The organism is Pseudoclavibacter sp. VKM Ac-2867 (assembly GCF_015351275.1).
Classification (GTDB): Bacteria; Actinomycetota; Actinomycetes; order Actinomycetales; family Microbacteriaceae; genus Pseudoclavibacter.
On record NZ_JADKSL010000011.1, the window covers coordinates 54,799 to 96,324 of the forward strand.

Below are 41,526 nucleotides of genomic sequence, written 5' to 3' on the forward strand. Positions count from 1 at the left end.
GTGGCCGGAGCCCGAAAGCCAGGCCTGTACTCGGCTGTTGACCGCGACAGAGAACACGACTGGGGAGACCCACATCGCGATCGGAAGCCAGGTCGCCAGAAAGAAGCCCGCAAGAACAAGTCTCTTGTCCCCAGAGGCCTTCAGCAGCTCCACGCAAAAGGGCGCCAACACGATCAAGGCGACGCCAACCGGGGCGAACCAGAGACGTCGAGCCAGCTCTGGCCCGTTCAATCGCAGTTCGAGCAGCGCGAACTTCCACGCAGCCACGCTGCTCTCGAAGTAAGTCATCGTCGCGGGGTAGTCGGCTTCGAGCTTCGGAGTGATGTTCATGCTCTTTCTATGCGGGGAAGCTCTCGGCTTCTCGTCAGCGCTAGTTTTTTGGTCGTAATTCCGGGCACGGGGTGGAGGCAGAAGGCGATGCAGAAGCCCCTCGCGGTTTCCACGCCGCAACGGGTTCCAGAACGTGTCCACGGCCTGGAGGCGGCGGTCGTGGAGGTCCTGGCGGGCGATGGCGGTGCCGGCGTGGAACCAGCTGGTCGTCAGCTCTTAGTCAAGGACGTCCCCTTCGCTGAACGGGAACTCAGGCTGGGTGCTGTTCATGCCCCGTTTGTGCGGGGAAGGACCGAGCGCAGCACCAGCGGCAAAGGCTAGCCCGATCGCGCCAAGCGGGATGAAGACGCCGGCGAACGTTCGGCGCAGCAGCAGGATGCCACGGGAATGGGCGACAGATGGCCCGTCTGGCGAGCTGTGCCGTGTGGTGTCCATGACGCGTCCACGCGAGTTCCGGCGACCCGGCTCCGCCCGCCTCAAGGTGTGGCAGGCGGGGCCGGGCCAGACGAGCTGGAGTTACTTGATCGTGAAGTTCATGCAGCCGAGGTTGGTCATGTTGGTGTCGGATTCGATCGCGACGGCGCACATGGAGTGGTTGCCCTTGGAGAACGACGCAGCTGTCCAGAAGGCGTGCTTTCCGGGGACACGCGTCAGGTACGGGGTTGGTCGGTCGGTATTGACTGCGTGGTGCCACTTGCCGTCAACGAGGATGGCGACGGGGATGGAGCGGCTCGGGCTGGAGGGAGCGTAGCTCCAGCCGGCGAACTGGTGCATGCCGTTCGACGCGGGGGCGTCCATGACCTGCCCGATCGGGGCTGCGCTCTTCGGAACGCTCACCCATTGACAGGGCGGGAAACTATCGTTGCCGGCTCTGAAGTTCACGCCGACGGTGCAGATGAGGTGCTGGCCGGGGTTCAGCGTGAACGTCATCGAGTACGCGTGGCTTCCGGGTATCCCGTACTGGTAGAGGTGCGTGGACGCGCCTGACGCCATCGTGGCGTTCCACTTGCCGTCGACGGTGATGCCCACGGGGATGGAGGTGAGCAGGTCGGAGAAATCGAAGGCGGTCCCGGACACGGTGACGCGGCTGCCGCTCACGGCGACGTTCGCGGTCGACTGCACTCCAAAGCGTGCTTCTGCCTTGGCGAGGGTGTTGCCGCCGGTGACGAACGAGACGATATAGCGGGAGGCGAGAAGGTGTCCCTCTTCACTGAGGTGAGTCTTGTCGGTCGCGGAGCGCCACAGGGCGCGCGGGTTGAACCCGGCGGCGATGTCGCTGCGGTCGGCGGAGGTCGGGGTGAATCCGCCATCGTAGAGGGCACCGTTGGACAGGTAGTCGCTGAGCGGGATGGTGCGCTGCCCGTAGGTCTGCTCGATCCAGGCGTTGATGGCGAGGCGGTTGTTCGTCGTCGTGGTGTTGAAACCTTCCCAGGCGGGCGGGATGGTGACGACGTAGTACGGGGCGTTGGAGGTCTTTGTGTGGAGCGCGACCATGTTCTTGATGTCGTTCTTCACTTGCTCTGGGCGAGCGAGGTTGTTGGTGCCGACCCAGAAGACGGACGGTGCGCCCGCGATGGGCTTGTCGAGGGAGAGGATCTGCGTTCCAGCGCCGACCTTCACGGCGTTGCCGGAGGAGGCTCGTTTGAAGCTCCACTGCACGTTCGGGTCGCTCAGGTCGGGGCGATGGGTGAGCTTGCCGGCGACGCCGCCGATGCTGGCGTCGTAGACGAGCCTGCCGAACTGGTCGAGCGGGACGGGGATGCCGTTGGGTTGACCGAGCAGGACCGTGCCGGAACTCGGGATCGTAATGCTCCTCGACAGCGACAGCGACAGCGTGTGCACGCCCGCGGCGGTCGCGATAGCCGGCGAGGTCATGCCACCCTCGGCGTTGTTCAGGACCGTCCAATCAGGGATCGTCTTACGCATGGCGTTGAACTCGTCACCGCAGAGATAGCTGATCATGGAGTCGCCGTAGCACTGCAGCGTCTTCGCAGCCCCGGCAGTGGCCGACCTCGCATGGTCGGCGTCGACGACGTCGATGAGCGGGCCGACAGTGGCTTCCGGCTCGGCCGTCGGGGCCGAGGAACCGAGCTCGGTTGCGGTCGACTCCGGGGTCGCCTCGACCTGTGTCGGCTCCAAAGTTGCCTCCACTGACGCCGGGGCCGGCGTGGTCTCAGCGGTTGCCGTGGGAGCGGGTGTCGCTGCGCTGCCGGTGAAGGCCATCGCCGGGTTTCCTCCCGCGGACAGCAGCAGCGCCGCGGCGAGTGTTGCGGTGACGCTGAGGTGCGTGACGCGCGGTCGAGCTTGAGTATGCACGGGTTCTCCTAGTCGGTCTCGCCGCGACTGTGTGCGGCACACCGATCTATGCGGGGACCCCTTGGGTGGCTACTTAGCAGCCCAGCCCGGCTCTTCGATGGGGAACACTGCCTGCAGCTCGCTCCAGAACCGCATCTTGAGCCCGATGAGCTCGCTGTACTGGTTGCGGTCGTCGTCCCGGACAGCGACGTCGACGTCACCGCGTTCCGTTCGCCACCCTCGGTGGAGCGCGAGCCTGGTCATCCACATGTCCTCGATGAAAATGCCCGTCTCGGGGATGTCTTTGAAGAATGCGGGATCGTCAACGAGGTCCGAGTCGAAAGCTGCAGCCCCCGTGCCGGTATACGTGGCGCTGCCGCCGATCGCCGGCTGTCGCCGGGAACCGTAGTCGTGGACTTCGGAGTTCCATGCCCAACAGCCAACGAGGCTCTTGGGCGTGTAGGTCTCGAGCAAGCTGGTGATGAAGTTCGGTCCCGGCTCCTGGTCGTCGTCGATGGTAATGACCGGACCGCGGTAGCCGTCCTTACGGATGTCTCGAATCGCGACGAAACGGGCGATGCCGCGGATGTTGTCCGCGCTGACATGCAGCTCAGCGGTGGCGAGTGAACCGTCAAATGTGAAGCCGGAGAGGGCTTTCCGGTAGAAGTCGGCGTCGGCAGGCTGATTGCACCAGAGGACGAGCCGGACGGGTCTAGATACTGCTTGCGCGTTGAGGAGGCGCAGGCTTGTCTCGAGGTTCTCGCGGCGGTTCCAGAGACACATGACGACCGGGATGCTGTCGCTGCTCGGTGCTTGACCGCCGTAGTACTCGTAAGTCCGTCGCTGGTTAAGTATCAGCAGTGTCGTCTGCTTGGCCGCGGCTGATCGCGATTCCAGACTGGTGCTGGCTCCGAAGGTTGATCGTCGTGGTCTGCGGAAGGGTCTGGTGAGGAGGTCACGGAGCGTGGACATGCGGCTCGTTTCGGTTGGTTCACGTGTTGAAACGTCGATCAACATATGCGGGGATCGAGCGACTCACGCGGCGACACCGCTGTGTCGACTGAACCGGGACAATTTGCTGCCGATTTTTCGCGTAAAGTTCCTAACGATTCGTTTTTGCGCTCACCTACTCAGGCAGTCACGTGGGCGGGAACATGCATGATGAAAAAGGCGTAGATGCCGGACATACACAGCAGCGCGGCCAGCGCGCCCCACTTCAGGATCACGGGCCGTGTGGCGATCGCGCTGGCGCCGAGGGCGACGAAGACGGGGAACGCTGCCTGGAGCATGCGGGGTCGCGGCCCGACGCTGCTGTAGAGCAGTGCTAGTGCGATCGTGACCCCGGTGTATGCGAGGGCCGGCAGCGGGCTGACTCGATATGAGCGGGCCGCCCAGACCAGCAGGCCGAGCCACACGAGCAAGGAAGCCAGTATCACCAGGTAGTGCACTCGGTCGGGCTCGGTGCCGAGCACGGCCTTCCCGAACCGAGCGATGAGCTCGGTGCCGAAGTCGAGCCGCTGATTCCATTGGCGTTGGGCGGAGAACCAGATGAGCGGATCCCCGGTCCGATACCACGCGTAGCCGAACGGGATCGCGATGCCCGCTGCTCCAGCGACAGGTATGAGCAGACCCCGCATGGGAGGTCGCGCCGCCCGCTCCCCACCTGTTTCCGGTGCCAGCCTCGGATCTCCAAGGCCTAGGCGACGAGCCCCGCGACGACGACTGCGAACCCCGTCGACCGGACCGAGCACGCCCCGAGTGTCGCCACTGCCGCGATCCACCACTGCCCACGCACCATGGCGTCGATAGCGACGACGGCCATGACCAGGAAGAGCGCCTCGGTGTATGGCAGGGCCATGACGACGGTACCCGGTGAGGCAAGGAACAGCGCGACGGTCCAGAGCGCAGCGCGGTGGTCCACCCAGTTGCTCGCGAGTCGGTAGAAGGCAATCGTGAGCGCGATGCCCCACACCGTGGACAGGATGAGACCGGCGAGGCGGTAATCCTCGACGCCGAGGCGTGCCACGAGGCGGATGAGCATGGCCAGGCGGGGAAGAATCCCCAGGGCCCGTACCCGTCACGCCCCTCGATCGTGAGTCCGTCCGGGTAGCCGTGCTCAGCCAAGTACAAGTACCACCAGCCGTCCCACCGCTCCTGGGCGGACAGCACTGAGAGAGGCTCCCCCGCAGCGCGTTGGGCGGCAGCGAAACCGAGGAACGCGGGGACCCGAGTGGCAAGGTAGATCACAGTCAGGGCCGCGACGCGGCGTACCGCAACGGTCGCCGTCGTCCCGGAACTGTGGATCGGCTCGGTGAGGCGCTGTCGTGGTGTGTTCATGGCGGTCGAATCCTATGCGGGGTCCAGCGCCAGCCGACGCATCAGCGGCTCGTGCTGGGACACAAGCCAGCCCCCTCGGATCACGCACCCGAGGGGGCTGGCTTGTGTCAGGTTGACGGAGGGCTACTCAGCCTTGGCTCGTCGGCGGTTGCGGATGACGAACCAGGCGCCTCCGAGGAGTGCGATGACACCCGCTCCGATGGCTGTACCGATGCCGGGCGCCTCAGCGCCAGTCGTCGCGAGGGAGGAACCGTCCGAGGACGGCGCCGGAGCACCCGGTGCCGGTACCGTCGGGGTCGGGGACGGAGCCGTGAACGCGTGGGCCGGGTCCGAGTCGGTGACCTTCGTGCCCTTCTTCGTGATCGCCTCAACGGTCATGGTGTTGACATGCTGCTTGCCCTCACCCAGGGCAGGGAGGATCGCGGTGCAGTTCGTCGACGCACCAGGCGCGAGCTCGTACGTCGAGCAGGTGATCTTGTCTGCCGCAATCACGTCATCCGTGACCTTGATCGTCACCGGCACCTTGAGCGGGTTCGTGACGACGCCCTTCACGTTGCCATCCTCGTCAGGCTTGAGCTCGACAGCATCAGCCACTGTGTTCGCGTCCTTCTCGTTGATGAACTTCGTGATGTTGATGCCCGGGTTGTAGGCGTTCGCGGGATCCTCGTCCTTGACGGGCGGGCCACCGTTCGTTGGCGTACCGATCACGGTCAGCGTGTTCTGGTGCCACTCGCCCGGCTTGAGAACATCGCCCGTGGCCTTGCACTCTGTCGATGCGAACGGCGCGAGCAGCATCGTGTCGCACGTGAATGCACCATCTGGCAGAACATCGTCCTGCAGAGCGAGGTTCAGCGACGACCCGCCACCGTTCTTGATGGTGGCGGTGAACTCGAGCGGCTTACCGTCGGTCACCTCGGCTGCGGTGTCGGGGGCGTTCGCGTCCTCACTGTTGACGTACTTGGTGACCTCGATACTCGCGGCGACCGGATCGATCTTGAGCTCGTCGGCGGAGTCGAACTTCTGGAAGGTCCAGTCGTCGATGTTGCGCTGGTCGCCCCAGGAGCCGGTCCGGGAGTTGTTCTGGTTCGGGAACACCTGCCCCGCGACCCAGGTGTGGACGCCACCTCCGGAGGACGCGCCAGCCGTTCCGTCGATGACTGGGGTGGTGGAGGAGCGTTCGCCACTGGTGTTGGCGAACATGGTGTCGTCCCAGTAGACAGTGTCGTCACCGGCGTTCGGCCCGTTGAGGGCGATCATCTCGATGCCGCCTTCGCTGTACTCGACGTCAGCGCGCACGAAGTGGATTGGGTTCGTCTGCGACATCGACGCCTTGAACGACACCGGAACCTCGAGTCCGGTGTCCTTGCCTGTCGCGTCCTTTCCGTCCCACTTGAGCGAGAACGAACCCGGCTTGTTGACCTGGACGTTCTTGGTGACGTCTTCGGGATCCCCGTAGGAGCCGTTGCCGTTGGCGTCGATCTGCACTTTCACGAGCCCGTAGGCATTCGCAAGGGTTCCCGTGACGGTTCCCGCGTTGGAGGATGTGCCGGTGCGTGCGAACTCGGTGACGTCGACTTCGGGCGTCTTGAGCTCCGCGTTGACCCACTTGTCGCCCGTGCGACCGTCACCCCACGGCACGTCACCGAGCGGGATGCTGGTGTCGGGAGCCTCGAAGAACATGCGGAAGGCCTGGAGGCCGTCGACGTCCGCCGACGAGCGGGGTGTCCAGTAGTCCGCGTTCTGGTCGCCCAGCTCGGTGTTCGACATGTCCGGCGTGGACTTGAACACGGATTCAGCCGTGCCCGCCTTTGCGTTGCCGATGTTGTTCATGTTGATCGCCGAGTCGACGCCGTTGTAGCCGCGCAGGTTCACCTGGTACTGGGCACCCTGCGCGTTGATCGCGGTGAGCTCCATGTCGGAGAACTTGTCGAGGTTGGAGTGCAGACCGAGCGACTCGAAGAACATACGTCCCGAGATGGAGCTTCCGGACGAGTCGAGAGCGGCGATCTGCCAGTCGAAGTTCGCGGCCTTCTTGGTCTCGGGGTCATGCGTCTCGACCACCCAGACGCCGGCAGTCGCCGATGTGAAGGTGCCGCCGAACACGCCCGAAGGTGCGGTCTGCATGCCCGAGTCGTAGGCCACGGCCCCGGTGGGGTCCTTGATGATGACCTTCCCGGTCTGGACGTCCGTATCAAGCCACCCGGCCGTGTAGACCGACTCGAAACTAGTGTAGAGCGATTCACCCGCACCGACGTAGACGAAAACTTCGGTGACGCCCTCGTTCTGCGAGCTTCCGATGAGCTTGGAGTTCTCGACGGTGGTCGTCGCCGACCCGGGGGGTGCGACAGGAGCTGCCGTTGCCGGCGCTCCGCCTGCGGTCAGGATCCCGGTAGCGAGGAGCGCGAACGCTCCAGCTCCGATCGCTGCCCGCCGAACGCCGCTGTGCCGCGCTCGTGGTGCTGTCATGATGGTCATGGGGTCCTTTCGGGACGGAACAGTGGAAGGCGGCGCAGCGCCGAAGCGAGTGCCAATGCGACGTAGATCCCCGGCCTGAGCGGGGTGTCCTGCCCCCTATGCGCGAACTCGGCCGAAACCGTGAACTCGCCTTGGGGCTGCGTCGTGCTCCCTATGCGCGAACCCGGGATCGGACCGTGGCGTCGCGGCGTGGAAGCCGTGCACGTGCCCTATGCGCAAACTCGGCCGGAACCGTGAACTCGCCGTGGAGCGCGTGCACATGCCCTATGCGCGAACTGGCCCGGAACCGACGAAACGCCCGTCGGGCTCTTCGTGTGAGAGGGCCTGGCGGGCGCTGTGCATTCGGGATCAGCGCAGCGTTCGGTACTCGATCAGCACCTCGTGCGCCCAGCTGCGAGCCGCCGCAATGCCGGCCTCCATGCCACTGCTGATGCCGAGGTCCGTGTAGACGACGAGTTTGGATGCGACGCCAATCCACGCCTGACCGGCGGCGATGCCCAACGCGCGCTCGGCCGGGTCCGAGTCATCGAGGACGCCCGGCTGCGTGTAGAGCAGGTGGGAGGCGATGGGGGCTTCCCCGCGGGCGAGGCTGTCGGCGACGCACGCGCGGGCGTAGATGAGGTTCGCTTCGACATCTCCCGCGTACGGAGATTCGAGGACGACGAGGATGGGGCGAGAATCGGGAGTGGCGCTTCGCGGGCTCAGCTCCACCGGCACGCGAGTCTCGGCGTACTGGTGAGTCCACGGCATCGGAGCGACGTCGAGGGCCTCGCGGTCGCTGGCGGTCGCTCCTCCGACGAGGATTCGGTGGTGACCGTCGGTGTGCCGCTCGGGCATCGGTCGTCCGTTCGTCGCGCTCGGGAAGAGTGGGGCCGAGCGACTGCAGTCATTCCGCCGCCCGGCAAAGAGCGCTGGTGGTTCTGGCGCCGGTCATCTCTGCCGGCTCGCCGCCATACAACCCCCGGGGGGTGTACTTGGATTTCCGCGGCCCAGGTGAAGTTGACCCTCGGCTCCTCTATGCGGGGCACCGTCAGCGAAGCCGCAGGTACTGGCCTCCGAGCGCTGATGCCGAGAGTGCTTCCGCGTCGTGCAAGCCGTACGCGATGAGTGCGGTGGTGCCCCGGCGTTGTGGGCCGCGCGGGTCCCGTCAGGGTGCAGGAAGTGCAGGCGTCCGCGCAGGAACAGGACCGCGAATGCTTCCGGCCAGACGTGCTGGAACCACATTGACGTCTCCGTGCGGGCGAAGACCAGGGCCGTGCCGGTGACGTGCTCGGCGAGCTTCGCCAGCCACGCCGCCGTCTCGGGCCCATGGGGCGGGTTCAGGAACAGGCGTCCCGTCCAGTCCCGAGCGAGCCCGTCGATGCCAGCCTCCGGTGTCCACGTCTCCGCGGCACGCTCGTGTCCTGGAGCGCCGCACGGGTCGAGGTCGAACCGACCGAGCGCGCTGACGATCGTTGCCGTCGTCAGCCATCGGTCCGTGCCGATGATGGGTGACTGGCAGCTGCCGATCGTCAGCGCGCCGGCGCCGAGGTCTCGGCGAGGATGGCGGTGGTCAGGGCGTGGGTCCGAGGGTCCCCTGTTCGGCTGACTCCACGGTCTCGAGGTAGGCAATCGCTGCATCGAAGGCGCCCTCGAGGGTCCGTCGCACCTCAGACGTGGCGGGTTCCGGCCCTGTGGCGTAGACGGTGTCTGAGAAGGCGCCGCTCTGGAGTGTCCAGTTGACATACACGTGTCCCAGGCAGAACCGGCGCTCGTGGCACCCTTCCTTGACTTGGATGCCGAGGATGCGCACCTTTCGTCCGTCCGGGGTCTCGGCTTCGATGGCTTCGGGCAGCTCGAATCGAGAGCCGTAGACGTTGGGTTTGCGCTTGAACTCGCGGTAGAGCTCGCGGATCTGGACGGGGATGAGCTGTGCAGTTTGGGTTTCGGGAGTTGTGGTGGTCGCGTGGGTCATGATGCCTCTTGCGGTTCGGGCGCGGTCGGTTCTTTGGGCGCCGATGGACGCGGCGTGGTCGCGTCGCTTGGAGCTGGCGCGTCCCCGGACGGTGCTGACTGGCTCGGATCCGGGGTGGATGGCGCCGGATCGACCGGTCTTGGGTTCTCGGGTGCAGGCTGCTGTGGACTCGGACCCGCATCCGGGGCCGCAGGGACTGTGGGTGCTGGCGTCTCGATGACGGGCACGGCGGGTGGGACATAACTGTCGGACTGCTCTGGCGTCCACCCCTCCCCCTCGTCGGCGCTGTTGTCGCTCGGCGGGTTCCAGGCGGGTGCTTCCCCGAACACGTCGACGGCTTTCCCGTCGGCGTATTTCTGGAGGAACTTCTGCGGGTCGACGTGGACGCCGTCGACGATGATCTCGAGGTGCAGGTGCGCGCCGGTGGACGCGCCCGTGTTGCCGAGGAGACCGACGAGCTGGCCGGGCTTCACCTGGTCGCCGATACTGACGGCTGGGGAGCCTGCGACCATGTGTCCGTAGACGGAGCGGACCTGCTTCCCGTCGATCCGGTGCTCGACCACGACGTGCGCGCCGAGCCCGCCCGTGTCGGTGCGGACGACGTCGACGACAGCGCCCGCGGCGATGCTGCCGAGACGCGTGCCTTCGGGGCCGGCAAGGTCGAGGCCTCGGTGGTTGGAGGAGCAGCCGGAGCACGGGGAGACGTGCGGGCCGAACCCGTCGGTGACGGTGACCTTCGACATGTCCGCCGGCCACTGCACACCCGCGGCCGCCGCGGCAGCTGCCGCTCCGGTGAGTGGCACTTCGCGGCTGGATGCAGCAGCAGGCAGGTCACCGGAGACGGTGTACGTCACTCCCCCGCGGCCGTCGGCAGCATCCGAGCTCGTGACGATCGGCACGCTCGACTGGCCATCGTCACCCGCGGCCGCGCGAACACCAGCGCCGCCGAATGTTGCGCCAAGGATGAGCGCGACAGAGGCGGCTGCGACCGCGACGGACGCAACCTTCTGCCGCTTCGAGCGTCGCTCGTGCGCACGTCGCGTGCGGCGCCCGAAAGGGACAGCGTCGGGCGGGGTGGGCGTGAGGGTGGTCACAGCGCGGAATCTGTGAATCGCGACGGTAGATGTCACGTCTTTCGGAGCGGTTGCCGTTTGCTTAAACGTCGCGGCGCTCGACGAGGAGGCCTTGGAGGATGAACGCGACGGTCTCGTCGATGAATGGGGTCAGGTCGACGGCGCGGTCACGCTGCACTTCGGTGACACCCACGTCGAGGACTGCCTCGACGATGGCGACCACAACGGGCAGGGGCATCTGTCGGAAAACACCGGCGTCCATGCCGCTGGTGAGGATGTCGCGGACGAGTCTTGAGTCTTCCTCGGTGCCGGTCAGATAGAGAGGGGTGCCGTCTTCTGTGCGGTGTGCGACCACGATCTCGATTCCGGCGGTCACCTCGGCGCGATGCGATCCGACGTGGTCGAGGTACGCGCGCAGGTAGGCCGTGAGCTGTGCGACGGGTTCCGTCTCGGCGAGGGTGACCTGGGCGACCTCCTGATCGAGGTGCGTGAACACCTGGTCGACGACGCTCAGCAGCAGCCGTTCCCGCGCGCCGAAGTAGTAGACGATGGCACTTTTGGCCACGCCGGCGCGCGCGGCTATCTCGGACAGCGAGGCGCGGTGGAAGCCGATCTCGTTGACTGTCGTGATCGCGGCAGTGATGATCTGCGCGCGGCGCGCGTTCTCGGTGAAGGTGCGCGAGGCGGGGTCTGGTGACGGCACCGTCCCATCATCCTCGTCCGGGCGGCGTCGCGCGCGCGCGGAACCCGTCGAGGAATCCCGGCGCGGCGTCGTCAGCGAAGCCGATGCCGTCGGCGATCGGCACGTCGGGCGCCTCGTAGGCGTACCAGCCCGCCGCGGTCATCGCCGAGACTGTGCACAGTCCGATGCGACGTTGCAGCACGGACTGCCGGACGGCGATGGTGCTGACCGCGTCACGACGCAGCGCGGACGTGCTGCGACTGAACAGCCCGCCCCGCACGACGAGGTAGTCGCCGTCGATCGTGTGGCCGAGTGTCCGGTAGGCGATGACCGCCGCTCCCAGTGCGATCGGCCAGAGCCCGAGCGTCGCCCACGGGATCCACGCCGGGATCACACCCGACACCGCGGGTACGGCGAGCAGGAGGGGTGCAATCGCCGAGAGTGCGGTCGCCCACAAGAGCCGGCGGCGAAGGGCCGTACGCGGATGCCGCTTCAGGGGCGCCTCAAGAGGGTTCGCCGACCCGAACACGTCGCGGGCGACGCGGCGCGCGACCGAGATGGGGCCGCGGGGCAGGATCGCCGCGGGCTCTTCGGCGTCCCACAGGTTGAGGCCGGTCGTGATGATGCTCGTGTCAGCCATGCCCATCCATCGCCACAGCACCGGTTCCGAGATTGTCAGTCCGCGCATGCGCGACTCGTCACGGTTCACCTCCCGGGTGCTGAGCAGCCCGCGGCGGGTGCGCAGGTAAGTGCGCTCGCCCGAGCGCGTGCGCGCGAGTTCGAAGCGCCAGTAGCCAAGGAGGAACGTGATGCCGAGGCCGATCGCGCCGAGGAGACCGGCGGCCGCGATCGCGAGGAGGGTCACGCCGACCCAGCCGATCGCGTCCCAGTCGGCGAGCCGCGCGATGAAACCGAACAGGTCGATGCCGAACGTCGAGAGGAACCAGAATGCTCCCCAGAGGAGGCCTGCTGCCATGAGGAAGGCCCAGATGCTGAACATGTTGTAGACGACCAACCACGGCCGGAAGGTCGCGAACACCTCGACGTTCTCGACCGCGACGTCCTGCAGATCGTGGGGTGCCGTGGTGCCGCCGGTCTCGACGACGATCGGTGCACCCGAAGCGGATCTCGCCGCGCGGCTCGGTGCCGTCGCGTCGAGCAGCTGCGAGCGGAGTGCCGCGGCATTCGCCCTCGACAGGGCGTCGAGCACGAGGGCCGATTCGCCCGCGCCGGTCTGCTGCCCGGCGCCGACCGTGACGATGCGCAGTCCGGCGAGCCGGTGGCGGAGCTTCGCCGCAGTGTCGACGCTGCGGACACGGTCGCGGTGCAGCGTGCGGTGGCGGCGGACGAAGAGTCCCGTGCGGCGCTCGATGTCGAACGGCGTGACCCGGTACGTGGTGAACGCCCACCGGAGAATGTCGGAGACGGCGCCGGTCACGCCGAACACCGCGACGAAGATGAGCGGCCAGAGCGCGTCGAAGGTCACGGGCATGCCGAAGCCCCACACCGCGACAGCAGTCGGGGTGAGCGAGAGCAGGCTCACGACGATGTCGACACACACCACGCGCACGCTCAGCCGCCGCCATTGCACTTCGTCCGAGGCATCGGGCGCGCTGTCCGCGGTGCCGGTGGGGCGCGCACCGTCGACGGCGTCGGCGGTCACGTTGCGTCCCCTTCCTCAAGCTCTGCGACGATCGCGAGGCGCGCGGCGGCCTCCTCGGCAGCAGCACGGTCGAGTCCACGGATCGAGATGGCGCCGTGCGACGACGCCGTCGTCACGCGCAAGGTCGACAGGCCGAACAGCTGCTCCAGCGGTCCGCGGAGCGCGTCGACGGTCTGGATGCGCGAGGTCGGCGCCACGCGCCACTCGGCGACGAGCCATCCGCTCGAAGCGTATGTCGCGCGCTCAGTGACTTCCCACCGGTGCACGCGGAAGCGCCAGAAGGGCTCGAGCGCGACCTTGACGAGGAGCAGCACCGCCAAGACGATGGTCGGCGCGAGGAGCCAGACGCGCAGCGGCTCCCACAGGGCGGCCGCGACGATAAATCCGGTGAGTGGGATGCCACAGAGCAGCAGGTTGCGCAGCATCCACCACGGGATCGCCCGGCGATCGAGCTTCAGCGCGGGCGGACGCACGCGCGCGTCAGGCGGTCCGTACATGTCGATGGTGTCCATATGACCAGTTTAGACCGACCGGTCTAATTCTTGTCCACCTGTTCTCAACAATGCTGCGATCACGGCATCGGGGCTGCGGTGTTGGCCCTGCGGTGCGACCGCAGATCCCGGCTTGTCCTCATGAGTACTTGCAAACGACCGTTTCCGTGACGATAGAGACGCGCTTGAAGCCCACGCAGTAGCGGCGGGACTCAGCCACGGCGGATCGCCCCTGCCGCTTCGAGCGCCTGCTCGGCGAGGGTCTTGGATCCTTCGATGCGTCCAGCCTGGCTCTGCTCGGACCAGTCGGGCGCCCCGCCGTACCCGGCCTCGAACTCGGCTGCGCTCATCGTCCACGGGTCCGGGTCGATCGCGCGAGCGGCGGCCTCGATCTTCGCGGCGTCGGTGGTCTCGGAACGGACGGTGAGCACGGCCTCGGCTTGCTTGTTCGCAAGGGCGACCTTGTCCGAGTCGAGGACTTCCTCGTACCAGTACGCTTCACCGTCCCACGGCTGTTCGACCGGGTTCTCGGCGTAGATGGCTCGTGCGAGGTCGTCCTTCGTGAGTGCGTGCAGCGCCGTCCGCGGCCGTTCCCAGATGGGGAGGCCATCGAGGCTCGTCTCGGCGCCCCAGAACTCGAGCTCAACGTCTGGCTGGTCGATGTGGGTGCCGAACGTGGACCAGCCGGGCGGTGGCGAGGCGAGGATCAACTGGTATCGTGCGCGCTCGTCGGCGCGGACCGCCTTCATGAGCTCGCGCGCAGCGACCTTCGCCTTGTGCGTCCACTCGGCCGCATCGGTGCCCGGGTAGTCGATGTTGCTGATCGCGTCTTCGAGGCGAATCAGCTCGTACGGTTCGTCGTAGGTGGCGGTAGTGCGCTCGCGCCGGGCGCCGCCGAGTGCGTCCGCGGCGGCGGCGGCGGCGAGTGACGCCCGGGCATGGTTCCGGTAGGCACTACGCACACGATCAGGGAGGGACTCCCATTCGAGTCCCTCGTCCATGGACTCGTGGATAGCCCTCGCGACGATCTCCACGAGGTCATCGTGGTCACGGAGGGCTGCGGGCACTTCCGCCAGTGTCTCGGCCTTGAGCCCAGCGAGCATGTCGGTCAGGGACTCGGCAGCGCGCTCGACAGCCTCCGACAGGTGTCCGTAGCCGTAGTGGCGCAGCCGCTCGGCGGCCTCCTGCAGTCGTTCCCGCTCCACCTCGGTGGGCGTGTACTCGTGCTCAGCCACGGGACACTTCCCGGGTGGGCTCGAGAGCCAGCACGGCGTCTGCACGGTGATTCGCAAACGCCTGCTCGCGACCACTCCAACCACAGTGGCAGCGGAACACCGTGACGCCCCTCTCGACGTCGGCGCGGACGCAACGGTGAGCGTGCATTGCCTTCTTCACCTGATCCTGGTCGAGTCGCTTGGCGCGCTCGTCGGCCCTGACATCGGCCTCGAATCGAGCGACTGCATCCTGAAATGTCTGGATGAAGGCGGCGCACTGCTCGCTATCGCATTTCGCGCGGACAAGGTACTCTCGCAACGCCAACTCGGACGGCATGCGCTCCTCGCCCCGCTCGGGAGAGGTCTCTATCTGCGCTGGCCTCGCCTCGAGCTCAGCGATATTCGCTCGCAGTGACTCGATCTCGTTGGCTGCGCTGATCCAGGCTTTCGAACCGGGGAATCCGCCAGGTTCCTCCCCGAGCCAGGGCAGTCCGTTCCGGAGCAGCTGGACGTGCCCGTCGTCGTACGCGTAGGTGTAGGTGTCGTCGATCTTGATGCGTTCCGACATGATCGGCCTCCTGGTCGTGGCCCGGCGGCGATTGCCGAGCGGCGGTGCGGTCTCTCTGGGCCGGCTATGCGGGGCAGAGCTCACGCGGCGCTGCTCGCCAGACTCGCGAGGAACTGATCGGCGTCGGTTGCGTTGGTCTGCTCCCCGCAGTCGGGGCAGGCCTCGAGGACGTAGGCGACGATGTCGTGCATGCGCAGGCGCCCGTCCGGGGCGTCGCTGCGGGTGCGTTGGGCGATGGAGAGCTCCCGCGGTGACGTGCTGCCGCATTCCGGGCAGGACGCGCTCCGGCTTCGAGTTCGGGATAAGCCGCCTTGGCGGCCAGCGCCACGTCCGCTCCGGCGAGGTAATCCTGCCAGATCGGATGGTCCTGGCACTCGATCATCTCGACGTACGCGGCGTTGTGGTCGAACGTCGCGAGAGCTCGCGCCGCGTCGACGCGTGCGGGATGGCTGGCGCGGTCGTCTGCGCTGTTGATGGTGGGTTCGGGCATGGTCGCCTCCGTGGTCGTGGTGGTCGGCTGAGCTATGCGGGGACGCACGCCACTCGCCGGCCATTTCCGGAACCCTGTGGCGTGCGAACTGGTCAGCTCTGCGCGAAGGCTTCGAGAGCAGCGCGGATGAGGCGGGCCTGAGCATCGGACCGCAGGGAATCGAACTCCCAGTCCTCGAACGTCCTGCCGGACTCCGCCTCCACCCACCCGCGGTGCGCCCGCCGGACGTCGGCTTCGGTGACCTCGCGGGTCTCGGGTTCGAGAGCGAGCACCATGCGGCGAGCCTCTTCCAGTTGCTCCGCGATCTCCCCGTGGCCCGCGTGCTCATCCAGCGAATCGACCATGCCCCGCAGGTGCTCGGCGGTCGCGTTCACCTGCTCGCGGTCGGGTCGCTTCGCGCGCTCCTCGGCGAGGACCTGTGCCGTGATGCGAGTCAACCCACGGTCGAACTCGGCACCATCCTGCGCCTCGACCTCAGCGCGACGGTGTTCATCTTCCACGAAGTACCCTGCCGAGATGTAGGTCGCCCGCATCTCCGCCTTGGTCGGCGTGCGCTCCTGCTCAGGCACTCGCGCTCACTTCCTGGGCCGACTCGGCTGCTTCGGCGGCAGCCTTGCGCTCGTCGAGGATCGCCTGGAGCGCGGGCTCAGGGATGACGCGGGTAGCTTCGTCGTTGACACGAGCGAACCCGACGCGGGTGCCGACAACGGTGGTCTCCTGGTTCGACTCCGTGTCGAGGAAGCCCCACGTGGTGACGGGGCCGCGCATGTTGTCGATGAGGATGCTTCCGAGTTTCATCGACGGCCGTGGTGACTCCCCGTGAATGGCGGTGATCTCGTAGAACGCAACGCGCTTGCCGGGCTTGAACTTCATGCTCGGCTCCCGTCGGCGTCGGGAGTGCTGAGGGGTAGACCTCGGACCGAGCGAAGGGCGTCGTGCATGGCCATCTCGGACGAGAATCCGGCCGCGGTGCGGCGCTCGAATACGTCGAGGGCCCTGGCGATTGGTTCGCGGATGGCCGATAGGACTTGGACATTCTGCCCCGGGAGACCGAGCGATTTCGCGATGTCCGGTCTCAACGTGCCACCGGGTTCAAGGTACTCGCTGACGTGCTCGTTGATCTCGCTGAGCCCAGCCATGAACAGGACCTCGAGCCGCTTGAGTTCGTTGTCTCGTTCGGCCGCCTCCGCAGTGCGGCGTTGTTCAACGGCGAGGGCGAGGGTCGCGTGCATCTGCGCGCGCTGCATCTGGAACAGGGAGCGTTCCCTGGCGTCCTCCGCGCGGTCGTCGAAGTTGTCGTGGGCGAGCTTGCTGAGAGGGATCGCTTCGGCGTGGTGGTCGATGGATTCAGGCATGGTTGCGCCTCCTGGGTCGTCGGGTGGTGTCGGTGCGGATCAGCCCACCTATGCGGGGAGCGCGCCGAGGCCCCGCCGCCGCGATCACATCTCCGTCGGACTCACCACAGCTCTGACCTGAGCCACGACGGCCCCGGGTGAGTAACCCGGATGCACCTCGACAAGCACCATCCCGTTGCTCTCGCACAAGTGGCGTTTTCGGGAGTCGCGGCTCTGCTGGTCTTCAAAAGCCTCCTTGCCTCCGAAGAAGTCGACCGGGCGCGAGTGTTGGATTCCCTGATACTCGATGCCGATGTTCCTGTCGGGAAGGTAGATGTCCAAGCTCTGGGGTCGAAGCCATTCGAGCCGTCCCTGGTGGATCACGACTTCCCCTGGGAAGCTGTCCCTGATCAGGTTGAGGAGCTCAATCTCCCCCACCAAGCCCTCTCCGACTCGCGGCAAGTTGGCGTTCGTGCGAGCTTGGTTCTCGGCCCTCCGCATGAGGGCGACGCAGAACTCGCGCACGAGCTGGTGGCCGACTCGGTCGATCCTCACTCGCGGTGCGGGCCAGTCAATGCCTTGGAACTGCGCTCGTCCGAACTCTTCCAGGTCACCGCTGCGAATGTGAGTGATGGCGTACGTCAGATCGTCTCGTCCAAGGCGGTCTCGAAGGTCAGGCAGAACGGAGTCAACGACGTCCTCGACTGCGCCACCTGCTGTCACGCGTTGCCAGAACTCGGCAATGATGCTCTGTCCGTGCTCGGCGTGGAACGCATCGAGATTGCTCTGCAGGACGTTAATCCCTCGGTGTTTGAGTATGCCTTTGGGCCAGCTGCCGTACGTCCAGCTAACTAGGCTCCGAAACTCGACAGGAAGGTGTCCCAGGGCCTCTTCCTGCGACAAGTAGACCTCGAGTTCCAGGTCCCCTCGACGTGCGAGGGTTCCGATCGCGGCTGCGAAGTGTCCATCCTCGAGGAGATAGCGGATACCGAGGAGGTAGGAAGGCCAAGGCAGCGAAGGCGCCCCTTGCCGGCTCGCGGCCTGCCATGCTTCCAAGGCTTCGCGCGCCACTCGAGGTTCCGTCTTCCGGAGTTCCTCGATCTCATGCAGTCGACGCTCGGCATATCCGTGATTGCCCAGAGTGTCGAGCTGGCGCGACTCCGCGATTGCCGGGAGGTAGTGACGGACGTAGAAGGTCTCCTGACCTGGGGACATCGGGCCGCCCGCAGGGTCGAACGCTTCGCATTTGGGGACCCGGGTTGACTTCGATGTCCGTTGCGGAAGTGGGAGCGTCATGGTTCCATCTTCGCGCTCGGGACCCGGGAACAACACAGAACCGCCCGCCTGGTCCAGGGGTTCTGGGTGCAGGGCGGGCGGTTTTGGGTGAGTACTGAGGTCAGGCGGCGAGCTTGGCCTTCTCCTCGGCGGTGACGCGCATGAGCTCGATCGGGTTGTTGCCGGTCCAGAGGGCGCCGGTGGCGTGGTCGATGACGATGGGCGCTTGCATGTGGCCGAGCGACTTGCAGTGCTCGCGCTCGTCGTCGGTGAGCATGCGGTACTCGAACGGGACGACGCCGTCGTTCTCGAGCTTGCGCTTGGTGGCGGTGCACTGGACGCACGATACGGTCGCCAGCACCGTCAGGCGCGGGGTGGGGGTCGGGTCGAGGCCGGGATCAGCGGGCACGTAGTCGGCGACGGATTGGACCTGTAGGTCGCGTTCGAGGACGACGGGCGTGTACGCGCTGAGGTCTGCGGTGGCGGTTCCGGGAACGGTGATCATGGTCATGGGGTGGCCTTTCGGTGGCGGTAGGGGGTTGCTGAGATGTGGGGCGCGGCATCGGCAATCGTCGAGGGGCTGTGGGTGCTCTAAGCGCTGTGGCCGCTCGGATGGGGATCCGCGTGCTCGCACTGTGTGCGGCGCTTGATCGCGGGCGTGTGCTCAGTCGAGGTCGAGGAGGTGCAGGCCCGTCGTGTCCGGCTTCGGCGGTGCGCTCACCCCGCGTGCCCTGGCGACTCCGGGCGTGCGGACGGGCTTTTGCGCTGGCCTGCTCCAGGCGGAGGTCGCGATTCCGATGACGATGACGACGATGAGCGCGGAGACAGCGGCTGATCCGAAGGCGACGACGACCAGGGCCATCACCTCCGACATCATGCGCCGCTCCCTGCGTCGGTGGCCGCGACGGCCCGCAACTCCGACCCGTCCCGCCAGTCGTCCATGAGACGCGGTCGTCCGCCGCCGTCGAACCTGAGCCACACGCGGAGTCGGGAGTACCCCTGCCGGGTGGCGTCCCATCGCAGCACGGTCGTCGACCACATGCGCTGCCGCCGATCCCCCAGCTCCACCCGCTGCGGGTCCGCGTGGAGGCCCTCGATCCCGGCAAGGGATCCGTACCGGTCAGCGGCCCACGTCAGCATGGCCGTGTTCGGGTGCCAACGCAGGGCGGCATCCTCGTACCGGTCGGAGTGCGGCCGAGCGGGGAGGAACCGCAGCAGCGTCTGCGCGAATGCGAGAGCCGGGCCAACGGCGACGACAGCGAGCGCTTCGCGTGGCACGTCGACGAACCCGCCGACCCAGTCGGCGAGGAACGCCACCGCGAACGTGGCCGCCAGCCAGCCGGTGGCTTCCAGGGTTGTCCGGCCGACGTTGTGGCGTTGCAGCACCAGCACGGAGCGCTCGTCGAAGCAGAGCTCGGCTGGACGATCATCGTCCGATTGGGTGTTCGGGTGGTCCACGGGTCCGCCTTCGAGGGTTGGGCGAGCGCTCCAGGCGCACCGCTGTCCTCTGCCCTATGCGGAAGCGCGACCCTCCCGAGCTCTGATCGCTTCCCGGAGTGCCCGTGGGGACGAGAACCCGCTGGCGAGCGCGACCCGGCGCAGCTCCTCCGCGGATGCGCCCTCCCCCAGCTGGGCCTCCGCGAGACGCAACCGCGCGTCCCGGAGGTGCATGGCCGGAGTCCGGTTGGTGCTCTCCAACAGCCGGTGGACCTGCGAACGGGACAGGTTGACCTTCTCGGCGAGCTGCTGGACGGAGAACGCCGGATCGTGCGCTTTCGCGTCGATGACCCCGAGTATGTTCTCCACCCGATTCGTCGGCGCCGCCTCGTCCGCAGTGGATCGCGCAAGGTCCGGGTCGGAGTCGATGTTGGAGATGGTCGCGGCGAGCAGCAGCTGCTCGATGCCGACCGACCAGTACCGGTAGGGGGTGGTGTTGCGGCGCACGTGACCGCCGAGCGCGGCAGTCACCGAAGCGACGAGCGTGCGCCGGTAGGAACCATCCGCGCGATATGAGTGCCCGTGCAGCAGATGCCGTTTCGGCACTCCATCGAAGAGGTCGGAGGGCACGCCGATGAGGAGTCGGAATGAGGGCCGTTTGGTCCGCAGCTGCAGCGCTGCGTTCCCGGCGGAGGTGAAGTTCGCTCCGGCTGGTGCGGAGCGGGCCAGCCCTTCCGCAAGCAGGTCCATGGATCCGTCAAGGACGAAGGAAGCGACGGTGACCTGCTCGAACTCGGTGTTGGGGACGATTTCCATCACCGCCGGTGTGTGCCAGATGCGTCCGATGACGAACGTCGGAGTCCATGCGAAGTCGGCCGTGACGCGCAACGGTTGTTGACCGTGGGTGACGACCTTCCATCCGCGCTCGGCGAGCCAGGTTTCGGTGTCGCGGCCGGTGAGGGACAGCTGCAGTTCAGTGCGCATGGGTTCGTTCCGGCGGGGAGATGGGTTGGGGCGGTGTGGGTGAGATGAGGCGCGTGCGCGCTCGGTCTAGACGAAGATCTTTCGCGGCATCGGTGAGCTCGCCGGCTTGGGCTCAACAGCGACCGAGCTCAGCGCGGGGTCGCGAAGTCCGGCGTCCGATCGATGTTTCGTGATCGCGCGCCGCAGGTGCGCCCCGGGGCTCAGCCCGGTCGGCTGGAAAGCCCGGTACAGCTTGGCTCGGGAGACGCCCAGGCGCTCAGCGAGGCGGCCAACCGACAGCTGCGGGTCGTGTCCGTGGATCTCGATGAACAGCAACGCATCGGCCAGCACCTCACGCTGAGTTTCTGCCTCTTCCGGCGTCGGGACGGTGTCGCCGCCGTCACGGTCGTTGATGGTGGCGGAGAAGACCGCGGCGAGCGCGAGCGACTCCATCCCCGCCGTCCAGTATCGGAACGACTCGTCGGAGCGACGTACTCGGCCACGCAGCGACGCAGTGGCGGAGCTCATCAGGCTCTCTCGGTAGAGCGCCTCGGCCCTGTAGGGGCGAGCTGGGATGGTGAGTTCCTCCGGCATCCAGTGGTACAGCGTCTTCGGCAGGCCAATGATCAGCCTTGAGGAAGGCTCCGTCGACGCCATCTGCACGGACACGGTCTCGTCGACGAAGAAGTGCGACGGGGCTGACATGCGACAGGCGCCGCCGTCGGTCACGAGCGTGATCGTCCCTTCTAGGAGGAACGTGACGAATTTGAAGTCCGCGCAGTCCTCGGGCAACTCGATCGAGGTCACGGCGGCCGAGTGCCAGAGGCGGTTCAGGTTGAACTCTGGGCTTCGCGCGGTGTCGGCCGTCAAGCGGAAGCGGTCGCCTGAACCGATGACCCGCCATCCGTGCTCGCGCATCCACCCGACCGCCTCGGCGCCGACCAACGCGAGATCACGCTCGAAACGCACGGCAGCCTCCTCGCAGCCTCGGGAGCTCTTGAGATTCGCTCACGCTATATGCGGTCACACCGCGGAGAGCGACTGAGTGGCTCGTTGAACAGAACTGATCCAATTTGCGCGCATATTCGGTCATCCAGCGAGGCGGTTTCTCACCTCCTTGTGCTTGAGGAACTTCCGGTCGGTCATGATCGCGAGGAACGAGTGGTCTCTCGTGCAGTCGCAGCGCGCCTGGTCGTCGAGGTAGCCGATCGCGCCGTTGCAGGCGAGCGGAAACTGGTGAACGCCGATTCGGTGCCCGCAGGCGCACACGCCTGAGACGGGGATGCGCACGCCGAGCGCTTGTTCGATCGCACCGACATCGGCGCTGGTTTCCACGCCGTCCTCGTCGACAAGCCCCGTGACGACGAGGGTGCCCTGGACCATGTCGCCGCCGACGAGGCGTCCGCCGATAAGCGCGAGCCCGCGATGGTTGATCGGGAGGCCTTCGTAGAATCCTTCGGCGTGCACGTACCCGGAGGCCGTGCCGCCGACCGCGATGGCTTCGATGTCGCCGCCGACGAGGCGCTGGAATTGGCCGAGCGGGTCTCGCTTCGTGATCGTGACTGCAGCGATGTCGCCCGTAGGCGGGATGACGACGACGGTGATCGGGTACGGCATTGCTGGCCTTCCTGGAGAACGGGCGTGGGCGAGCTGTCTCGCCTGCCTGGCTATGCGGGCCTCCGCGCCCGGCCCCTGATGCGCCTGCCGGCAGAACGATCGAGCCGAGCATGGTCCGCCGCTGGCAGATGAAAGGCTCAGCCAAGGGTCCGCATCCCGCGGAAGCACGCCCCGAGCATCGCGATCATCGCTGTCGTCAGCTCGGGATCGCGGCCGGTGGCGCAAGCCTCGATGCCGGTTTGCTCGCCCGGGCAGGCCACGCGCTCACGCCCGTCTACTCGGACTGGGCCGCGCTGAACCTGGCCGGTACGTGCGAGGCGGACTTCGTCACCGCAACCAACGGCGGGTCGCCCGAACGGGTCCTGGCACGCTCGACAACGAGCATCGGCTGATGCTCCGGGCGAGGCGATTCTCCACAGATCCTGCCGCCTCATCCACAGGCTTCGACGCCGGCCCATACGATCCGGGCATGAACGACGACGGACCAGAGATCGGCTGGCCGGCATGCCCGAGCTGCCTCACCCTGCTCACCATGAGCGAGCGACTGCGCTGCACAGGGTGCGGGCTCGTCGTCCTCTGAGTGGTCTACCGGCGAAGCGTCGTCCCCAGATGCTCCAGTTGCCTGGCATCACAGTCCCACGTGAAGATCGCCGAACCGTGCGACGCGGCCATCTGGCGCCCGTCCTGGCGAGGGATGCCGAATTTGAGCCGCCCCTGGACGAGCGTGACCGCATCGGCTGCGGCGAGCGCGGCGTGGAAGATGCGCGTGTCCGTGTGCGCGGGAATCAGCGGGGCGACGCGAGCCCCGGCTGTCGCCGCGTCAAAGCACCGGTTGAACCAACGCTCCCGCGCCTTCGCGTACGGCGGGTTCACGAAGATTGCCTCAGCATCCCATGGCAGGGCCGCGCAGTCGTCGGGAAGGCACATGAAGCGTTCCGCACCGTTCGGGTTGTCGGGTTCCGTGCACGGGTCCAGTTCGATGGTGCCGCCGAGCGCGGCCCGAATGGGCGCGAGCGACGTGCGTCGTCGCTTGTTGGCTGAGCTATGCGGGAACCAGAGGAAGAACCGGACGAGACCTAGCTGTGGTGCATAGCATCCAGGTCGACAAAGACCAGTTCGCGTCCCTGACCGCGGCGGCCTCGACCGCGCACCGGCTTCGGGGTCGATGATCTGGACTGCACCGTTCCTCGCGCTGGGGGTGCGACGTTCGCGAACGGACGACGACCGTGCACGCCGACGAACGCATCGACGTGGTCGCCCTCCACGTCTTCCGAGTAGTCCCAGGGCGTCTCAACCCAGCAGACCTGCAGGGTGGCTGCCTCCGCGAGCTGCCAGATGGATCGGCCGCCGGAATGGTTCGCCCGGTTTGGCTTGAACCCGCCGAGACGGTCGCGCAGGCCACGCTCGGCTTTCCCGATGTAGAGCACCTCGGCGCCATCGATCCAACGTCGCTCGAGGTCGCCGATGGCGTAGGCGCGGAGGAGGCTCTCGTCCAAGAACAAGGGTGCCGGGAGTGGATCCGAGCGGAGCACGACGTAGATGCCCCGGCCCAGCGGCAGATCACGGCCGCTGAGCCCGATCAGCGGAACGAACCCCTCGAACCCAGTACGGACCAACGCATCGCGGGTCCAGGCGTCCGGGAGAGGAAATTCCGTCCGGCGTTCGTCGGCCACGGCGAACTACTTGGCCGTCTGGAATTGGATGATTTCCCAGCCCTCCGGCACCTGCGCCTCGAGCTCCGCGCGAACGTCTTCGTACTCGGCGGCCTCGCCCTCGAGCGTGCGTCGTTCTGCGGAGCGGATCATGCCAACCAGTTTCGTCATGAGGCGGATCGTATGCGGGACAAGAGCACCGGCGGCAGAGGCATGCCGCTAAGCGCGCCTCCACCGCCGGTGCCTGCACTGGATTGGCGTCTCGTTTCGGTACGACGCTCCACGCCGATCAGTTCAGCGCGAACCTCGCAGTCGCTCGAGCCATCGTCGCTAGGAACAGGTCGATCTCGTCGTCGGAGTGAGCACTGGTCACGCCGACACGCAGGCGCCCTTCGCCGAGGGGAACGTGCGGATACACAAACGTACCCGTGAAGACGCCCTCATCCATGAGCCAACGAGAGACTTCGACGGTCTGCTGCTCGTTCCCGAGCCTGATCGGAACGATGTGGCTCGTGGTTTCGATCAAGTCGAGCCCGAGGGAGCGGAGCCCCTGCGTGACTCTCGCGGTGTTCCGAGCCAGGTCGGACCGCAGCCGTGGCCCGTCTTCCGCCAGGATGCGAAGCGATTCGAGAGAGGCGGCGGCAACGGCCGGAGCGACGCTTCTGGAGCTGGTGAACGACGGCGAGAGGTAGCGCATCCGTCTTTGCTGCTCCGAGCTGCAGAGAACGAAGCCGCCGACGCTACCGATCGCTTTGCTCATCGTGCCGACGATGACATCGACGTCTCCCAGGACGCCGAATTCGTCCGCGACGCCGAGGCCGTCGGGGCCCATAGTTCCGAAGGAGTGAGCTTCATCAACGACCGTAATGGCGTCGTACGTTTTTGCGAGCTTGACGATCTCCGGAAGGGGTGCCACGTCACCGTCGGCGCTGTACAGGCCGTCTACGAGGATCACCCGGGAGGCCTTGTCCTGTGTCTTCTTGAGGATCGCCTCAAGCTTCGCGACGTTGTTGTGCGGGAACGTCCTGAGCTCCGCCTTTGACAGCCAGCTACCCATGTACAGCGAGATGTGGGCAGTTCGGTCGCTGATGATGACGCTGTCCGGCCCGGCAAGGGACGAGACCACAGCCTGGTTTGCCGCCATCCCCGACGGAAAGATGAGCGCAGCCTCAAAGGGCCCCAGACTCTGGAGGTGCTCCTGGAGTTCGTTGTGCAGCGACGTCTTCCCGCAGAGCAGCTGCGCGCCGTAGGTGTTGGTTCCGAAGGCGGCGATGGCGTCGATTGACGCTCGCTTGAGACGGTCGTGCTGCGAGAGGCCGAGGTAGTCGCAGGAGCCGAACATGAGCATGGTCCCGATGTTCGAGATGTCGACGGAGTTCCCGCGGTTCGCCTCGACGACCGGGAAGAACGGGGAAATGCCTCTGTCCTCCCACTCGGCGTACATCTCGAGCGGTTCCGTGGGTGCCTGCGTGGTCATGGTGTTCATGCGAGTTCCTTTCCGATTGCGTGCGCGAGGTGGGTGCGGTCGACCTTCCCGTTGGGCGTCCGCGGCAGTGTTTCCACGACGTGCAGCCGGTCAACGATCATGTATGTGGGCAGGTGCGTTGCGGTGTGGCTTTTGAGTCCGAGAAGGGACACTCGGCGCCCACCCTTAGGGACGACGACGGCCGTGAGACTTCGGTCAGCGCCTTCCCCGACGGCCAGGACCGCGACATCCTGGATCGCTTCGTGCAGGCCGAGGACCGCCTCGATATCCCCGACTTCGACTCGATATCCGCGAATTTTCACGAGCCCATCGCTTCTTCCGACGTACTCGATTTCACCCTCGGAACCGATCCGCCCGAAGTCGCCTGTCGCGTACGCGCCATCTTGCGGCGCCTGGCCCCAGTAGCCGAGCATGACGCTTGGACCCTCAACGACGATCTCCCCTTCGTCCGGTCCGGGTCGGAGCGCGACGTGGGCGCCGGAGGCTGGATAGCCGATGGGGATCGGTGTGTTGCGCGTCAGGTCTGCGGCTGAGAGTTTGTAGCCAGTGCAGACGTTGGTTTCAGTTGGTCCGTACCAGTTCATCAGGCGCACATCGGGCCAAGTCTCGAGCAGCGCTTTCGCCCTCCCGAGCGGGAAGGGCTCCCCGGCGAAGATCATGACCCGAATCTCGTCCGGGGCTCGCCAAACGAATAGCCCACCGTGATCGATCATCAGCATGAGCGCCGACGGCACCGAGTACCAGACGGTGATCTGACGCTCGCGGATGAAGGCTGCCAACGCGGTCCCGTTGTTCGCTGCAGAGGACGGGATCAGGTCCACTGCAGCTCCAGCTGCGAAGGCGCCGTAAAGGTCGAAGACGGAGAGGTCGAAGCTGAATGGAGCATGGCTCGACAGCCGATCATCAGAACGCACGCCGGCCTCGACGACTGCCCAGTCGACGAACGCTCGAGCGTTCGTGTGGGAGATCGTCACGCCTTTGGGGACGCCCGTGGATCCCGAGGTGAACAGAATGTAGGCCGGGTCATCCGGTGAGATCGACGGAGCTGGGGGAACCTCAACTCGCTCGGATGTTAGGAGCAACTCGAGTGTCGAGCTGCCGAGTCGGGTGGCGAAGCCGATCGGACCGTTAGTAACCACGAAGGAAGCCCAGGCAAGGTCGACAACCTGCTTCACCCGCGAGACCGGATTGCTCGGCGCCACGGGCACGTAGATGATCCCAAGGCGAAGCGCGGCCTGCATGAGTGCGACGGTGACCGCACACTTCTCGGTCCAGATGACCAGCCGGTCCCCAGCCTCGAGCCCGTGCCGAGCGAGGGCCGACATAAGCCGTTCCACGATCTCGTCAAGCTCGCCATATGAGTAGGTCAGCGGGCCGTCGTGCACGGCTGACGCCTCGGCGTTCATCGAGAGACTGTCCAAGAAGTACTGCTGCAGGAGCGTGCTCATAGTCCGAGCCCCGCGGCCACGAGGTCACGCTGGATGTTCGAGGTGCCGGAGAAAACGGTGCTTGCCGACGCGTCCCTGAGCGCCCGCTCTACCTCAGCATCGCGCATGTACCCCAGCCCGCCGAAGAGCTGCGACGCCATTCCGGCGGAGGCAACCGCTGACTCGGAGACTGCCAACTTGGACAGTGACGAGAAGAGTTCAGCGTCGTCGTCATGGTCGATCCCCCACGAGGCGCGGTAGAGCAGCAAGCGGGCGCCCTCGAGTCGAATCTTCATGTCGGCGATCTGGTGCTTCACGGCTTGGAATCCGGACAATCGTTGCCCGAATTGTCGACGGTTGCGGACGTGACCAACCGTGTGATTGAGGATCTTCTGCTGCAACCCGATGTAGATGCCGAAGAGGCAGGTACGCTCCCACAACATCGACTGCTGGAAGATTCGTCCCCCCATGCCGGGGACACCTAGGACATGGGAGTCCGGCACGAACGAGTCGTCGAACTGCACCTCTGCTGCGGCGCAGCCTTCGAGGCCGCTCTTGACAAAGACCGGGCCCACGCTGGTCCCGAACGACTCTCTGGGTACGACGAAGGCTGTGCGTCCCAGTGACCCGGCGTTCGCGTCCGTCACGGCGTAGGTGACGAAAACATCCGCGATCGGCGCGTTGGAGACGAACGACTTCACGCCGTTCAGCACGTATCCCCCATCGACGCGGGTTGCCGTCGTCTGCAAGGCGCCGACATCCGAACCGGCACCCGCTTCCGTGATCGCGTTTGCGCCGATGACGCGTCCTGCGGACATACCTGGCAGCAGCTCGGACCGGAGTTGCTCGCTGCCGTGATGCAAGACGGGCGTCACACAAGCCAGGAGGTGAGCCGCACCGCCAAACACGAGTCCGAGGTTCGGGCTCGTCTCGCCTGCGGCCTCGTAGGCGAGAGCCGTTCCCTGCGCCGACCAGCCAGCGCCGCCGTACTCCTCCGGGATGCACCCACCAAGGAGCCCCATCTCCCCGAGTTGCCCCCAGCCGGCACGACTTGGAGCAGCGTGCATCCCGTGCGTCGGGAGCTGGGATGCAGCTTCGCGGATTCCTTTGAGGAGGGCGAGTTCCTCGGTGCTCGTCGAGAAATCGACCATGCGTTTGCTCCGTTCCTCCAGGTCCGAGGCCTACTTCGCCACCGGCACGGCGAGCAGGTTCTCGACCAGCGACGAGATGGCATTGATGTCGCGCATGTTTTCGGCGACGACGGCCTCAGCAGGGACGCGCACTCGGTACTCCGTCTCGATGAAGTTGACGAGCCTCGTCAGCTCGATGGACTTGAGCACACCCCACTCCAGCAGCGGCGTCTCGAGTGTCAACTCCTCATCTCCGTCCAAGAACTCGTCTTGGACGAGCTCGATGAGAGATGCCTGGATTGCGGACCGCGTTTCCTGTGTCATGACATTTCCTTTGTTCGGAGGGCTTGAATGGGTGTTGCTCGGGACGCGTCGTCTTCGGCCAGTCGGATGTCTAGGTCTTGGAGGGCCCGAACGGCGAGGTAGCAGACGTGTTCCGAAGTCAGATGCAGGCGGATGAGTTCGAGCGGTGGTCGTTCGCCCAAGCTCGCCTGCCGGTTTCCCTGCGGGATTGCGGGAGTGCTCAATGCGATTCGAGACAGCGGCTCCGCCACGCCGATGCCCCAGGCCTTGGAAGCTGCTTCTCGCATGACCCACTCCTCAAGCGGATCTGCAGCGGAGCCGTCAAGGTCGAGGACTGCGGCGACACCGTCGGCCTGACGGCTGCATGACTCGACATCGATCCCGACGCTCGACGCTCGAGGACCCACCGCGACGACAGTGAGGTCACTGGCATGAGAAACCGATAGTGAAGCTTCCGGAGCCTCCAGGCGGCCATGCTCGTTCGAGCCGCACCCGGGGCATCGCCGTGTCACCGCCTCATGAGGCCGCCCGAGATCGCGCAAGCACGCACGAACGAGCTGCGCACCGACTCCTCGTCGAGCCTGGACCCGCTCGGGGTACCCGGTCGGATGCCCCTTGCTCTGGTCCCCCGCCGGCGGGCGGGTCTCAACTTCCCTGACTGCAAATCTCACGATGACGATCCCCCCGATCGAGCTCATGTGATGGGCCTACTCGCGCGTCTCGGTAACCGACGCGCTCCGCTGAGGCAGGGCTGCAAGTCCGGTCGCAAGAACGAGGGCAGTGGTGGCGATAATGCCCGTGAGCGTGATGCCGCCGAGATCGAACGTGAAGACCCCAAGCGCCGACCCAGTTGCTCCGCCCAGGAAAGTGATGGACATGTAGATGGTGTTCGTGCGCCCGGCCACAGCTGGGGCTCGGAGGATGCGCGTCTGGTTCGCAACCTGCGTGAGCTGATTCGCCAAAGTGATGCCGAACATGGCGACCAAGATGACGGGCACCTGATTGGCTCCGACTACGACGGTGAGCGCACTCACGCAGCCGAGGGACGCGGCGGCCAGGAGGAATCGCGCCGGCCCCCACCGGTCGACGATGCTGCCCGCCTGCTGCGTCAGCACAGCTGCGACGATCCCGACGAGTCCGACGAGTCCCGCCTGCGCGGTGCTCCAACCGACGACCTGCGTGAAGTGGAGCACGGTGACGACCCAGAGTGCGTTGAAGCCGCCGAAGACGAGGAACTGGATGCTAGCTGCGCGACGCAGTGCCGCATCGGTTCGGAAGATCGAGGGCAGGCTTGCGAGCAGCTCACGATAGGACGCCTTCGTCGGCGGCCGAACCGTGGCAGGGACGCGCCAGCGGACCAGGAGGACGAGAACAAACATGAGCACTGCGATCGTGAGGATGGCCGCACGCCAGCCGAGGACGTCGCAGATCCACGCGACGACGATGCGACCGCCAAAGACCCCGAACAGCAGAGCCCCGGTGAGGACCGCGGTGGTGCGCCCGGAGCGCCCTGCCGGACTGAGCCTGATCGCCAGTGGCAGCAGAACCTGAGCGACGTTGCTGACCAGGCCGGCACAGAACAGCGCGATGGCCAAGTGCATTGGCGATTGCGCCAGCGAAGCAAGACCCAGGAATGCGGCCGCGACCAGGAGCTGCACTTGAGCCTGGCGTCGTGGGCTCACGACATCGGCCAACGGCAGCAACGCGACGATGCCGACGGCGTAGCCCACTTGCGCCGAGGTCGCGATCCACCCGAGGTCGCCAGTGCTGGTCGAGAACTCTTGAGCGACGACCGTCAGGATTGGCTGCGCGAGGTAACTGATTGTGACGGCGCCGGCAGATACGACCGCGAGCATCGCGAGGCTGAGCCCCCATGGCTGAGCAAGCGATGGCGTCGCTTCCTGGTCTAGCTCAGTCATCAGCGTCCCCCGCCTAGATTTGTTACTAACCATTCAGTAACCCCGCCGCAAGACTAACCAGAGAAGATGGGTTCATGCAATACGACAAAGACGCGACTCGAGCTCGAATCTTCGCGGCCGCTGATGACGAGTTCGCACGCGACGGCATCAACGGCGCCAGAGTCGACAAAATCGCGGCACGAGCCGAGACGAGCAAGGCGCTCATCTACAACTACTTCGGCAACAAGGAGCAGCTGTTCGCGGAGGTCGTCACCGCACGACTCACCGATTTTGCCGAGTCGGTCGACATCAACCCACTCGATGTGCCTGCGTACTTCACCTCGGTCTTCGACTACCTCGTCGACCACCCGGACATCATCCGCTTCATGCAGCACGAAGCACTGCACTACCACCCGTCCGAGGCCCCGGGGTTCGAGATCCGACGCCAGCGCTACCACCTCCGCATCGAGGCGATTCGTGAAGCGCAACGCCTCGGCACCGTCGATCCCGAGATCGACCCCGAGGCCACGTATCTGCAGCTGATGGGCACCGTCAACTGGTACTTCGCCGCGCCACAGATCGCCGAGATGCTCGTGCCTAGCTCATCGGCGGAGAGTCTGCTCCGGTTCCGCACCTCGCTCGAACGAACAATACGTAAGGCCCTGGCCCCATAGCGCGCCGATCGCGCCTGCCAGCTTCGTCCAGACGCGGTCGGACGCAGACTGATGTGGGTGGAGGCGCAGGCGAGCCACTCCCTCGCAATGTCCAAGAATCCGCATACGAATTCGGACGGTCAGATTCGCTCCCCTGAGTAGCCTTGACGCGATAACGGACGGAGCTGCAACGCTGCCTCGACGTCGACAGTGACCGACCACGACCACGCCCCGTTCACCTCGAAAAGACCGCCACCTTGGCACCTGACTTCATCGTCACCGTCCTAATCCCGCTCTTCGCTCTCATCGGTGTCCTCGGGTGCATCGCCGCCGACGCGCACGCCCGCACCAGACGGCATCTCGTGCGGACGTCATTCAACAGCGCGGGCAAGAAACGCGAGGTCCGGAATCGAGGTCAAGCCCTTGCCGCCGAGCGCACAGCTGGAGTCCCCGCCGACGAGCTCGACTCGCTCTATGACTCCGCAGAGCTCCAGGGGCTCTTCGTCGACGCCGATCGGCTTGACCGAGCATCTATCACAGCAGCGGACGTGTACGCCCACACTCCGAACGCGAACATCTCCACGCTGTTCTCCGCCGTGCTCTGGTTCGCCGCCGCGGTCATCGCCGGACAACTCGTGTGGGACCAGCACCAGAACTCGACCGCCATCGACACGGGCGTCCTCGACACGGGAGCGATCATCACGGCCAGCGGAGCTGTCATCTACTTCGCGGTCGCGATCACCTTCGCAGTCAGCTACCGGATGCTCGTTCACGATCGCGCGGTGCTTGCAGACCAGACGGAGTAGGTCTCGCTACGTCAGCGACCCGGCCGCATCAGGTGTAGGGCTGCTCCTGCTTCCGCTCCGCTCGTCGATGTGACTAGCGAAGATGAACTTCACCAACCAGATCGCCAAGATCGTTGCCGCGAGCCACAACAGCCGAGGTCGGCCTGCGGCAACGAGCATGGCGAGCGCCAGCAGAGTAGCCGGGAACGGGTCAGCAGCGGTGTCGCCCAGTTCGTAAGGCGACCGACTCCACCGATCTCCGCTCCCCAATGGCCGGGACGGCCCCGTCTTGGGGATCCTCGTTCCTTGCATCCGATCGCAGGGCGAAAAGTACATGGAATCCGGATCGCCAGCGGTGTCGGCGGGGAGATAGCGATCACGTCGATTGCAGCGCCTCGGTTTTCGAGTGGGTCTAGTCGGCGATGGCTGGGAGTTCTTCGCCGGATTCGGTGTTGAGAAGGTGTGCTTTGTCGTCCACAAACACGAGCGTGACGTCGACCAACGAGACTCGTCCGTCCACGCTGAAGGTGACATCGTGGGCGGCGAAAACGGCACCAGCCGGACTGTCGGCCCGAGACACCGCACCAAATCCGTCCACGAGACCGTACGTTTCTGCCGCCCAGTCCGTCACCGTGGCAGTGACCTCCCCCGCTTTCGCGTTCTCGGCTCTCTCGTCCATGACGTTGATGTTGATGAAGAACAAGCTCGCACCTGCCACGATGCCGATGAGTCCAACGACGGCGGGTGCGAAGGAGTCCTCCGTCAGGGAGAAGGAGATGGTGAATATCCCTGCCAAGATGAGCGCAACGCCGAGGATCGCGCCCATCGGGGTTCCAAACAGGATGTCACGGAACACCACGAAGAGATTCTCCGCTTCCAATCCCGACATCGAGGGAAAAACGGGCTCGGCTGGGACCAGTACATCGTCCCGGGTGAATGTTGTCGCGAGGGTCGCGGTCGTGAACATGTGCTGCTCCAATGAGTACGTGGCCGGCTCGCTGAACACAGCGGGCCTCGGTGCTACGACACCTATGCGGGGACGCCAAGACGGGGGCATGAAAGTCGCGATCCGCGGTGTGCTCCGCGTCACTGCCAGCGTCTGGGCCGTCCACGTTCCGCCGCTCCATCTCGCAGTACCCGTCGACAGCAAGGATGCTGCTGTCACCGACGCGTTGCGAGCCTTCGCTGCTGCTGCTGCTCCGAAACGGTCCCCACGCAACATCGAATTGGACGTGCATCTCTCAGATGGGACGGCTGAAGTCGTCACCCGCCAGCGACACCGTGGCCTCCTCGCGGCCAGCTCCGCAGACTGGACATGCTTGCCGACGAACTCGCCAAGCAGGAACTCGAGATCCGCAGTCGCCTCGACGCGCAGCGCGAGCACGTCGACGAAGCGCTCCTCGCGTTCGGTGCAGCCCATGCGGGAGCCGGCACGGTACCCGAGGCGGACCTCATGCACCACATCTACTAGGCTCGTGCGCGCCGAGACGCTCGCTCGCGTCCTGCACCTGAATTGGGGGAGCCAGGCGCATGCTGAGGTCGACCCTTGCACCGAGGCCCGCACACGCTCGAAGTGCCACGCCGACACGACACGTCCAAGCGCGAGCCGAGCAGAACCAGCACGACTCGATCACCGCTTCTGCAACGGCTGCATGGCCCGAATCTGGCGCGAAGGCCAGGAACGCCGAGCCAACAGATCAGCTGCGGAACTCGCACAGGAAACGTATAAGGACGAGCGGTGCGACGCCGCGGTCCGTGACGGTGTGGCACCATCCGCGATCTACGTCTACTACCGGGCCTCGGGGGAACTTAGCAAGTCGACAACGCGCGAGTGGTGCAGGCCCTTGAAGACAACTGAGCCGTGAAACCCTTGTAGTTAGGCTCCAACGAGTTGCTGCGGCAGGATCGTGAGATGACTGATCGCAAACCGACCCTTGGCTCACGTCTGAGAGCGCTTGCCCGGATCCCGTTTGATGCTGAGCAGAGCAACGCTGTCCGTGGTCGGACGGCGCTGATCGTTATGAGTGGACTCGCTGCGTTCGGCATCGGTCTTTGGTGGCTCCTCGCCTGGGTACTTGTTGGTCTGCCCCAGGCGATCGTCACCGACACCTGGAACGGACGTTGTACGGCATCAACTGGGATAGATTGCACTCGCGCAATTGCTGATGCCCGGCAATCCGTGCTTCTCGTGGCTGGAGGTGCGATTGCTCTCGTCGGTATAGTTTTCACCTACCTGCGCTGGCGGGCAGAACGCGACAGCACGGACGAAGCACTCAAAGAGGGCAAGCGTGCCGCCGAACGCCATTCACGTGAGTTTGAGCAGCTCGAGATCACCAGAGTCACGGACGCTTTGGCTCTCCTTGAAGCGCCAGAACTTGCGAAAAGAGTGGCGGCAGTCAGTTTGCTCGGTGACTACGCATTGACGTCCGAGGATTCACGCCGTTCCCGCATGATCCTCGACGTACTCACGGTCTACGTTCGACAGGAGGCTAGCAAGCGTCGAGAGGACAGCGAAGGACGCGAGTCGGACGAGCTTTCGCCTCTGTCGACAGCAACTGCCCTCGCGATCCGACTCATGGCCCGCATCGCGGCAGCCCGACGGTTCAAGGCTGAGCTCCAGTACCTCACCCTCGTTGAGCTCGACGCCCCCGGCGTCGACTGGAGTCACACGAATCTGGATGGAACTACCTTCGTTCGATCGAATCTCGCTGGTTCCGTGTTCGGTAACCCAGTGTTCCTGAATCGTTCGATCACGAATCTGAAGCTCTTGGATTCCAACATCAACAGCGCCAACTTCAGTCATGTGACTCTGTACTCCCCTACGCTAGAGGGGCACCCTGGCAAGCATCATCTCCAAAACGCCATGGTCGGCACCGACTTTTCGAACTCCACCTGGGAGTCCGGCACGCTGAGCAATCTGTCGATCTACGGCGCAATCTTCACGAAGGCACACCTCTTTGGCGTCGACTTCGGACAAGTCATCCTTCATCAACCCGTGTGGCACAGCGTGATGCTTGTGGACTGTCAACTAGCTGAAGTGCGAATGCCGCGGGGCGTAAATTTCACCGGTGTCCAGCTCGAAGAGACCACACTCACGGCGAATCAGATCGCGCAGAGCAAGGGCTTGGAAGGCTTCACCAGAGAACGTGGCAGAGTAACGCGTATTCCAAGTGCCCCGTCGACCGAGGTCCGCGATAGCGGCGAGACCCCGGGCAATAGCCGCACTCCGGAACCGAGCCCAACTGACGAGTCGCCTACTTAAGATCCCTCGGTCGCTGGCGCTCCCTCGGGGCGTTCTGCATCGTCCCGTTGCGTCTTGTTGCTGTTCGCTGTCCGGGCTTCGCCCGTCCCGTCATGTTGCTTCCCGCATCGCCCTCTGTTGCTGCCGCGCGGGGCGCGGCCACCGTCTCTCCCCGGCCCGTCTCTGCACCGTCACCTGTCTGCGTTCCTGCCACCTGCGCTCCCTGTCCGCGTGTACATTCCTGCATCCCTACAAGCCTGCATCCCTACATGCCTGCATTCCTCCATCCGCCGACACCCTGCAGAGTGTTGCGCCATGCATCCCGTCTCGTTGGCTGCGCCGCTCGTTCCTCGCGTCGCGGTCCTGTGGTTGCGCCGTTCTCACCAGTCACCTTCTCGGGTCCCCCAGCGGCGTGACCTGCGGTCCCGCGCTTCGCCGTTTCCGTCGCCCATCCCGAACATCTCTCTGCTGTCCCCCGCCTGCAGTTTCACCCCCTCTGCCGCTGCGTCCTGGATCGTCTCGTCGCAGCTCGTTTCTGATTGCTTCACGCTGCGTTGCAGCGGGCTCGTTCCTCGCCCGCGGTCCTGTGGCTGGGGTGTGCGAGGAGGTGTCGTTGTTGAGGGTTCCGGGTGTCCACTTCGTGGCCACGCTTCGCCGCAGGGTTCGGTGGCCTGAGGAGGTGTCGTTGTCGGGGTGCTTGGCCTGGGTCCCGCGGGGTGAAGTCTGCGACAGAGGTGTCGACTTTTCTCACCCCCGGTGCGCATCTCAGACGGCCACTTTCATTCGTCGCACTTTCGGTCCGATGCGAGACGTTTCGTTGTGCATGTCCAAGGTGAGTCAGCGCCTGCGGCGCGTTCCAGTGGCCGCGTCCCAGAAGCAGGCGAAAGTGGCGCGGACGAGCAGACCCGGGACCGGCACCGAAGTGGCACTGATGAGGGTGGCTGGAGCACCGACAGCACGCCGCACACAGTGTGAGCAGGACGGAACATCTCGAAGCAGGGGCTGAGAGGTGGCTGGGCGATGAGTGTGAATGGTGGAACGAGTGAGACCAGACAACCACGCGGACGCCCGAGGAACGAGGGCAAAGACCCCGCGGCGACTGAGCGGACGAGGCAACGCCTCGGAAAGCCACGTGGCACCTGAACGCCCGAACGCCGCACTCGAAGACGCGCCAGCGGCTAAGACTGCAAGGCACCAGGAAAGACGCCCCAGCGGCTTACCTGCGCGAGGACCAGAAGCTGAAAACTTGGAAGGTTGAGGGGATGAGCGGGGGCTGGAGTGGGATTCGGCGGTTTTTACCGGGGATTTTCAGGCACCTTTTGAAGTGCTGGTTTTTGAGCTGCCCCTCCGAAATTCCCCGGGGTTTTCGCTCGGGCACACGTTGGTCAGGGGTTCGCGCATAGGACGCGCTATGAGCGCGATTTCTGAGGTGTCCACGTACGAGTTGTTCAAGGCCGGCCCGCTGGAGGCCAACGCCAACACGTTGCTGCAGAAGGCGAAGGCATTCCAGACGCAGGCGCCGGACGGGACAACGCTGATTCTGCTGCGCGATGAGGCAGGCGGCGCTCACTCGTACGTGTCGTTCCCGGCGTCGAAGCACGCGTCCGCGTCGATGGCGTTCAAGCTCGGGGACGCGGTCGCGGCGAAAGCGCAGTACGTCGAGGAAGGCCTGTCCCTCGCAGACGTGGAGCAGGTGTCACAGCTGTCCGTTCAGAAGCTCCCCGACGTCGGCCAGTCGACGCAGGCGGGCGCCGAGTTCGGAACCGTCGTCCAGTCGATGGTCGGGTTCCTCGCAGCTGGCGAGTGGGTCGCCATTTCGCTCCGCGCGCCAACGAAATCTGAGCGCAAGAGCAACAAGCTCTGGCTCGCACACCGAGGCGTCGCCACACACCATTCGTTCGAGACGGGCGCGGTCATCGCGTCCATCTACGCGGGCTCCTCTGATGCCATGCGAGCGGGCGATCTGGTGCGGCATCTGACATCCACGCTGCCCGGGTTCGACGTGATCGCGGACGCGCGCCGGGCATCCAAGTTCGACGGGTCTCTGCCGTTCGTGGTGGCCGCGCTCGTGGGGGCCGCGACGGCGATCGCGATGCCGCTGCTGCTGCTGCTGCTGCGTGAAGTTCCGACGCTCGGCGTCGAAGTTCCGCAGCTGCTGGACGTGCCGTGGACGGTCCTCGGCGTACTCGTTGCAGTGGCCGCGATCGCGGTGTTGGTCGGTCGTCTCGTCGGCCGTCTCCCGTCGTCGTGGCGGACGTTGCAGCGCCTCCTCGGGCAGGGTCTGGCGCCGGAATCTCCGACACTCACTGGGACGCCCAAACGGCCCGCGAAAGAGACACGGACGTTGACGAAGGACAGCGAAGGGAACCCAGTCGAGAAGATCCGTCCGGAGTTCGCCGGCGAGTACCCAGTGCATCCGCACGCGGCGTTCCTGGGCCCGCATCTGCCGCTCGCGCTCGTCGCCCCGCACGCCGGTTCCGCGTTCTCCGGAGGCGCCACTGGCGACCGGATCGCGCCGGTGGAACTGCGTCGCAATATCGGGCCGGTGATTGGCTCTGACCGGGACGGCGTCGTGCACCTGAGCTCGGAAGATGCGTGGGCGGGAATGTTCGTCACGGGACTCGCCGGCTCCGGCAAATCGCGGCTCCTCGAAGCGCAGTGGGGCTGGTTCCTCTCGCACCGTCTGCAGTCGCGTCTGCGACGTTCCATGATCGCGTTCGACACCAAGGGCGACGGGGTCTCTGCTGCAGCTCACGCACGCTGGGCCGCGAAGTTCGACGCACCCGTAGACGCCGTCAACATCGCCGACCGGAACGCCGTCGATGGCATTGCGTTCTTCCCCGAACCGGGCGGGTTCATCACCGCGCACGACTACGCCCGCGACGTCGTCGACACCCTCAAAGCGGTGTACGGCGTCGACTCCATCGGACCTCGCTCATCGCCGTCCCTGATCGCCGTGTTCGAGGCCGGATCGCTGCTGTCGAGGTCGGGCACCGGGACGGTCCCGGAGGTGTTCACGGAGGCGCTCTCGCGCTACCGCGGACGTACCCCGTTCTGGTACGCGAACCTCCTCATCGGCAACGGTGACGACCAGGAAGCGAAAGAGATCGCCGGCCTCATCCAGGACGCGGCTCAGGCTCATCCGGAGCACGCGGAACTCGTGTCCGCCGCCGACCATCTCGGGCCAACCTACGGGGGTGGTGTGACGCCGTCGCAGCGCAAGAATCTGTTCGACGCGCCCCGCTCCAAGGTGGAGCCGCTGATGACGCTCGAACACTGGTGGGCGCGACCGAACCAGCGCACCTGGGACGAGCTGCTCGAGGCCGACGCGAACGTCATCATCGACTTCGGACCGTCCGCATCCGGGCACGCGCTCGACGACCGAGCCCGCGAGCAGATGGCCGCCCTGGCGATGCACACGATGTGGAAGGCAATCCGCCGCACGTGCATCGGGTGGGGCCTCGAAGACCGCCGCGTCGCCGTGTTCGAAGGCGAGGTCAAACACCTCGCCGCGCACTCCGGAGACGTCCTCTCCTGGTTCCGCAACGACGGCCGATCCTTCGGCGTCGAGCCGTACTTCGCGACCCAGTTCCCGGAGCAGCTCGAAGACACGGTCCGCAAGACGATGCTCGGCTACGGCACCCGCATCGTGCTCCGCCAGGAAGACGCCTCCGTCATCCGCGACCTCGTCGCCAGCCTCGTCATCGACGGGTCCGCGTGGGAGCCGGAAGACGTCGCGAACCTCCCCAAGTACACCGCCATCGTGAAGACCACCCTCGACAAGGAAGCCATGCGCGCGTTCACCCTCAAGATCCCCGACTTCGAAACGATGAGCGTCGCCGAGTTCGCCGCACTCCACACGTCCGAGCAGGGAGCATCCGCATGAGCGCCATCCCCATCGCCCACATCCCCTCCCGCACGCCCACGTCGAAAGCGCGAGCGATCACGCGAACGGACCCGTTCTACGACGGGCTCTGGCAAGTCGGCGCGATCGCCGCGTGGATGTCCGTCGACCAAGCCAAGCGCGCGGAAGCCGCGGGGCTCGGTCGCATCCCGAAGTGGGTGCTCGGCGACTACGACGAGGCCCTCGGGCGGCTCCAGAAACGCGGTCAGCTGTGGCAGGCGGCGCTGCGACTGCTCGCGAACGTCAACGCCTACCGCACCCTCACCGTCGAGCAGCTCGCGTTCATCTCCGGCGACAACCGAGCCATGTCCCCACAGGCGCACCTCGTGCGGGACATGTTCACGCTCGGGCTCGTCGACATCGGCACGTACCAGCGCCCCATGGGTGCCCCGCCCCACGCGCACCGGACGAAGCTGATCCGCCCGTCCAGGTCGTCGGCGTTCCACGACCTGATCCTGCCGCACATGACCTACCCGGAATGGGCGACCACCACCGGCGCGCACCCGTGGTCGGCGTCGTCGAGGTACGACCGGCACAACGCGCTCGTGGCCGAAATCATCGCGCGCGCGGCCGAGTTCCTCCCCATCGGCGCGGTCGTCGGCGAGCGGTTCGCGGACGTCGCCAACCTCGCCTACACGAGCATCGGAGACGAACCACCTCGAGGGCTGCAACGCGCAGCAGACGCCGTGCTCCTCCGTGAAGATGGCGCCCGGCTCGCGATCGAGCTCACCGCGTCCACGGGGAAGAACTTCACCGACAAGGTCGCGAAGTGGGTGCAACTGTTCGGCAATCGCAGATGGGACGACACCGGCTTGCATGTCGTGTTCGTCATCGCCGGCAACGCCGAGGCCACCGAGGGTCACCATTCAGCGGCCAGCGACCTCAGCCGAGTGCGACGTGACATCAGCCGGGCGCTGCGCGACTGGCGAGCTCCCGCGCATGACCCTGCGAAGTTCCGCATCTCCGTCGTGCAGTGGCAGGACTGGTTCCCGGGCCCCGGCCTCGTCGACTCGTCGTTCCTGACCTTGCGGGTGCAACGGCCGACCGGGCAGAACGCGGACGACCCTTGGGAGAGCGTGGACCTGCTCGACCCGCGTCAGGTGCCAACACCCACGAACGAGGACCTGCCCCGGAGCCTCGACATGCTCGCCGTCCAGCGCTTCCAGCCGTCGTGGCTGGCCGAGGGGCGCACACCTCCGAACATTCACGAGATGCGGAAGGCCACGAGCCCCCTCCGGCGCCTCACCGTGAACAAGACGGTCACGAAGACGGGGCTGCCGGTCAAGCCGCGCTTCTACCCGGAAGGGATGGGGCCACCTCAGCTGCCGATGCGGCTGCGTACGAAGCTGTCCGGGCACTGATCGCGCATAGGAGCCCCACACGCACCCACCGATTGGAGCCCGTCCATGGCTGACCAGGATCGACAGCAAGAGATGGAAGAGCAGCTCGGCGCCATCCGCGATTTCTTCGCATCCCCGCCCGGTTGGATCTTCGCTGGCGTCGTCGCGACCGCCATGCTCATCGGCGTCGTCCTCACGGGCTTCCCCGGCGTGCTCGGCGTGGCGCTGGCCATCGGCATCGGCGTCACCGCGGTCGCTCTCGCGGTGACGATCGGCGTCCTCGTCTGGCGACGGCGGGACTGAGCCGGCACGAACTCCGGTCCCATGAACGACGAAGCCCGCCACTGCTGATATGCGTATGGCGGGCTTCGTTGGACGAGCGGACTACTGATCCGCGGGCTTGCGACGCAGCAGAAGCATCGCGGCGCCAGCCAGCAGCACGAGCGATCCGACACCGAGCGTCAGCGCACCGCCGTCATCCACGCCCGTCGTTGCGAGACCACCAGAAGTTGCTGGCGCGTTCGAGGGTGCGGGAGCGATCGGAGCAGCGGATTCACCGGAGGTCGGCGGGGTGCTCGTGGCTGGTTCTGTTGGCTCAGTCGTCGGCTTCGAGGTGGGCTCAGTCGTCGGCTCGACCGTGGGCTCCGTAGTCGGCTCAGTCGTCGGCTCCGTGGTCGGAGTCGAGGTGGGGCCAGGGGTGGCGGCGGGATAGATGGTGACCGCCCCAGCGTTCTGCAGGATTTCGCTCCTGGAGCGATGAACTGCTCCGTCGTTTGCTGACGTGTCGAAGATGTAGACGGATGCAAGTCCCACTTCACCCGTCGGGAACCACTCGCCTTCGGGGACGAATAGCGTTGAGACCCCTCGGTAGACATCGCCGTCGCGTACAGCGTCTGCAACGATCGTCTCAACCTTCACGGGACGTTGGGGTTCGGCTGGCGGAACTTCGGGCGATCCAATGTCCGGTTCATCGGTACTCGCGAGCATGAACGTAACCGTGGACAGAGCCGTGTCTTCTCGAATCCGCCACGAGATTTCGATCGTGGTTCCCGATCCTTGTTGCTTCTGAGATGACAGGGTGGCGGTCAGCAGTTCGGGAGCTGTCAGATCCCAGCCGGGTGTCGTGGGCGTGGGCGTGGGCTCAGTTGTCGGAGGTTGGGACGTCACCGGAGGCACCGTCCCGCTGACAGTGAACGCGGACAAGCCAAACCGGTCGAGCTCACCCTCACGCAGGGAAACATCGTTGGAAGCCCAGTCGATCATCCGGACTACCGTCACCCGATACTCCCCAGCAGGCCAAGTCCCGCCATCAACCACGATCCGAGCAGTCCCGGCAACATCGCCATTCGTGGTCCGGTCCTCGGCATCCCACCTCGCCGTGAAGGACTTACCCGTCGGCGACTCCACCGCGAATCCCACAAACTGAAGACCTGCACTCTCCCGAACCACGAAGTCGACCGTAACCTCGTCCCCGGCACCAACCGTCGCTGCCGACGACACCACCGCAGA

The 41,526-nt window shown here is 65.8% G+C and carries 42 protein-coding genes and 1 pseudogene (1 of these 43 only partly in view); 8 read left to right on the plus strand and 35 right to left on the minus strand.

Annotated features, from left to right (window positions below):
• The 25 genes from ITJ67_RS12135 to ITJ67_RS12250 form a co-directional block, all read right to left on the minus strand.
• On the minus strand, positions 1-330 hold the 5' portion of the coding sequence (locus tag ITJ67_RS12135; protein ID WP_194677814.1) for a hypothetical protein. 435 nt of this gene lie to the left of the window's left edge; only the first 330 of its 765 coding nucleotides appear in the window; the start codon lies at positions 328-330; its stop codon lies off the left edge, out of view.
• A 516-nt stretch (positions 331-846) separates the two neighbouring features.
• On the minus strand, positions 847-2,646 hold the full coding sequence (locus tag ITJ67_RS12140) for an SGNH/GDSL hydrolase family protein (protein ID WP_194677815.1): 1,800 nt from the start codon (positions 2,644-2,646) through the stop codon (positions 847-849).
• 69 nt (positions 2,647-2,715) lie between these two features.
• Positions 2,716-3,642 carry a glycosyltransferase family 2 protein gene (locus ITJ67_RS12145; RefSeq protein WP_194677816.1) on the minus strand — a complete coding sequence of 309 codons (927 nt, stop codon included), beginning with the start codon at positions 3,640-3,642 and terminating at the stop codon, positions 2,716-2,718.
• A 113-nt stretch (positions 3,643-3,755) separates the two neighbouring features.
• On the minus strand, positions 3,756-4,262 hold the full coding sequence (locus ITJ67_RS12150) for a hypothetical protein (RefSeq protein ID WP_194677817.1): 507 nt from the start codon (positions 4,260-4,262) through the stop codon (positions 3,756-3,758).
• Positions 4,263-4,321: 59 nt separating this feature from the next.
• Entirely contained in the window at positions 4,322-4,666 is a 345-nt protein-coding gene (locus tag ITJ67_RS12155) for a hypothetical protein (RefSeq protein ID WP_194677818.1), read from the minus strand.
• A gap of 419 nt (positions 4,667-5,085) precedes the next feature.
• Positions 5,086-7,437 (minus strand): hypothetical protein, encoded by a 2,352-nt coding sequence (locus tag ITJ67_RS12160; protein WP_194677819.1) that lies wholly within the window; start codon positions 7,435-7,437, stop codon positions 5,086-5,088.
• A gap of 348 nt (positions 7,438-7,785) precedes the next feature.
• Entirely contained in the window at positions 7,786-8,274 is a 489-nt protein-coding gene (locus tag ITJ67_RS12165; RefSeq protein ID WP_228502728.1) for a hypothetical protein, read from the minus strand.
• Positions 8,275-8,367: 93 nt separating this feature from the next.
• Complete coding sequence (locus ITJ67_RS20455) at positions 8,368-9,057, minus strand: DNA N-6-adenine-methyltransferase (protein WP_416362325.1); 690 nt, start codon at positions 9,055-9,057, stop codon at positions 8,368-8,370.
• Entirely contained in the window at positions 8,990-9,391 is a 402-nt protein-coding gene (locus tag ITJ67_RS12170; RefSeq protein ID WP_194677820.1) for a hypothetical protein, read from the minus strand. Before ITJ67_RS12170 ends, ITJ67_RS20455 begins: the two co-directional genes overlap by 68 nt.
• On the minus strand, positions 9,388-10,485 hold the full coding sequence (locus ITJ67_RS12175; protein WP_194677821.1) for a M23 family metallopeptidase: 1,098 nt from the start codon (positions 10,483-10,485) through the stop codon (positions 9,388-9,390). The genes ITJ67_RS12170 and ITJ67_RS12175 overlap by 4 nt, the downstream gene beginning before the upstream one ends.
• 61 nt (positions 10,486-10,546) lie before the next feature.
• The gene (locus ITJ67_RS12180; RefSeq protein WP_194677822.1) at positions 10,547-11,167 is read right to left on the minus strand and encodes a TetR/AcrR family transcriptional regulator; all 621 of its coding nucleotides are present in this window, start codon (positions 11,165-11,167) and stop codon (positions 10,547-10,549) included.
• Between the two features lie 7 nt (positions 11,168-11,174).
• Entirely contained in the window at positions 11,175-12,809 is a 1,635-nt protein-coding gene (locus ITJ67_RS12185; RefSeq protein ID WP_194677823.1) for a PH domain-containing protein, read from the minus strand.
• Positions 12,806-13,321 (minus strand): PH domain-containing protein, encoded by a 516-nt coding sequence (locus ITJ67_RS12190; protein ID WP_228502731.1) that lies wholly within the window; start codon positions 13,319-13,321, stop codon positions 12,806-12,808. Before ITJ67_RS12190 ends, ITJ67_RS12185 begins: the two co-directional genes overlap by 4 nt.
• A gap of 191 nt (positions 13,322-13,512) precedes the next feature.
• Entirely contained in the window at positions 13,513-14,535 is a 1,023-nt protein-coding gene (locus tag ITJ67_RS12195) for a hypothetical protein (protein ID WP_194677824.1), read from the minus strand.
• On the minus strand, positions 14,528-15,082 hold the full coding sequence (locus ITJ67_RS12200; RefSeq protein WP_194677825.1) for a hypothetical protein: 555 nt from the start codon (positions 15,080-15,082) through the stop codon (positions 14,528-14,530). Before ITJ67_RS12200 ends, ITJ67_RS12195 begins: the two co-directional genes overlap by 8 nt.
• A 582-nt stretch (positions 15,083-15,664) precedes the next feature.
• On the minus strand, positions 15,665-16,141 hold the full coding sequence (locus ITJ67_RS12205; protein ID WP_194677826.1) for a hypothetical protein: 477 nt from the start codon (positions 16,139-16,141) through the stop codon (positions 15,665-15,667).
• Entirely contained in the window at positions 16,134-16,445 is a 312-nt protein-coding gene (locus ITJ67_RS12210; protein WP_194677827.1) for a hypothetical protein, read from the minus strand. Before ITJ67_RS12210 ends, ITJ67_RS12205 begins: the two co-directional genes overlap by 8 nt.
• On the minus strand, positions 16,442-16,927 hold the full coding sequence (locus ITJ67_RS12215; RefSeq protein WP_194677828.1) for a hypothetical protein: 486 nt from the start codon (positions 16,925-16,927) through the stop codon (positions 16,442-16,444). The genes ITJ67_RS12210 and ITJ67_RS12215 overlap by 4 nt, the downstream gene beginning before the upstream one ends.
• An 84-nt stretch (positions 16,928-17,011) precedes the next feature.
• On the minus strand, positions 17,012-18,202 hold the full coding sequence (locus ITJ67_RS12220; protein ID WP_194677829.1) for a hypothetical protein: 1,191 nt from the start codon (positions 18,200-18,202) through the stop codon (positions 17,012-17,014).
• A gap of 100 nt (positions 18,203-18,302) precedes the next feature.
• Entirely contained in the window at positions 18,303-18,692 is a 390-nt protein-coding gene (locus ITJ67_RS19750; protein WP_228502741.1) for a hypothetical protein, read from the minus strand.
• A gap of 153 nt (positions 18,693-18,845) precedes the next feature.
• Complete coding sequence (locus tag ITJ67_RS12230; RefSeq protein WP_194677830.1) at positions 18,846-19,058, minus strand: hypothetical protein; 213 nt, start codon at positions 19,056-19,058, stop codon at positions 18,846-18,848.
• Positions 19,055-19,639: a hypothetical protein gene (locus ITJ67_RS12235; RefSeq protein ID WP_194677831.1), complete on the minus strand. Its 585-nt coding sequence runs from the start codon at positions 19,637-19,639 to the stop codon at positions 19,055-19,057. The genes ITJ67_RS12230 and ITJ67_RS12235 overlap by 4 nt, the downstream gene beginning before the upstream one ends.
• 54 nt (positions 19,640-19,693) lie before the next feature.
• Complete coding sequence (locus tag ITJ67_RS12240) at positions 19,694-20,602, minus strand: AraC family transcriptional regulator (RefSeq protein ID WP_194677832.1); 909 nt, start codon at positions 20,600-20,602, stop codon at positions 19,694-19,696.
• A gap of 66 nt (positions 20,603-20,668) precedes the next feature.
• Positions 20,669-21,550 (minus strand): helix-turn-helix transcriptional regulator, encoded by an 882-nt coding sequence (locus ITJ67_RS12245; protein WP_194677833.1) that lies wholly within the window; start codon positions 21,548-21,550, stop codon positions 20,669-20,671.
• Positions 21,551-21,670: 120 nt separating this feature from the next.
• The gene (locus ITJ67_RS12250; RefSeq protein ID WP_194677834.1) at positions 21,671-22,198 is read right to left on the minus strand and encodes a DUF3846 domain-containing protein; all 528 of its coding nucleotides are present in this window, start codon (positions 22,196-22,198) and stop codon (positions 21,671-21,673) included.
• A 110-nt stretch (positions 22,199-22,308) separates the two neighbouring features.
• Here ITJ67_RS12250 and ITJ67_RS12255 point away from each other — a divergent pair, with 110 nt between their 5' ends.
• On the plus strand, positions 22,309-22,590 hold the full coding sequence (locus ITJ67_RS12255; protein WP_194677835.1) for a hypothetical protein: 282 nt from the start codon (positions 22,309-22,311) through the stop codon (positions 22,588-22,590).
• Positions 22,591-22,783: 193 nt separating this feature from the next.
• On the opposite strand, the gene ITJ67_RS20010 is transcribed toward ITJ67_RS12255, so the two are convergent.
• The 8 genes from ITJ67_RS20010 to ITJ67_RS12290 form a co-directional block, all read right to left on the minus strand.
• Positions 22,784-23,368, minus strand: coding sequence for a DNA N-6-adenine-methyltransferase (locus tag ITJ67_RS20010; RefSeq protein WP_323741454.1), 585 nt, complete (start codon positions 23,366-23,368; stop codon positions 22,784-22,786).
• Positions 23,275-23,871, minus strand: a complete 597-nt coding sequence (locus ITJ67_RS20015) for a hypothetical protein (protein ID WP_267238560.1) — start codon at positions 23,869-23,871, stop codon at positions 23,275-23,277. The genes ITJ67_RS20010 and ITJ67_RS20015 overlap by 94 nt, the downstream gene beginning before the upstream one ends.
• Positions 23,872-23,877: 6 nt before the next feature.
• Entirely contained in the window at positions 23,878-24,021 is a 144-nt protein-coding gene (locus ITJ67_RS12265) for a hypothetical protein (protein WP_194677836.1), read from the minus strand.
• Between the two features lie 118 nt (positions 24,022-24,139).
• A complete protein-coding gene (locus ITJ67_RS12270; protein ID WP_228502744.1) occupies positions 24,140-25,336 on the minus strand; it encodes an aminotransferase class I/II-fold pyridoxal phosphate-dependent enzyme in 1,197 nt (398 codons plus the stop codon).
• The gene (locus tag ITJ67_RS12275; protein WP_194677837.1) at positions 25,333-26,784 is read right to left on the minus strand and encodes an AMP-binding protein; all 1,452 of its coding nucleotides are present in this window, start codon (positions 26,782-26,784) and stop codon (positions 25,333-25,335) included. The genes ITJ67_RS12270 and ITJ67_RS12275 overlap by 4 nt, the downstream gene beginning before the upstream one ends.
• Entirely contained in the window at positions 26,781-27,914 is a 1,134-nt protein-coding gene (locus tag ITJ67_RS12280; RefSeq protein WP_194677838.1) for an acyl-CoA dehydrogenase family protein, read from the minus strand. Before ITJ67_RS12280 ends, ITJ67_RS12275 begins: the two co-directional genes overlap by 4 nt.
• A 30-nt stretch (positions 27,915-27,944) precedes the next feature.
• Positions 27,945-28,217, minus strand: a complete 273-nt coding sequence (locus tag ITJ67_RS12285) for an acyl carrier protein (RefSeq protein ID WP_194677839.1) — start codon at positions 28,215-28,217, stop codon at positions 27,945-27,947.
• Positions 28,218-28,903: 686 nt separating this feature from the next.
• The gene (locus ITJ67_RS12290; RefSeq protein WP_194677840.1) at positions 28,904-30,115 is read right to left on the minus strand and encodes an MFS transporter; all 1,212 of its coding nucleotides are present in this window, start codon (positions 30,113-30,115) and stop codon (positions 28,904-28,906) included.
• 74 nt (positions 30,116-30,189) lie between these two features.
• Between ITJ67_RS12290 and ITJ67_RS12295 the strand changes: the two genes are divergently transcribed.
• Together ITJ67_RS12295 and ITJ67_RS12300 are read left to right on the plus strand one after the other, a co-directional pair.
• Entirely contained in the window at positions 30,190-30,768 is a 579-nt protein-coding gene (locus tag ITJ67_RS12295; RefSeq protein ID WP_194677841.1) for a TetR/AcrR family transcriptional regulator, read from the plus strand.
• Positions 30,769-31,004: 236 nt separating this feature from the next.
• A complete protein-coding gene (locus ITJ67_RS12300; RefSeq protein WP_194677842.1) occupies positions 31,005-31,553 on the plus strand; it encodes a hypothetical protein in 549 nt (182 codons plus the stop codon).
• Between the two features lie 391 nt (positions 31,554-31,944).
• On the opposite strand, the gene ITJ67_RS12305 is transcribed toward ITJ67_RS12300, so the two are convergent.
• Positions 31,945-32,499: a hypothetical protein gene (locus ITJ67_RS12305; RefSeq protein WP_194677843.1), complete on the minus strand. Its 555-nt coding sequence runs from the start codon at positions 32,497-32,499 to the stop codon at positions 31,945-31,947.
• A gap of 348 nt (positions 32,500-32,847) precedes the next feature.
• On the opposite strand from ITJ67_RS12305, the gene ITJ67_RS12310 reads away from it, so the two are divergent.
• The 5 genes from ITJ67_RS12310 to ITJ67_RS12330 all read left to right on the plus strand — a co-directional run bounded on the left by ITJ67_RS12310 (position 32,848) and on the right by ITJ67_RS12330 (position 40,320).
• The gene (locus tag ITJ67_RS12310; RefSeq protein WP_194677844.1) at positions 32,848-33,003 is read left to right on the plus strand and encodes a hypothetical protein; all 156 of its coding nucleotides are present in this window, start codon (positions 32,848-32,850) and stop codon (positions 33,001-33,003) included.
• 441 nt (positions 33,004-33,444) lie between these two features.
• Positions 33,445-34,794 carry a pentapeptide repeat-containing protein gene (locus ITJ67_RS12315; protein ID WP_194677845.1) on the plus strand — a complete coding sequence of 450 codons (1,350 nt, stop codon included), beginning with the start codon at positions 33,445-33,447 and terminating at the stop codon, positions 34,792-34,794.
• A gap of 1,390 nt (positions 34,795-36,184) precedes the next feature.
• Positions 36,185-38,659, plus strand: coding sequence for a hypothetical protein (locus ITJ67_RS12320; RefSeq protein ID WP_194677846.1), 2,475 nt, complete (start codon positions 36,185-36,187; stop codon positions 38,657-38,659).
• A complete protein-coding gene (locus ITJ67_RS12325) occupies positions 38,656-40,038 on the plus strand; it encodes a hypothetical protein (RefSeq protein ID WP_194677847.1) in 1,383 nt (460 codons plus the stop codon). Before ITJ67_RS12320 ends, ITJ67_RS12325 begins: the two co-directional genes overlap by 4 nt.
• Positions 40,039-40,083: 45 nt before the next feature.
• The gene (locus ITJ67_RS12330) at positions 40,084-40,320 is read left to right on the plus strand and encodes a hypothetical protein (protein WP_194677848.1); all 237 of its coding nucleotides are present in this window, start codon (positions 40,084-40,086) and stop codon (positions 40,318-40,320) included.
• An 81-nt stretch (positions 40,321-40,401) separates the two neighbouring features.
• Here the strand turns inward: ITJ67_RS12330 and ITJ67_RS12335 are convergent.
• Positions 40,402-41,526: pseudogene (locus tag ITJ67_RS12335) on the minus strand (hypothetical protein); the annotation flags it as partial.

What these genes read in the sequence shown, in the direction of transcription:
- ITJ67_RS12315 (WP_194677845.1), top strand. Translation starts at nt 33,445, where the DNA reads ATGACTGATCGCAAACCGACCCTTGGCTCACGTCTGAGAGCGCTTGCC.
- ITJ67_RS12220 (WP_194677829.1), bottom strand. Translation starts at nt 18,202, where the DNA reads ATGACGCTCCCACTTCCGCAACGGACATCGAAGTCAACCCGGGTCCCC.
- ITJ67_RS12295 (WP_194677841.1), top strand. Translation starts at nt 30,190, where the DNA reads ATGCAATACGACAAAGACGCGACTCGAGCTCGAATCTTCGCGGCCGCT.
- ITJ67_RS12290 (WP_194677840.1), bottom strand. Translation starts at nt 30,115, where the DNA reads ATGACTGAGCTAGACCAGGAAGCGACGCCATCGCTTGCTCAGCCATGG.
- ITJ67_RS12150 (WP_194677817.1), bottom strand. Translation starts at nt 4,262, where the DNA reads ATGCGGGGTCTGCTCATACCTGTCGCTGGAGCAGCGGGCATCGCGATC.
- ITJ67_RS12270 (WP_228502744.1), bottom strand. Translation starts at nt 25,336, where the DNA reads ATGAACACCATGACCACGCAGGCACCCACGGAACCGCTCGAGATGTAC.
- ITJ67_RS12210 (WP_194677827.1), bottom strand. Translation starts at nt 16,445, where the DNA reads ATGAAGTTCAAGCCCGGCAAGCGCGTTGCGTTCTACGAGATCACCGCC.
- ITJ67_RS12170 (WP_194677820.1), bottom strand. Translation starts at nt 9,391, where the DNA reads ATGACCCACGCGACCACCACAACTCCCGAAACCCAAACTGCACAGCTC.
- ITJ67_RS12285 (WP_194677839.1), bottom strand. Translation starts at nt 28,217, where the DNA reads ATGACACAGGAAACGCGGTCCGCAATCCAGGCATCTCTCATCGAGCTC.
- ITJ67_RS12325 (WP_194677847.1), top strand. Translation starts at nt 38,656, where the DNA reads ATGAGCGCCATCCCCATCGCCCACATCCCCTCCCGCACGCCCACGTCG.
- ITJ67_RS12215 (WP_194677828.1), bottom strand. Translation starts at nt 16,927, where the DNA reads ATGCCTGAATCCATCGACCACCACGCCGAAGCGATCCCTCTCAGCAAG.
- ITJ67_RS12330 (WP_194677848.1), top strand. Translation starts at nt 40,084, where the DNA reads ATGGCTGACCAGGATCGACAGCAAGAGATGGAAGAGCAGCTCGGCGCC.
- ITJ67_RS19750 (WP_228502741.1), bottom strand. Translation starts at nt 18,692, where the DNA reads ATGACCATGATCACCGTTCCCGGAACCGCCACCGCAGACCTCAGCGCG.
- ITJ67_RS12240 (WP_194677832.1), bottom strand. Translation starts at nt 20,602, where the DNA reads ATGCGCACTGAACTGCAGCTGTCCCTCACCGGCCGCGACACCGAAACC.
- ITJ67_RS12165 (WP_228502728.1), bottom strand. Translation starts at nt 8,274, where the DNA reads ATGCCCGAGCGGCACACCGACGGTCACCACCGAATCCTCGTCGGAGGA.
- ITJ67_RS12250 (WP_194677834.1), bottom strand. Translation starts at nt 22,198, where the DNA reads ATGCCGTACCCGATCACCGTCGTCGTCATCCCGCCTACGGGCGACATC.
- ITJ67_RS12145 (WP_194677816.1), bottom strand. Translation starts at nt 3,642, where the DNA reads ATGTTGATCGACGTTTCAACACGTGAACCAACCGAAACGAGCCGCATG.
- ITJ67_RS12255 (WP_194677835.1), top strand. Translation starts at nt 22,309, where the DNA reads ATGGTCCGCCGCTGGCAGATGAAAGGCTCAGCCAAGGGTCCGCATCCC.
- ITJ67_RS12155 (WP_194677818.1), bottom strand. Translation starts at nt 4,666, where the DNA reads ATGCTCATCCGCCTCGTGGCACGCCTCGGCGTCGAGGATTACCGCCTC.
- ITJ67_RS12230 (WP_194677830.1), bottom strand. Translation starts at nt 19,058, where the DNA reads ATGATGTCGGAGGTGATGGCCCTGGTCGTCGTCGCCTTCGGATCAGCC.
- ITJ67_RS12320 (WP_194677846.1), top strand. Translation starts at nt 36,185, where the DNA reads ATGAGCGCGATTTCTGAGGTGTCCACGTACGAGTTGTTCAAGGCCGGC.
- ITJ67_RS12190 (WP_228502731.1), bottom strand. Translation starts at nt 13,321, where the DNA reads ATGGACACCATCGACATGTACGGACCGCCTGACGCGCGCGTGCGTCCG.
- ITJ67_RS12160 (WP_194677819.1), bottom strand. Translation starts at nt 7,437, where the DNA reads ATGACCATCATGACAGCACCACGAGCGCGGCACAGCGGCGTTCGGCGG.
- ITJ67_RS12305 (WP_194677843.1), bottom strand. Translation starts at nt 32,499, where the DNA reads ATGTTCACGACCGCGACCCTCGCGACAACATTCACCCGGGACGATGTA.
- ITJ67_RS12265 (WP_194677836.1), bottom strand. Translation starts at nt 24,021, where the DNA reads ATGACGAAACTGGTTGGCATGATCCGCTCCGCAGAACGACGCACGCTC.
- ITJ67_RS12200 (WP_194677825.1), bottom strand. Translation starts at nt 15,082, where the DNA reads ATGTCGGAACGCATCAAGATCGACGACACCTACACCTACGCGTACGAC.
- ITJ67_RS12275 (WP_194677837.1), bottom strand. Translation starts at nt 26,784, where the DNA reads ATGAGCACGCTCCTGCAGCAGTACTTCTTGGACAGTCTCTCGATGAAC.
- ITJ67_RS12280 (WP_194677838.1), bottom strand. Translation starts at nt 27,914, where the DNA reads ATGGTCGATTTCTCGACGAGCACCGAGGAACTCGCCCTCCTCAAAGGA.
- ITJ67_RS20455 (WP_416362325.1), bottom strand. Translation starts at nt 9,057, where the DNA reads ATGCAGCGATTGCCTACCTCGAGACCGTGGAGTCAGCCGAACAGGGGA.
- ITJ67_RS12310 (WP_194677844.1), top strand. Translation starts at nt 32,848, where the DNA reads ATGCTTGCCGACGAACTCGCCAAGCAGGAACTCGAGATCCGCAGTCGC.